General features: G+C 73.9%; 51 protein-coding genes, 1 other RNA gene and 1 riboswitch. Of the genes, 24 read left to right on the top strand and 28 right to left on the bottom strand.

Going from position 1 to position 52,824, the window contains the following annotated elements:
- Nucleotides 1-284 precede the first annotated feature (284 nt).
- The 6 genes from ACFYYJ_RS40720 to ACFYYJ_RS40695 form a co-directional block, all read right to left on the bottom strand.
- Nucleotides 285-1,124 carry an ECF transporter S component gene (locus ACFYYJ_RS40720; protein ID WP_389139926.1) on the bottom strand — a complete coding sequence of 280 codons (840 nt, stop codon included), beginning with the start codon at nucleotides 1,122-1,124 and terminating at the stop codon, nucleotides 285-287.
- A complete protein-coding gene (locus ACFYYJ_RS40715; protein ID WP_389139923.1) occupies nucleotides 1,121-3,070 on the bottom strand; it encodes an ABC transporter ATP-binding protein in 1,950 nt (649 codons plus the stop codon). Before ACFYYJ_RS40715 ends, ACFYYJ_RS40720 begins: the two co-directional genes overlap by 4 nt.
- On the bottom strand, nucleotides 3,067-4,239 hold the full coding sequence (locus tag ACFYYJ_RS40710; RefSeq protein WP_389139919.1) for an energy-coupling factor transporter transmembrane component T: 1,173 nt from the start codon (nucleotides 4,237-4,239) through the stop codon (nucleotides 3,067-3,069). The genes ACFYYJ_RS40715 and ACFYYJ_RS40710 overlap by 4 nt, the downstream gene beginning before the upstream one ends.
- 230 nt (nucleotides 4,240-4,469) lie before the next feature.
- Complete coding sequence (locus ACFYYJ_RS40705; RefSeq protein WP_385361588.1) at nucleotides 4,470-5,132, bottom strand: SCO2322 family protein; 663 nt, start codon at nucleotides 5,130-5,132, stop codon at nucleotides 4,470-4,472.
- Nucleotides 5,132-6,391, bottom strand: coding sequence for a prenyltransferase/squalene oxidase repeat-containing protein (locus tag ACFYYJ_RS40700; protein ID WP_389139916.1), 1,260 nt, complete (start codon nucleotides 6,389-6,391; stop codon nucleotides 5,132-5,134). Before ACFYYJ_RS40700 ends, ACFYYJ_RS40705 begins: the two co-directional genes overlap by 1 nt.
- Before the next feature lie 142 nt (nucleotides 6,392-6,533).
- Nucleotides 6,534-6,616: riboswitch (cobalamin riboswitch) on the bottom strand.
- A gap of 103 nt (nucleotides 6,617-6,719) precedes the next feature.
- Nucleotides 6,720-7,787 carry an MBL fold metallo-hydrolase gene (locus ACFYYJ_RS40695; RefSeq protein ID WP_389139913.1) on the bottom strand — a complete coding sequence of 356 codons (1,068 nt, stop codon included), beginning with the start codon at nucleotides 7,785-7,787 and terminating at the stop codon, nucleotides 6,720-6,722.
- Nucleotides 7,788-7,959: 172 nt separating this feature from the next.
- Here ACFYYJ_RS40695 and ACFYYJ_RS40690 point away from each other — a divergent pair, with 172 nt between their 5' ends.
- Together ACFYYJ_RS40690 and ACFYYJ_RS40685 are read left to right on the top strand one after the other, a co-directional pair.
- Complete coding sequence (locus ACFYYJ_RS40690) at nucleotides 7,960-9,423, top strand: aldehyde dehydrogenase (protein WP_385361593.1); 1,464 nt, start codon at nucleotides 7,960-7,962, stop codon at nucleotides 9,421-9,423.
- On the top strand, nucleotides 9,423-9,656 hold the full coding sequence (locus ACFYYJ_RS40685; RefSeq protein ID WP_384756725.1) for a ferredoxin: 234 nt from the start codon (nucleotides 9,423-9,425) through the stop codon (nucleotides 9,654-9,656). Before ACFYYJ_RS40690 ends, ACFYYJ_RS40685 begins: the two co-directional genes overlap by 1 nt.
- Before the next feature lie 94 nt (nucleotides 9,657-9,750).
- Here ACFYYJ_RS40685 and ACFYYJ_RS40680 read toward each other — a convergent pair whose 3' ends face one another.
- Nucleotides 9,751-10,227 (bottom strand): hypothetical protein, encoded by a 477-nt coding sequence (locus tag ACFYYJ_RS40680; protein ID WP_389139908.1) that lies wholly within the window; start codon nucleotides 10,225-10,227, stop codon nucleotides 9,751-9,753.
- 39 nt (nucleotides 10,228-10,266) lie between these two features.
- Here ACFYYJ_RS40680 and ACFYYJ_RS40675 point away from each other — a divergent pair, with 39 nt between their 5' ends.
- Nucleotides 10,267-10,905: a class I SAM-dependent methyltransferase gene (locus ACFYYJ_RS40675; protein WP_389139905.1), complete on the top strand. Its 639-nt coding sequence runs from the start codon at nucleotides 10,267-10,269 to the stop codon at nucleotides 10,903-10,905.
- Nucleotides 10,906-10,963: 58 nt separating this feature from the next.
- Here the strand turns inward: ACFYYJ_RS40675 and ACFYYJ_RS40670 are convergent, their stop codons facing one another.
- The 3 genes from ACFYYJ_RS40670 to ACFYYJ_RS40660 all read right to left on the bottom strand — a co-directional run bounded on the left by ACFYYJ_RS40670 (nucleotide 10,964) and on the right by ACFYYJ_RS40660 (nucleotide 13,179).
- Complete coding sequence (locus tag ACFYYJ_RS40670; protein ID WP_389139902.1) at nucleotides 10,964-11,356, bottom strand: hypothetical protein; 393 nt, start codon at nucleotides 11,354-11,356, stop codon at nucleotides 10,964-10,966.
- 32 nt (nucleotides 11,357-11,388) lie between these two features.
- Nucleotides 11,389-11,847: a DUF4231 domain-containing protein gene (locus tag ACFYYJ_RS40665; protein WP_385134335.1), complete on the bottom strand. Its 459-nt coding sequence runs from the start codon at nucleotides 11,845-11,847 to the stop codon at nucleotides 11,389-11,391.
- A gap of 696 nt (nucleotides 11,848-12,543) precedes the next feature.
- Nucleotides 12,544-13,179 (bottom strand): TetR family transcriptional regulator, encoded by a 636-nt coding sequence (locus tag ACFYYJ_RS40660; RefSeq protein ID WP_385129917.1) that lies wholly within the window; start codon nucleotides 13,177-13,179, stop codon nucleotides 12,544-12,546.
- A gap of 237 nt (nucleotides 13,180-13,416) precedes the next feature.
- On the opposite strand from ACFYYJ_RS40660, the gene ACFYYJ_RS40655 reads away from it, so the two are divergent.
- The 3 genes from ACFYYJ_RS40655 (at nucleotide 13,417) to ACFYYJ_RS40645 (ending at nucleotide 16,635) form a co-directional block, all read left to right on the top strand.
- A complete protein-coding gene (locus tag ACFYYJ_RS40655) occupies nucleotides 13,417-14,736 on the top strand; it encodes a glycosyltransferase family 4 protein (protein WP_385361601.1) in 1,320 nt (439 codons plus the stop codon).
- A 76-nt stretch (nucleotides 14,737-14,812) separates the two neighbouring features.
- Nucleotides 14,813-15,556 carry a class I SAM-dependent methyltransferase gene (locus ACFYYJ_RS40650; protein WP_384592981.1) on the top strand — a complete coding sequence of 248 codons (744 nt, stop codon included), beginning with the start codon at nucleotides 14,813-14,815 and terminating at the stop codon, nucleotides 15,554-15,556.
- On the top strand, nucleotides 15,553-16,635 hold the full coding sequence (locus ACFYYJ_RS40645) for a prenyltransferase (protein ID WP_389139895.1): 1,083 nt from the start codon (nucleotides 15,553-15,555) through the stop codon (nucleotides 16,633-16,635). The genes ACFYYJ_RS40650 and ACFYYJ_RS40645 overlap by 4 nt, the downstream gene beginning before the upstream one ends.
- Before the next feature lie 13 nt (nucleotides 16,636-16,648).
- On the opposite strand, the gene ACFYYJ_RS40640 is transcribed toward ACFYYJ_RS40645, so the two are convergent.
- Entirely contained in the window at nucleotides 16,649-16,951 is a 303-nt protein-coding gene (locus ACFYYJ_RS40640; RefSeq protein ID WP_389139892.1) for a hypothetical protein, read from the bottom strand.
- Nucleotides 16,952-17,064: 113 nt separating this feature from the next.
- Between ACFYYJ_RS40640 and ACFYYJ_RS40635 the strand changes: the two genes are divergently transcribed.
- Together ACFYYJ_RS40635 and ACFYYJ_RS40630 are read left to right on the top strand one after the other, a co-directional pair.
- The gene (locus ACFYYJ_RS40635) at nucleotides 17,065-17,742 is read left to right on the top strand and encodes a hypothetical protein (RefSeq protein WP_385361608.1); all 678 of its coding nucleotides are present in this window, start codon (nucleotides 17,065-17,067) and stop codon (nucleotides 17,740-17,742) included.
- A gap of 35 nt (nucleotides 17,743-17,777) precedes the next feature.
- On the top strand, nucleotides 17,778-18,179 hold the full coding sequence (locus ACFYYJ_RS40630; RefSeq protein WP_385361610.1) for a hypothetical protein: 402 nt from the start codon (nucleotides 17,778-17,780) through the stop codon (nucleotides 18,177-18,179).
- Here the strand turns inward: ACFYYJ_RS40630 and ACFYYJ_RS40625 are convergent.
- The 5 genes from ACFYYJ_RS40625 to ACFYYJ_RS40605 all read right to left on the bottom strand — a co-directional run bounded on the left by ACFYYJ_RS40625 (nucleotide 18,176) and on the right by ACFYYJ_RS40605 (nucleotide 24,100).
- Complete coding sequence (locus tag ACFYYJ_RS40625; protein WP_389139888.1) at nucleotides 18,176-20,134, bottom strand: protein kinase; 1,959 nt, start codon at nucleotides 20,132-20,134, stop codon at nucleotides 18,176-18,178. The two genes, ACFYYJ_RS40630 and ACFYYJ_RS40625, sit on opposite strands and share 4 nt — an antisense overlap.
- A gap of 97 nt (nucleotides 20,135-20,231) precedes the next feature.
- Nucleotides 20,232-21,242, bottom strand: a complete 1,011-nt coding sequence (locus tag ACFYYJ_RS40620) for an LLM class F420-dependent oxidoreductase (RefSeq protein WP_389139885.1) — start codon at nucleotides 21,240-21,242, stop codon at nucleotides 20,232-20,234.
- A gap of 123 nt (nucleotides 21,243-21,365) precedes the next feature.
- Nucleotides 21,366-22,178 carry a hypothetical protein gene (locus ACFYYJ_RS40615; protein WP_389139882.1) on the bottom strand — a complete coding sequence of 271 codons (813 nt, stop codon included), beginning with the start codon at nucleotides 22,176-22,178 and terminating at the stop codon, nucleotides 21,366-21,368.
- A 145-nt stretch (nucleotides 22,179-22,323) separates the two neighbouring features.
- Nucleotides 22,324-23,292 (bottom strand): N-acetylmuramoyl-L-alanine amidase, encoded by a 969-nt coding sequence (locus tag ACFYYJ_RS40610; protein ID WP_389139878.1) that lies wholly within the window; start codon nucleotides 23,290-23,292, stop codon nucleotides 22,324-22,326.
- 163 nt (nucleotides 23,293-23,455) lie between these two features.
- Nucleotides 23,456-24,100, bottom strand: coding sequence for a class I SAM-dependent methyltransferase (locus ACFYYJ_RS40605; protein WP_385129900.1), 645 nt, complete (start codon nucleotides 24,098-24,100; stop codon nucleotides 23,456-23,458).
- A gap of 225 nt (nucleotides 24,101-24,325) precedes the next feature.
- Here ACFYYJ_RS40605 and ACFYYJ_RS40600 point away from each other — a divergent pair, with 225 nt between their 5' ends.
- From ACFYYJ_RS40600 to ACFYYJ_RS40575, 6 genes are all read left to right on the top strand, one after another.
- Nucleotides 24,326-26,332 carry a serine/threonine-protein kinase gene (locus tag ACFYYJ_RS40600; RefSeq protein WP_389139874.1) on the top strand — a complete coding sequence of 669 codons (2,007 nt, stop codon included), beginning with the start codon at nucleotides 24,326-24,328 and terminating at the stop codon, nucleotides 26,330-26,332.
- A gap of 62 nt (nucleotides 26,333-26,394) precedes the next feature.
- Entirely contained in the window at nucleotides 26,395-27,969 is a 1,575-nt protein-coding gene (locus ACFYYJ_RS40595) for a serine/threonine-protein kinase (RefSeq protein WP_389139871.1), read from the top strand.
- Nucleotides 27,966-29,618 carry a serine/threonine-protein kinase gene (locus ACFYYJ_RS40590; protein WP_389139868.1) on the top strand — a complete coding sequence of 551 codons (1,653 nt, stop codon included), beginning with the start codon at nucleotides 27,966-27,968 and terminating at the stop codon, nucleotides 29,616-29,618. Before ACFYYJ_RS40595 ends, ACFYYJ_RS40590 begins: the two co-directional genes overlap by 4 nt.
- Nucleotides 29,619-29,693: 75 nt before the next feature.
- Entirely contained in the window at nucleotides 29,694-31,826 is a 2,133-nt protein-coding gene (locus ACFYYJ_RS40585) for an acyl-CoA dehydrogenase (protein WP_389139865.1), read from the top strand.
- A 14-nt stretch (nucleotides 31,827-31,840) separates the two neighbouring features.
- A complete protein-coding gene (locus ACFYYJ_RS40580) occupies nucleotides 31,841-33,031 on the top strand; it encodes a lipid-transfer protein (RefSeq protein WP_385129892.1) in 1,191 nt (396 codons plus the stop codon).
- A gap of 46 nt (nucleotides 33,032-33,077) precedes the next feature.
- The gene (locus ACFYYJ_RS40575; protein WP_389139860.1) at nucleotides 33,078-33,593 is read left to right on the top strand and encodes a YcxB family protein; all 516 of its coding nucleotides are present in this window, start codon (nucleotides 33,078-33,080) and stop codon (nucleotides 33,591-33,593) included.
- 52 nt (nucleotides 33,594-33,645) lie between these two features.
- On the opposite strand, the gene ACFYYJ_RS40570 is transcribed toward ACFYYJ_RS40575, so the two are convergent.
- The 4 genes from ACFYYJ_RS40570 to ACFYYJ_RS40555 all read right to left on the bottom strand — a co-directional run bounded on the left by ACFYYJ_RS40570 (nucleotide 33,646) and on the right by ACFYYJ_RS40555 (nucleotide 35,585).
- The gene (locus ACFYYJ_RS40570) at nucleotides 33,646-34,074 is read right to left on the bottom strand and encodes a hypothetical protein (RefSeq protein ID WP_385129889.1); all 429 of its coding nucleotides are present in this window, start codon (nucleotides 34,072-34,074) and stop codon (nucleotides 33,646-33,648) included.
- Between the two features lie 176 nt (nucleotides 34,075-34,250).
- Nucleotides 34,251-34,526 carry a hypothetical protein gene (locus tag ACFYYJ_RS40565; RefSeq protein WP_385129887.1) on the bottom strand — a complete coding sequence of 92 codons (276 nt, stop codon included), beginning with the start codon at nucleotides 34,524-34,526 and terminating at the stop codon, nucleotides 34,251-34,253.
- On the bottom strand, nucleotides 34,507-35,070 hold the full coding sequence (locus ACFYYJ_RS40560; protein ID WP_389139855.1) for an RNA polymerase sigma factor: 564 nt from the start codon (nucleotides 35,068-35,070) through the stop codon (nucleotides 34,507-34,509). The genes ACFYYJ_RS40565 and ACFYYJ_RS40560 overlap by 20 nt, the downstream gene beginning before the upstream one ends.
- Nucleotides 35,071-35,231: 161 nt before the next feature.
- On the bottom strand, nucleotides 35,232-35,585 hold the full coding sequence (locus tag ACFYYJ_RS40555) for a DNA-binding response regulator (RefSeq protein WP_384733474.1): 354 nt from the start codon (nucleotides 35,583-35,585) through the stop codon (nucleotides 35,232-35,234).
- A 207-nt stretch (nucleotides 35,586-35,792) separates the two neighbouring features.
- Here ACFYYJ_RS40555 and ACFYYJ_RS40550 point away from each other — a divergent pair, with 207 nt between their 5' ends.
- From ACFYYJ_RS40550 to ACFYYJ_RS40540, 3 genes are read left to right on the top strand one after another with little or no spacing between them, the layout of a single operon-like run.
- The gene (locus ACFYYJ_RS40550) at nucleotides 35,793-36,665 is read left to right on the top strand and encodes a MaoC/PaaZ C-terminal domain-containing protein (RefSeq protein WP_385129883.1); all 873 of its coding nucleotides are present in this window, start codon (nucleotides 35,793-35,795) and stop codon (nucleotides 36,663-36,665) included.
- Between the two features lie 27 nt (nucleotides 36,666-36,692).
- The gene (locus ACFYYJ_RS40545) at nucleotides 36,693-37,769 is read left to right on the top strand and encodes a Zn-dependent alcohol dehydrogenase (protein WP_385129881.1); all 1,077 of its coding nucleotides are present in this window, start codon (nucleotides 36,693-36,695) and stop codon (nucleotides 37,767-37,769) included.
- A gap of 33 nt (nucleotides 37,770-37,802) precedes the next feature.
- Nucleotides 37,803-38,744, top strand: a complete 942-nt coding sequence (locus ACFYYJ_RS40540) for a 3-oxoacyl-ACP reductase (protein ID WP_385129879.1) — start codon at nucleotides 37,803-37,805, stop codon at nucleotides 38,742-38,744.
- A 72-nt stretch (nucleotides 38,745-38,816) separates the two neighbouring features.
- Here the strand turns inward: ACFYYJ_RS40540 and ACFYYJ_RS40535 are convergent, their stop codons facing one another.
- Nucleotides 38,817-39,458, bottom strand: a complete 642-nt coding sequence (locus tag ACFYYJ_RS40535) for an HAD family hydrolase (protein WP_389139850.1) — start codon at nucleotides 39,456-39,458, stop codon at nucleotides 38,817-38,819.
- Nucleotides 39,459-39,492: 34 nt separating this feature from the next.
- The gene (locus ACFYYJ_RS40530; RefSeq protein WP_389139847.1) at nucleotides 39,493-40,563 is read right to left on the bottom strand and encodes a hypothetical protein; all 1,071 of its coding nucleotides are present in this window, start codon (nucleotides 40,561-40,563) and stop codon (nucleotides 39,493-39,495) included.
- A 220-nt stretch (nucleotides 40,564-40,783) separates the two neighbouring features.
- On the opposite strand from ACFYYJ_RS40530, the gene ACFYYJ_RS40525 reads away from it, so the two are divergent.
- Genes ACFYYJ_RS40525 through ACFYYJ_RS40515 form a run of 3 tightly spaced genes read left to right on the top strand, consistent with a single transcriptional unit; the run spans nucleotide 40,784 to nucleotide 43,826 of the window.
- Nucleotides 40,784-41,641, top strand: a complete 858-nt coding sequence (locus ACFYYJ_RS40525) for a Nif3-like dinuclear metal center hexameric protein (protein ID WP_385129874.1) — start codon at nucleotides 40,784-40,786, stop codon at nucleotides 41,639-41,641.
- Entirely contained in the window at nucleotides 41,638-42,381 is a 744-nt protein-coding gene (locus tag ACFYYJ_RS40520) for a zinc ribbon domain-containing protein (RefSeq protein ID WP_384748084.1), read from the top strand. Before ACFYYJ_RS40525 ends, ACFYYJ_RS40520 begins: the two co-directional genes overlap by 4 nt.
- Nucleotides 42,381-43,826, top strand: coding sequence for a bifunctional RNase H/acid phosphatase (locus ACFYYJ_RS40515; protein ID WP_389139843.1), 1,446 nt, complete (start codon nucleotides 42,381-42,383; stop codon nucleotides 43,824-43,826). Before ACFYYJ_RS40520 ends, ACFYYJ_RS40515 begins: the two co-directional genes overlap by 1 nt.
- Nucleotides 43,827-43,830: 4 nt before the next feature.
- Here ACFYYJ_RS40515 and ACFYYJ_RS40510 read toward each other — a convergent pair whose 3' ends face one another.
- Together ACFYYJ_RS40510 and rnpB are read right to left on the bottom strand one after the other, a co-directional pair.
- On the bottom strand, nucleotides 43,831-44,172 hold the full coding sequence (locus ACFYYJ_RS40510) for a hypothetical protein (protein ID WP_385129870.1): 342 nt from the start codon (nucleotides 44,170-44,172) through the stop codon (nucleotides 43,831-43,833).
- A 247-nt stretch (nucleotides 44,173-44,419) separates the two neighbouring features.
- Nucleotides 44,420-44,821, bottom strand: an RNA gene (gene rnpB, locus ACFYYJ_RS40505) — RNase P RNA component class A.
- Nucleotides 44,822-44,899: 78 nt separating this feature from the next.
- On the opposite strand from rnpB, the gene ACFYYJ_RS40500 reads away from it, so the two are divergent.
- Together ACFYYJ_RS40500 and ACFYYJ_RS40495 are read left to right on the top strand one after the other, a co-directional pair.
- A complete protein-coding gene (locus ACFYYJ_RS40500) occupies nucleotides 44,900-45,634 on the top strand; it encodes a MerR family transcriptional regulator (RefSeq protein ID WP_389139839.1) in 735 nt (244 codons plus the stop codon).
- Complete coding sequence (locus ACFYYJ_RS40495; protein ID WP_389139836.1) at nucleotides 45,631-46,470, top strand: hypothetical protein; 840 nt, start codon at nucleotides 45,631-45,633, stop codon at nucleotides 46,468-46,470. Before ACFYYJ_RS40500 ends, ACFYYJ_RS40495 begins: the two co-directional genes overlap by 4 nt.
- On the opposite strand, the gene ACFYYJ_RS40490 is transcribed toward ACFYYJ_RS40495, so the two are convergent.
- Nucleotides 46,460-47,902, bottom strand: coding sequence for an RNB domain-containing ribonuclease (locus ACFYYJ_RS40490; protein ID WP_389139832.1), 1,443 nt, complete (start codon nucleotides 47,900-47,902; stop codon nucleotides 46,460-46,462). The genes ACFYYJ_RS40495 and ACFYYJ_RS40490 overlap by 11 nt on opposite strands.
- A gap of 124 nt (nucleotides 47,903-48,026) precedes the next feature.
- On the opposite strand from ACFYYJ_RS40490, the gene yaaA reads away from it, so the two are divergent.
- Nucleotides 48,027-48,830 carry a peroxide stress protein YaaA gene (yaaA, locus tag ACFYYJ_RS40485; protein WP_389139829.1) on the top strand — a complete coding sequence of 268 codons (804 nt, stop codon included), beginning with the start codon at nucleotides 48,027-48,029 and terminating at the stop codon, nucleotides 48,828-48,830.
- A 103-nt stretch (nucleotides 48,831-48,933) separates the two neighbouring features.
- Here the strand turns inward: yaaA and ACFYYJ_RS40480 are convergent, their stop codons facing one another.
- Both ACFYYJ_RS40480 and ACFYYJ_RS40475 read right to left on the bottom strand, forming a co-directional pair.
- Nucleotides 48,934-49,683: a bifunctional DNA primase/polymerase gene (locus tag ACFYYJ_RS40480; RefSeq protein ID WP_385129863.1), complete on the bottom strand. Its 750-nt coding sequence runs from the start codon at nucleotides 49,681-49,683 to the stop codon at nucleotides 48,934-48,936.
- Nucleotides 49,684-49,852: 169 nt separating this feature from the next.
- Nucleotides 49,853-50,464: a TetR/AcrR family transcriptional regulator gene (locus tag ACFYYJ_RS40475; RefSeq protein WP_385129861.1), complete on the bottom strand. Its 612-nt coding sequence runs from the start codon at nucleotides 50,462-50,464 to the stop codon at nucleotides 49,853-49,855.
- Nucleotides 50,465-50,536: 72 nt separating this feature from the next.
- On the opposite strand from ACFYYJ_RS40475, the gene ddaH reads away from it, so the two are divergent.
- Nucleotides 50,537-51,418, top strand: coding sequence for a dimethylargininase (gene ddaH, locus ACFYYJ_RS40470; RefSeq protein ID WP_385364692.1), 882 nt, complete (start codon nucleotides 50,537-50,539; stop codon nucleotides 51,416-51,418).
- Here the strand turns inward: ddaH and ACFYYJ_RS40465 are convergent.
- Nucleotides 51,415-52,440, bottom strand: a complete 1,026-nt coding sequence (locus ACFYYJ_RS40465) for a small ribosomal subunit Rsm22 family protein (RefSeq protein WP_389139824.1) — start codon at nucleotides 52,438-52,440, stop codon at nucleotides 51,415-51,417. The two genes, ddaH and ACFYYJ_RS40465, sit on opposite strands and share 4 nt — an antisense overlap.
- Nucleotides 52,441-52,824 lie beyond the last annotated feature (384 nt).

Below are 52,824 nucleotides of genomic sequence, written 5' to 3'. Positions count from 1 at the left end.
CGGTCGCGGCACGCCACAGGCATGCGTGAGCCACTCACGCGAAGGAGAGGGGATCGGTGGGCGGCGGGTGAAGCACCCGTGCCGCCCGGCGACTCGTCCAGTTCTACCGACGGCCCCGGGCCCTGGCAACGACCCCGATTACTAACCGGCCTCGCAGGACGGGCACGACGACCACGCGGTGGAGCGCCGAGGAGGAGGGCTCTACGGGACGTTCCGGGTCTACTAGCCCGGTTCGGATGTGACGTGGGTCCTGTGGGGCGCCTCACCGCCAGGGGACCCGAATGTCACTCTTCGCGCCCGTCCGTACCCGGGTGGAAGGAAACGGGAGCGTCGAAGGCGGCCCTCCGCGTGGCCCGCCGCAGCGCTTTAAGGAGAGTGGCCCCGAGCGTGAGCGTCAGTACGACGGTCAGCGCGGCCCGCCCCAGGTCCCAGCCCAGCGAAGTCGCCAGGCAGTACGCGGCGAAGCGGGCGAGGTTCGCCGCGACCGGGTCCCCCGGGTGGAAGGAGACGCCCTGGCCCATGCCCTGCAGCATCACCCAGCCCTGAAGGTTCATGACCGTGCCGTACGCGAACGAGCCGAGGAAGCCGTACGCGGACAGCATCGCCAGCTCGGCCCGGCCCCGGATCCGGTCGGGCCCCGGCAGCAGCCCGGCCCCCAGCGCGAACCAGCCGAGCGCGAGCATCTGGAACGGCATCCACGGGCCGACACCGCCGGTGAGCAGGGCGGACGCGAACATCGTGACGGAGCCGAGGACGAAGCCGAAGCCCGGCCCGAGGACGCGGCCGCTGAGCACCATCAGGAAGAACATGGGCTCCAGGCCGGCCGTGCCCGCGCCCAGCGGTCTCAGCGCCGCCCCGACGGCGGCGAGCACACCGAGCATCGCCACCGCCTTGGCGTCCATGCCGTTGTCCGCGATGGTCGCGACGACGACGGCGACCAGCAGCGGGAGCAGGGCGGCGAAGAGCCAGGGGGCGTCCTCGGAGTGGGCGAGCCCGGACCGCCCGTCGGCGAGGAGCGGCCAGCCGAAGGCGGCGATCCCGATGAGGGTGACCAGGACCAGGGCGGCGGCGGCACGGGGGCCGATGCGGACGGGGCGGGCGGGGCGGGTCGCCGTGCGGCTCACGCGGGGGACTCCGCGGTCGCCAGGGCCTCGGCGACCTGGGTGACCGTGAGCCAGTGGCCCGGGGCCAGGACCTTCGCGACCTGCGGTGCGAACGCGGGGGAGGAGACGACCACCTCGGCCGTCGGGCCGTCCGCGACGATCTCCCCGCCCGCCAGGATCAGCACGCGGTGCGCCACCTCGGCGGCGAGCTCCACGTCATGGGTGGCCAGGACGATGGCGTGGCCGTCGGCGGCGAGGCCGCGGAGGATCTCGATCAGGCGGGCCTTGGCGGCGTAGTCCAGACCCCGGGTCGGCTCGTCGAGCAGGAGCAGCGCCGGCCGGCCCGTCAGCACCAGGGCCAGGGCCAGGGCGAGCCGCTGGCCCTCGGAGAGGTCGCGGGGGTGGACGTCGTCGGGCACGTCCGGCAGCAGGGACGTCACCAGCTCCCGGCAGGTGCCGGGGGCCGCACCCGCGTCGGAGTCCGCGGCGGCGCACTCGGCGGCGACGGTGTCGGCGTAGAGGAGGTCGCGGGGCTCCTGGGGTACGAGCCCCACACGCCGCACCATCTCGGGCGGCGGGGTGCGGTGAGGGGCGAGGCCGCCGACGGTCACCTCACCGGTGGCGGGCGGGACGGTGCCTACGAGGGCTGCGAGCAGGGTGGACTTGCCGGCGCCGTTGCGGCCCATGAGGGCGACGGTTTCGCCGGGGGCGACGGTGAGGGTGATTCCGCGGAGCACTTCCCGGCGGCCGCGGCGGACCGCGAGACCCTTGGTCTCGGCCGGGGCGGCGCCTGCCGGTGCGGGGTGGCTCGGCTCGGCGCGGCGGAGCAGGCGGGCGAGCAGTCCGGTGCGGGGCGAGGGGTGCCGCTGCGCGGAGCCGTCCCCTACCCGCCCCTTCCCGAAACTGGGGCTCCGCCCCAGACCCCGCGCCTCAAACGCCGGCGAGGCTGGACTTCCGCCGGCGTCGGCCTCCAACCTTGCGCCCTGCCCCGCGGGGAGACCGCTGTCCGGCTCGGCAATGCGACCATCCGGCTCCGCCGAGCGGAAACCCAGCCCCTCCGGCGATTGAGGAGCGGGTCCGGGCAGAGCCCGGGAAGCGGTGCCGCAGACGGGATCGGTCGGCAGGGGCGCGCGGTCCACCGGGGCGGACAGGGAAGCGAGGCGGGCGCGGAGAGGGGCGGCGAGCCTACGGGCGTCGCGGACCGACAGGGGGAGCGGGGACCAGCCCGCCACCCGGCCCAGGGAGACCACGGGAGGGTGGACGGGGGAGACGGCCATGACCTCCGCCGGGGTGCCCAGTACGGGCGCCGCGCCCGGGGCGGGCAGGAGCAGGACCCGGTCGGCGTACTGCACCACCCGCTCCAGCCGGTGCTCCGCCATCAGGACCGTCGTGCCGAGGTCGTGGACCAGCCGCTGGAGCACCGCCAGGACCTCCTCCGCCGCCGCCGGGTCCAGCGCCGACGTGGGCTCGTCCAGTACGAGGACCTTCGGGTGCGTGGTCAGGACCGAGCCGATCGCGACCCGCTGCTGCTGCCCGCCCGAAAGGGTCGCGATCGGGCGATCGCGCAGCTCGTTCAGGCCGAGGAGGTCCAGGGTCTCCTCGACGCGGCGGCGCATCACGGCGGGCGCCAGCCCGAGGGACTCCATCCCGTACGCCAGCTCGTCCTCCACCACGTCCGTCACGAAGTGCGCGAGCGGATCCTGGCCGACCGTGCCCACCACGTCCGCGAGTTCGCGCGGCTTGTGGGTGCGCGTGTCACGGCCCGCGACCGTCACCCGGCCGCGCAGGGTGCCGCCGGTGAAGTGCGGGACCAGCCCGGAGACGGCGCCCAGCAGGGTGGACTTGCCCACCCCGGACGGGCCGACGAGCAGCGTCAGCTCCCCTTCCGGGATCTCCAGGTCGAGGCCCCGGAGGGAAGGGCCGGCCGCGCCGTCGTAGGTGACGGACACCTGCTCGAAGCGGATCACCGGGACGACTCCTCAGGGGCTGTGGACGGTACGGGGGCCACGAACGCGGGCAGCAGGCCGATCAGGATCGCCGCCGCCGGCCACAGCGGGAGGGTCGGCGCCACCAGCGGCACCACCCCCGGATGCAGGGCGGCGGGGTCGAGCGTGCCCGCGTACACGAGGAGCGCGGCGACGGCCGCGCCCGATCCGGCGACCAGCCAGGCGCGCGGCCCCCAGCGGTCGGGCCGGTAGCGGGTGCGCACCGACCGGCGGCCGCCGAGCCGCAGGCCCGCGAGGGCCAGCAGCAGGCCGATGCCGAGTACGGGCAGCCCGTACGCGGCGCCCTCCGCGGCGAGCAGCCCGTACGTGCCGGCGCACATGCCGAGCAGGCCGCCGAGGGTGAGGGCGTTGGTGGTGTGCCGCACGGCGGGCGGGACCTCGGCGGTGCGCCCGTACCCGCGCGCGTCCATCGACGCGGCGATGGCGACGGAGCGTTCCAGGGCGCCCTCCAGCACCGGCAGGCCGATCTGCAGGATCGCCTTCACCCCGCCGGTCGGGCGGCCGCGCAGTCGGCGGGCGGTGCGCAGGCGGACGACGTCGGCGACCATGTTCGGCGCGAAGGTCATCGCGACGACCACGGCGACGCCCGCCTCGTACAGGGCGGCCGGGAGGGACTTCAACAGCCGCGCCGGGTTCGCCAGGGCGTTCGCGGCGCCGACGCAGACCAGGAGGGCGGCCAGCTTGGCGCCGTCGTAGAAGGCGAAGACGAGCTGTTCGGCGGTGACCCGGCCACCGAACCGGACGCCCTGCGCCCAGGCGGGCAGCGGGACCTCGGGGAGGGTGAAGAGGGTGTGCGAGCCGGGAATGGGGGAGCCCAGCAGCACGGAGAAGAGGAGGCGCAGGCCGACGACGAACAGGCCGAGCTTCAGGAACGCGCTGTAGGAGCGGGCCCACGGCGCGTCCGTGCGGCGGGCCGCGACCACGTACCCGGCGACGCCGATGACCATCCCGAGGAGCAGCGGATTGGTGGTCCGCGAAGCTGCGGTGGCGAGCCCGAGGGCCCACAACCACCAGGCCCCCGCGTGCAGGGCCGTCGCCCGGCCGGCGAGGGGCGCCCGCCACTTGCTCCGGCTGTACGTCGGCCCGTGCGCGCCGCCCGCCGCGGCGGGGCTTTGCCGGGGCGGGGGCACGTTGCCGGGTGCGGCGCCACTCCTGGGGGCGCTGCCCCCAGACCCCCGCACCTCGAACGCCGGCGGGGCTGGAATGTGGCCGGCGTCAGCCTGCGAGTGCGGGGAGCGAAGCCCTGCCCCAGGCGGGCTGGATCGCCCGGAGGGCGAATCCAGCCTTGCCGGCGTTTGAGGCGCGGGGTCCGGGGCGGAGCCCCGGGACACGGCGGAATGCCCGGTCGGCTGGTCGTGTGTCATCGGGTGCGGCGGCGGGACTGCCAGATGCCGGCCGCGGCCAAGGCGGCCACCGCCGCGACGCCGGTGATCAGGCCCGCGGACGGGCCGCCGCCCGAGGCAGGGGACGGTGCCGCCGTCGGATCCGGGCTGTCGGCCGCCGGCGCGGCGATCGGCTCGCCGCAGCCCTGCGCCGGGTAGCCCGAGATCGCGCACAGCATCGCCGCGCCGTTGTAGCGCAGCGGCTTCGCCACCGACGCCAGGGCCTCCGCCGTCGTGGCGTCCGGGGCGACCTGCGCGCAGGCCGTGCGGGGGGCCTCCTGCGGCGGGGTCTCGCCCGAGGGCGCGTCCGCGGGGACGCCGAAGTCGACGACGAGGGCCACCCGCTTCTTCCCCTCGGCCGCCGGGGTCGCCCCGCAGACCGCCGAGAAGTCCGCCGCCGCCCGCGGCCGGGCCGCCTCGGCGGAGGCGTCCTTGCTGACGGCGAAGCGGAACCCCTGCACGGAGCCGTCCGCCGGGCGGGCCATCGAGGGGCCCACCGTGGCGTACGACCAGGCCCCGCCGGCCGCGGAGTCCCAGAACGACCAGTACCGGTAGCTCGACGCCGCCGCCGGGGAGGCGGCCAGTACGACCAGGGCGAACCCGAGCAGCACGGCGAGCACGGACGGCGGGCGGCGACGCATCAGAGCCGGTTCTTCTTGCGGCGGCCGCTCAGCAGGATGCCGATGCCCATGCCGGCCGCGGCGCCCGCGAGGACGATCCACCAGATGTTCTGGCCGCCGGACGGCTTGTCCTTCTTGCCGTCGACCGAGGTCGCGGAGGAGTCCGCGCCCTGCGGGGCCGGGCCGGTGGCGTTCAGCGCCGCGACGAGGTCGGTGCCGCCGAAGGACTTCGGGTCGGCGCCCGTGGCGTGCGCGGCCAGGATCAGCGTGCCCAGGCCCGCCGGGTTGCCCTGCGCCCACTGTGCGGAGTTGCCCTTCAGCCACTCCAGCGCGCCCGCCGCGGACTGCTTGTGCCCGGCCGCGGCCAGGGCGATCACCGCGTCCGCGGTGTTGCCGGTGTCGGGGGTCGGCTGGTCCGCGCCCGGGGTGACCGCGGTGAGGTGGCCGTCCTTCTTGAGGGCCTCGGCCAGGTAGCCGGTCGCGCCCTGGGCCAGGGCCGCAGGGTCGGCCGCCGCGTCGGCGGAGGCCGGCGGGCAGGTCAGCGGGGTGGCGGGGGTGTCCGAGGCGGACAGGGCCACGGCCGAGCCCTGACCCAGGCCGGCCAGGGCCGCGGCGGCGGTGGCGTCCGCGTTGGCGGTCAGCTTGCCGTCGAGGGGCTGGTAGGCGAAGGCGCCCCGGTCGGCGGCGGGCTCGGCGGCGCAGCCGAGCTGGAAGGCGGCCAGGCCCTGGTAGGCGGACTTGCCGGCCTTCGACTTCACCTCGGCGGGCTTGTCGCCCGCCACCGCGAGGGCGCTGATCACCAGGGCGGTGGAGTTGGCGTCGCTGGGGGAGCCGGGGACGTAGGACCAGCCGCCGTCCTCGTTCTGGACGGACTTCAGCCAGTCCGTGCTCTTCTTGACCGCCGCGTCCTGGCCGCCGAGCGTCTTCAGCGCCTGGACTGCCGCCGCCGTGGCGTTCGTGTCGAACATCGTCGTCGCCTCGCACGCGGCGGAGGCGTCCGCGCGGAACGCGGCGAAACCGCCGTTCGCGCACTGCTGGCCCACCAGCCAGTCCACGGCCGCCTTGGCGGGCTTGACGCCCACGGTGTGCTGGGCGAGCAGCGCGAACGACTGGCGCCACACGCCGTCGTACGTCGGGTCGTTCTTTCCGTACAGCCCCGACGGGATCACGGGCGGCGCGGAGGGAGAGGGCGGCGCGGTGTCGGCGAGGGCTGCGGGGGCGGCGCCCACGCAGAGCACGGCGGAGGCGGCGAGCGCGGCGGCGCTGCGGCGGACGTTCATGGGGGCGGGGGTGCCTCTCCTGCTGGGGAGCCGGAAGCAGGCACTCGCGCGGGCACGCACGGGACCGGGCTCCGGCTCCGTTTACCTCGACGGTGCCGGCCGCCGGAGGACCCGGCGGCACGAGCCGCGCACCTCCGGAACGGGGCATTCCGGCTCCCAGCCCGACGGCGGGGGCCGGGGCGGGTCACGGTTGCGGGTCAGCGCCGGATTCGCACCGGCTTCCCCCCGTACGGAAGTGAGGACGACCCGCTCACTGTACCGGCCCGTAGGAAGCGGGCACGGGGGTGCCGGCCCGCAGCGCCCCTTACCGGCCGGCCCCGGCGGTCGCCTACAGGGCGCGGTACGCGACCGGGTCGCTGCCCGGGACCGCCTCCGCGCGGCCCTGCTTCACCAGCCGCCGAAGGTGGGCTTCCGCTTCCGAGACGGCGATGTTGCGGGAGCCGTACGGGATCTGCTCCCAGGGCCGGTTCCACTCCATCCGCTCCGCCAGCCCCCACGGGGTCAGCGGGTCCGCGAGCAGCGCCCACAGCCCGGTCAGCCGCTCCTCGTGGTGGTCCAGCAACTCCCGTACGCGGGCGGGCGCGTCGGTGAAGGCGTGCTGGTGGGCGGGGAGCACCTCGGCCGGTTCGAGGCGGCCGATGCGTTCGAGGGAGTCGAGGTAGTCGCCGAGCGGGTCGGTGATCCGGTCGCTCTGCGGGTCCTCGTACAGGCCGATGTGCGGGGAGATGCCGGGCAGCAGGTGGTCCCCGGAGAAGAGGCGGCCGTTGCCGGGGAGGTTCGCCGGGTGGGCCTCCTCCAGGTGGAGGCAGACGTGGCCGGGGGTGTGCCCGGGGGTCCAGATCGCGCGCAGCCGGCGCCCGGCCAGCGGCAGCAGCTCGCCGGGGACGATCTCCCGGTCGGGGACGGCGGCCCGCAGTCCGGGCAGGGTCCGCAGCCGGCCGCCGGTGCGGGCGGCGCGGAGCGGGGCGATGTGCTCCTCCGGGGCTCCGGCGGCGGCGAGCTTCTCGCTCATGTAGTCGAACCAGACGCCCGGCTCGGAGGCCCGGGTCCGTACGACGACCTCGGTGTCGGCGGCGTGCATGGCGATCCACGCGCCCGAGGTGTCCCGGACCTGCCCGGACAGGCCGTGGTGGTCGGGGTGGTGGTGGGTGATCACCACGCCGTGGACGTCGGCGACGGCGATGCCGAGCGCGCCGAGCCCGGCGACGAGGGTGTCCCAGGAGTCGGGGTCGTCCCAGCCGGTGTCGACGAGGACCGGGCCGCGGTCGGTGTCGAGGACGTGGACGAGGGTGTGGCCGAGCGGGTTGTCGGGGATGGGGACCTTGATCCCCCACACGCCGCCACCGTGATCGGTGACGTGCGGCGCGTCCTGCGGCGCGTCCTTGGCCGTGTCCATTCGCCGTCCCCTGCCTCTATAAGAACGTGTTCCACCAGTTGCCCAAGTCGACCACTTCTTCGGGATTCTGACTAGTCGTTGGATCTTCTCCACTCTTCCGTCCTGGCCGTGGACTCCTCGAACTAGAACTGGTATCAGTTCTGCAAATGCCAAGCCGCAGGAGGCCTCAGCCATGACCGAGCTCGTGGAACACGGACAACTGTTCATCGGCGGGGAGTGGACGGATCCGCTGGGCACCGACACGATCCGGATCGTCTCCCCCCACACCGAGCAGGTCATCGGCTCCGTCCCGCACGCCTCGAAGGCGGACGTGGACCGCGCAGTCGCCGCCGCCCGCACGGCATTCGACGAGGGCCCCTGGCCGCGCATGACCCTGGACGAGCGCATCGCCGTCGTCTCCCGCATCAAGGACGCCATAGCCGTCCGGCACGAGGAGATCGCCCGCTCGATCAGCTCCCAGAACGGCTCGCCCTACTCCTGGAGCGTCCTCGCGCAGGCGCTCGGCCCGATGATGGTCTACGACGCCGCGATCACCGTCGCGCGGAACTACCCGTACGAGGAGTACCGCGCGGGCGCGCTCGGCCCGATCCTCGTACGCCGCGAGCCCGTCGGGGTCGTCGCGGCCGTCATCCCCTGGAACGTCCCGCAGTTCGTGGCGGCGGCCAAGCTGGCGCCCGCCCTGCTGACCGGCTCCACCGTGATCCTCAAGCCCTCCCCGGAAGCCCCGCTCGACTCCTTCATCCTCGCCGACATCGCCCGCGAGGCGGGCCTGCCCGAGGGCGTGCTGTCGATCCTGCCCGCCGACCGCGAGGTCAGCGAGTACCTGGTCGGGCACCCCGGCGTCGACAAGGTCGCCTTCACCGGCTCCGTGGCCGCCGGCAAGCGCGTGATGGAGGTCGCGGCCCGCAACCTCACCCGCGTCACCCTCGAACTCGGCGGCAAGTCCGCCGCCGTGATCCTGCCGGACGCCGACCTGGACACCGCCGTCGCCGGCATCGTCCCGGCCGCCTGGATGAACAACGGCCAGGCCTGCGTGGCCCAGACCCGCATCCTCGCCCCGCGCGGCCGCTACGACGAGATCGCCGACGCCTTCGCCGCCGCCGCGGGCGCCCTGGTCGTGGGCGACCCGCTGGACCCGGCCACCCAGCTCGGCCCGCTCGTCGCCCAGCGCCAGCAGCAGCGCTCCCTCGACTACATCCGCATCGGCCAGGAGGAGGGCGCCAAGATCCTCGCGGGCGGCGGCCGCCCGGCAGGTCAGGACCGCGGCTGGTACGTCGAACCCACGCTCTTCGGCGACGTCGACAACTCCATGCGGATCGCCCAGGAGGAGATCTTCGGCCCGGTCGTGTGCCTGATCCCGTACGGGGACGAGGCGGAGGCCGCCCGCATCGCGAACGACTCCGAATTCGGCCTGAGCGGCAGCGTCTGGACCGGGGACGTCGACCACGGCATCGACTTCGCCCGCCAGGTCCGCACGGGCACCTTCAACGTCAACACCTTCAGCCTCGACATGCTCGGCCCCTTCGGCGGCTACAAGAACAGCGGCGTCGGCCGCGAGTTCGGCCCGGAGGGCCTGTCCGAGTACCTGGAGCACAAGATGATCCACCTCCCCGCGGGCTACGAGGCGGGTGCCTGATGGGCGACCGCTGGCAGGTGGAGGTGGACCGCGGGGTCTGCATCGGCTCGGGCATGTGCGTGAACCACGCCCCGGACGCCTTCACCCTCGATTCGGCCCGCCAGTCCCACCCGCGCACCCCGCAGACGGACGCGAACGAGCCCACCCTCACGGCGGCCGAGGGCTGCCCGGTCGAGGCCATCATGATCACCCTGGCCGAAACGGGCGAGCCGGTCTTCCCGCCGGAGGAGTAGCCCGGCCCGGGGGTGTCGGGTCGGGGCCGTTCCCGGCCCCGACCCGACACCCCCGCCCACCGGGCGCACGTGCGGAACCGGGCGCCCGGTGGCCCTACGGCCGGCCCCACTCGACGACCCGCACACCGGCGGGCTTGGGGAACGGCAGGACTTCCCACCCCAGGGGCCACCCACCCGGCCGGGGCAGGCCCGCCTCCGCTTCCACAACCAGCGGAATCCGGTAGCGCCACCACTGGTGCGGCTCTTCAGGACGTCCTGGCCACGGGACCGTTGCCGCACGGAACCGGCCGTCCAGCTCGTCGAGCTCGGGCCGCCTGATCGCCCGCACGCGCGGAGGCAGGAGCGGCCACGCCCTGCCCAACGCGTCCCGGCAGGCGAGGTCGTCGTCGAACTCGGGCGCGCAGAGCGAGTAGCCCTCCTCCACGTCCTCGACAACATCCTTCCAATCCGCGAACAACGAGTTGAGGCTCCGCGACCGGCTCCCCGCAGCCGCCGCGACGGCGGCATGAACGGCCTCGTACTCCTCGGCGGTCAAAGGCGTCTCGTCGACGGGATCAGTGGTGCGCTCCATCCATCTCCCCCTCACCGCACGGATGTTAGATTCCTTCCCGTGGCGGAACACCAGGACGAAACCAGGGCGGCCTACGACGGCGTCGTCGAGCTTTACGCGTCCCTGTTCGACAACCAGTTGGAAACCCACCCGTTCTCAAGGGCCATGATCGGCACCTTCGCGGAGCTGGTCCGCGAGGCGGGCAACCGGCGGGTGGCCGACGTCGGCTGCGGGCCGGGACACCTGACGGCCATGCTGAACGACCTGGGCCTGGACGCCTTCGGGCTCGACCTCTCCCCGGGCATGGTCGCCCACGCCCGGCGGGTCCGCCCGGCGCTGCGGTTCGACGAGGCGCGGATGGAGTCCCTGCCGGTCGAGGACGGCTCGCTCGGCGGCGTACTGGCCCACTACTCGACGATCCACACCCCACCGGCGGAACTGCCCGCGCTCCTGGCCGAACAGGCCCGCGTCCTGGCGCCGGGAGGCCTGCTCCTGGCCTCCTTCTTCGCCACCGACGCCCGGGCCCCGATCCGCTTCGACCACAAGGTCACCCCCGCCTACAGCTGGCCGGTGGACCGGTTCGCGGACCTCCTGACCGCCGCCGGCCTCACCCCCTTCGCCCGCCTGATCCACGACCCGGCCTCGGAACGGGGCTTCCTGGACGCCCACTTGCTGGCCCGGCTGCCAGGCGCAGATTAGGTCCGCAGGTCGGTGCGACCGGAAGGGCGGCAGCCGCGCTCGTGAGGTGCGAGGCGGCTCACAGCGAGTACGGGTAGGCCTCAAGGGCGAAGGTCACGAACGATATGCGCCCGCCCACCCTCAGCTCGTCCTTGCCGCAACCGACCTCGATCAGAACCACATCCGTGCCGACCCTGAGGTCCACCACCGGGTCCCCCGGGCCGCCGATGGCCAGTACCTCCCCCGTGACCGCAATGCCGTCAGGTTCGACAGCCAGGGCGCGGCCGGCCGTAGGCTCCACCGGACGCCAATCGGAGATTGGCTCGGCGACGGTGAGTTCCACGAACGCCTGGGTGCCCTGTTCGGGAAGCTCATCGCCCATCCAGCGGGCCACCGCAGCCCCGTGCCCCGCATTGCAGCGGAACGCGACGACGCGCCGTTCTTCGCCCACCCGATTCACGAATACGTCCATCGTCCGTCTCGCTCCGATCATCCGCTCGAACGTCAGGCGCCGGTCGACGAGGTGAGTTCCCGGCGGTGCTCCAGCCACGTGTTGCTCAGGTCGTCCCAGATCGCCTGGTAGCGGCCGAAGACCTCGCCGAGCTGGTCGTGCGTGAGCTGGTTGGCGGCGGTCGAGGCCACGAGGTACTCCAGGTCGTCGCCGAGCCGCCGGAAACGGTGCTGGGCCTGCTCCATCAGCACCCACCGGGAACGCCAGTTGAAGAACGGCTCGACGGCCCCCAGCAGCGTCACCACCGCCACGCAGGCCAAGGCCAGACCGGTCCACGCGTTGAGGTTCTGCAGACCCAGGATGACGGTGGACGCCGCGGACAACACCAGCGTCGCCACCTTGGTGAGGGAAGCGCTCCGGCTGAACCGCTTCTTGCGGCTGCGGGCGTACTCATTGCCCTCACGGATCTTGTCCAACAGGAGAACGGCCGTCTCCGTCGGGCTGAGACCCACCCCTGGTCCACCGCTCGGCTGCACTCCGCCCCCAAGATCCTGTCGCCGAAACCACCGGCTCCCCCTCCGGCAGGGCCCAACACGGGCCGCTGGCGGTGTTGTTGAGGAGCGCCTGGCGATCTTAATCGGCCGACGTGGGGAGTGGGGCTTCGTGGTCGTCCGGTTGGTGGGGGAGCGGGTGAAGACGGAGCGGGTGTACGGAGCGGCACTCGACACGAGGGGGAGGGGCCGCAGTCTGCCGGTCCAGGACCGGCTGTGGGGCGGGGCGGGGGCTGAGGTTTGGTGGTGCCTCGGTCGGTCGGTGGTGAAAAGGGTTGGGGATTTCCCGTCGGTCCCATGGTCCTTCCGCGTCGGGTCGGCCTGTCAAGGGCGCTCCCTCCGGTCGCGTCGCTGCGCGATCGCCTACGGCGACCCTTGACAGACCGACCCGCCACGGAAAGACAAGGACCAACGGGAAACCCCCAACCCTTTTCACCACCGACCGACCGGGGCACCGACAACCCCCACCCCCGACCCGCCCATCCGGCGAGGCTGGGCGCGACTGCCCCCGGGCCACCGCCCGAACAGCCAAAGCGCCCCTCCCGGAGCGACGCCCGCCACGAACCCACCCGCATCCGGAGGCGGGTGGGCAGCCGCCGAGGCGGAGCGGCGGGCTTAGGGGGAAGGCCCCGACCGCGGGAGCCCCTACCCCCTACTTCACGCCTTTTCCGGGGCCGTCAGGTCGATCAGCCTGCACACCGTTTCGATGTCTATCTTGACCTGGGCTATGGACGCCCGGCCCGAGAGCCAGGTGATCAGGGCCGAGTGCCAGGTGTGTTCGATGACGCGGACCGCCGAGAGCTGTTCCGCCGTCGGTGGGGCCTCCAGGCCCATGGCGTCCAGGATGATCGCCGTCGTCAGTCGGGACACCGTGTCCACCTCGGGGCTCACGCTGCGGTCCGCGAAGGTCAGGGCGCGGACCATGGCGTCGGCCAACTGGGGTTCCCGCTGGAGGGCGCGGAAGGCGCGCATCAGGGTCTCCGCCACCCGGGCCGCCGGGTCCTCGCCCGCCGGGGGGCGTTTGCGGAGCGTCGTGTGCATGTGCTGGAGCTGGTCCTGCATGGTGGCGACCAGGAGGTGGACCTTGGACGGGAAGTACCGGTACAGCGTGCCCAGGGCGACGCTGGAGGACTCCGCGACCTCCCGCATCTGCACCGCGTCGAAGCCGCCCCGGCTGGCCAGCTGGGCGCTGGCGTGCAGGATCCGGCGGCGGCGCGCCTCCTGGCGCTCCGTCAGGGGCGGGGACGCCGGCGTGGTGACCGTGGCGGCGAGGTGCTTCGCATCCGGTGTCATATGTCCCGTTCCGTGGCGTTCCGAGTCGTTGCGGGGAGTGTGCGTGGGCTGATTCGGGCTGCTCCGGGTCCAGCATCTCAGGCGCCGGAGCCGTGGCGCGAATCACCTGCTCCGCCTCTTACGGTGTGGTTTCCGGCCGGTAGATTCAATGCTCTTCAACGGATCAAGTCTGTAACTTGTTCTACATTATCCGAGCGGTTACGCTCCGGCGAAAGTGCAGGGAGAAGGGGGCCGAGAGTGACCGCTGAGGCCATGGTGACGAGCCCTCTCGCGGGTTCCGCCACCGACGGCGACCGCCCGCTACGCATCGCGCTCCTCACCTATAAGGGGAACCCGTTCTGCGGCGGCCAGGGCGTCTACGTCCGCCACCTCTCGCGCGAGCTCGTACGCCTCGGACACTCCGTCGAGGTCATCGGCGCGCAGCCGTACCCGGTGCTCGACACGGGTGCCACGCTCACCGAGCTCCCGAGCCTCGACCTCTACCGCCAGCCCGATCCCTTCCGTACGCCGAAGCGCGACGAGTACCGGGACTGGGTCGACGCGCTGGAGGTCGCCACCATGTGGACCGGCGGCTTCCCCGAGCCGCTGACCTTCTCGCTCCGCGCCCGGCGCCACCTGGCGGCCCGCGCGGGCGAGTTCGACGTCATCCATGACAACCAGACCTTGGGTTACGGGCTGTTGGGGGATCTCGGGGCACCTCTGGTGACCACCATCCACCACCCCATCACCGTGGACCGCGCCCTCGACCTCGCCGCCGCGAAGGACCGCACGGCCCGGCTCTCCGTGCGCCGTTGGTACGGGTTCACGCGCATGCAGAAGAGGGTCGCCCGGCGGCTCCCCTCGGTGCTCACCGTGTCCGGGTCCTCCCGGCAGGAGATCGCCGAGCACCTCGGCGTGCGCGACGACCGCATCCACGTCGTGCACATCGGCGCGGACACCGACCTGTGGTCCCCGGACCCGTCCGTCGCCGAGGTACCCGGCCGGATCGTCACCACCTCCAGCGCCGACGTCCCGCTCAAGGGCCTCGTGCACCTCGTCGAGGCCCTCGCGAAGCTGCGCACCGAGCAGCCCGACGCGCACCTCGTCGTCGTCGGCAAGCGGGCCGAGCAGGGTCCCGTGGCCCGCGCGATCGAGACGTACGGGCTCCAGGACGCGGTCCGCTTCGTCAAGGGGATCACCGACGCCGAGCTCGTCGACCTGGTCCGCAGCGCGCAGGTCGCCTGCGTGCCCTCCCTCTACGAGGGGTTCTCGCTGCCCGCCGCCGAGGCCATGGCCACCGGCACCCCGCTCGTCGCCACGACCGGCGGGGCCATCCCCGAGGTCGCCGGCCCCGACGGCGAGACCTGCCTCGCGGTGCCCCCGGGCGACGCGGGCGCGCTGGCCGCCGCGCTCGGCCGGGTCCTGGGCGACCCCGAGCTGCGGACCCGGCTCGGCGCCGCCGGGCGGGAACGCGTCCTGACCAGATTCACCTGGGCCAAGGCCGCCGAGGGCACCGCCGCGCACTACCGCGCCGCCATCGAGCAGGCCGCCGCCGCGCGTACCCGCCGTTCGCGGTGACCTCCCTCACCCCTCTCGTCCCCCTCCTCGTCCACACCACCCCCGTACACCCCCGCGACCGCGAAGGCAGGACCCCGTGCTGACCGTCGATTTCTCCCGGTTCCCGCTCGCCGCAGGCGACCGCGTGCTCGATCTGGGCTGCGGCGCAGGCCGGCACGCCTTCGAGTGCTACCGGCGCGGCGCCCAGGTGGTCGCCCTCGACCGCAACGGCGAGGAGATCCGCGAGGTCGCCAAGTGGTTCGCGGCGATGAAGGAGGCCGGCGAGGCCCCGGCCGGCGCCACCGCCACCGCCATGGAGGGCGACGCGCTCGCGCTGCCCTTCCCCGACGACTCGTTCGACGTCGTCATCATCTCCGAGGTGATGGAGCACATCCCCGACGACAAGGGCGTCCTCGCCGAGATGGTGCGCGTCCTCAAGCCCGGCGGGCGCATCGCCATCACCGTGCCCCGCTACGGCCCCGAGAAGGTCTGCTGGGCGCTCTCCGACGCCTACCACGAGGTCGAGGGCGGCCACATCCGCATCTACAAGGCGGACGAGCTGCTGGGGAAGATGGAGGCGGCCGGTCTCAAGCCGTACGGCACGCACCACGCGCACGGGCTGCACTCCCCGTACTGGTGGCTCAAGTGCGCCTTCGGGGTCGACAACGACAAGGCGCTGCCGGTCAAGGCGTACCACAAGCTCCTGGTCTGGGACATCATGAAGAAGCCGGCGCTCACCCGCTACGCGGAGAAGGCCCTCAACCCGGTCATCGGCAAGAGCTTCGTGGCGTACGCGACCAAGCCGCACCTCCCCGTCGACGCCGCGGGCGCGGCCAAGTGAGCTCGCCCGAGCGCACCGAACGCCTCGTCCTCGACGGGGTGCTGACCGCCGATCAGGCCGCCGAGACCGTCGCGGGCATCCTCGCCGCGCAGCGCGCGGACGGGGCCATCCCGTGGTTCCGCGGGCACCACCTCGACCCGTGGGACCACACCGAGGCCGCGATGGCCCTGGACGCGGCCGGCGAGCACGAGGCCGCCGAGCGCGCCTACGCGTGGCTGGCCCGCCACCAGAACGAGGACGGCTCCTGGTACGCGGCGTACGCCGACCGGCCGGACGGCGTCGACACCGCGCAGCCGCAGGACGCCGGCCGGGAGTCCAACTTCACGGCGTACATAGCCGTCGGCGTGTGGCACCACTACCTCGCCACCGGCGACGACGCGTTCCTCGACCGGATGTGGCCGACCGTCTACGCGGCCGTCGAGTGGGTCCTCGCCCTCCAGCAGCCCGGCGGGGAGATCGGCTGGAAGCGGGAGGCGGACGGCACGCCCGTCACCGACGCCCTGCTCACCGGTTCCTCCTCCATCCACCAGGCGCTGCGCTGTGCGTTGGCCGTCGCCGAGCACCGCGAGGAGCCCCAGCCGGACTGGGAGCTCGCCGTGGGCGCGCTGCGGCACGCGATCCGTCGCCACCCCGAGCGGTTCCTCGACAAGAACCACTACTCGATGGACTGGTACTACCCGGTCCTCGGCGGCGCCCTGACCGGCCCCGAGGCGAAGGCCCGCATCGAGGAACGGTGGGAGGAGTTCGTCGTCCCGGACCTCGGCGTGCGGTGCGTGCTGCCGAACCCGTGGGTGACGGGCGGGGAGTCCTGCGAGCTGGCGCTCGCGCTGTGGGCGATGGGGGAGTCGGACCGGGCGCTGGAGATCCTGCGCTCCATCGGCCACCTGCGCGCCGACAATGGCATGTACTGGACGGGCTACGTGTTCCAGGACGACGCGGTGTGGCCGGTCGAGCAGACGACCTGGACGGCGGGGTCGCTGCTGCTGGCCGTTGCGGCGCTGGGCGGGGACGAGGCCACGTCACAGGTGTTCGGCGGGAACGAGCTGCCGGGCGGGCTGGAGCCGGACTGCTGCGGCTGACCGCGCGGCCGGTTCAGCGGCGGTAGAGCCAGCCCGCCACGGCGTGGCCGACGAGGAGGTAGACCACGGCGGCCACGCCGTAGCCGAAGACGACCTGGACCCATTCCCTGCTGAAGGTGAACAGGTCGTAGGACCAGCCGGCGAGCCGGCTCGCCGTGTCGTGGACGAACTCCACCAGTTCGTTGCCCCGGTTGGCGTCCAGCAGGTACAGCAGGATCCACAGGGCGATGACGAAGGCCAGCAGGTCCGCCGCCAGTGCGACGGCGCGTCCGGCCTGACTGCTTCCGCGTACGCGTGCTCGGGTGTGTGTGGGCATGCCACTCGTGTTGCCGCTCCGGCGGCGGGCAAACCCGAACGGCTGCCCCCAGGGGGCGCGGCACGGCGTGCCGGGTGAGGCTGCGGGGGACAGCTCAGCCACCGGAGGCACCCGTGTCCGTACCCCGTACCGCCCGACTGCGCCGAGCCCTCACGGCGGTGCTCCTGTCCAGCGCGCTGCTCGCGGGCGCCACCGCGTGCGGCGGTGGCAGCGCCCGCGGCAGCAGTAGCCAGGCCGGCCAACCCGCCGCGGACCAGCCCGCCGAGGAGCAGATCTCCATGGCCTCGGCCGCGGAGCTGGCAGCCCTGGCGGCGGCGATCCCGGCCGCCGGCGAAGCCGACGAAATGGCCGCCGCGACGCCCTCGCCCAGTACCTCCGCCGAGAAGCAGAAGTTCGCCAAGACGCGCTTCGTGGCCAACGCCGGGCTCGCGGCCGGGGCGACGTACCAGTGGATCATCAAGCCGTACCGCGCGGGCAAGTTCAAGAAGGGCGCCAAGGGTCGTACCTTCGCCCTCGTCAAGGCGGGCCTCGCCGGGGCCTTCGCGTACAACCGGCTCAAGGCGGCCGCCGAGAACGCCAAGGGCGACCCGCTGCTGTCGAAGGCGGTGGCCCCGCTGACGGTCGGCATCGAATCCCTGAAGGGCCTCGGCACCAAGCTGCGCAAGGGCCAGGCGGGCGAGGCCGACATCAGCTCCTTCCAGGACGTGATCGACGGGATCAAGGGCGCGGGTGCGGGTGCGGGCGCCCCGGTCAAGGACCAGGTCCCGAGCCTCTCCCAGCTGGGCGGGTAGCCCTCCGCCTCCGGCCGGCCTGTTTCAATGGCCGGATGATCGAGTACGTGGTGATGGCGGGCGTGGCCGCCGGGACCGGCTGGCTGCTGCGGCGCAAGCACCGGCAGCGGGTCGCCGCCGGGAACGTGGCGGGCATCCCCGGGATGGCGCGGCAGCCGGCCGGCGAGGGCCGCTGGCGGATGGGCCGGCTGTACGTCGACGGGGGCGCGGCCCGCTGGGTCCCGCGGCGCGGGGAACCGGTGCCGCTGCCCGGCGCCCGCGCCACCGGGGTACGGGCCCCCTCCGTGCGGGAGGGGATGTCCATCAACCCCGGCTCGCGGATCGTGACCTGCGGCTACGAGGGCGGCGGCACCATCGACATCGCGGTGATGCCGCTGGACCTGCGCGAGGTCCTGGCGGCGGTGCCCTCGCAGGACACCGCCGACCCCTCGGCCTAGGCCTGCTTCGTCCAGCGCTGCGAGGCGTCCCCGTCGCAGCTCGCCGTCAGCAGGCCGCTGGTGCCGCTCATGCCGAGGTCGAGGCAGCCGCCGCCGAGGTTCGACACCAGGCTGCCGCCCGAGCCGTTCCGCCAGAGGCGGCCGACGTCCTGGGAGCAGTCGCCGACGAACACGGCCTGGTTGAGGCCGTTGGAGTACAGGCAGCCGCCGCTCTGCTTGTTGACGAGCTTGAAGCTGCCGTCGGAACGGGCCTGCACGGTCCACTGGGTGGTCGCGTCCGAGCATTCGGTGAAGCTCGACGACCCGAACACCTGGCTGACGCACTTGCCGTTGCTGCCGTTGCGGAAGCGGGAGGTGCCGGAGGCGGGCGGCGGGGCGGCCGGGGTCTTCGGGGTGGTCGGGGGCGCGGGGTTCTGGGCGCCCGCCGAGCTGCCGGTGCCGGCGGAGCCGCCGTTCTGGCTCCCGCTGCCCCCGGCCCCGGCTCCGGCGTCGTTCCCGGTTCCCGCACCGGGACCGGTGCCGGGCACCGCCCCCGGTGCCGTGCCCGGGCCGCCCGCGCCGCCCTGCGCGTTCTGGGCGCCCCCCTCCTGGGGCGACTGGGCGGGTGAGGCCGGGCCCGACGAGCCGGCGGCGGGCGCGGCGCCGGTCGGGTCGGCGGGGGCCGACGCGGAGGAGGGCGGGGCGGCGTTCGCACCGGCCTGGGGGGAGGACGTGTTCGGCAGGTACTGGATGGCGAGGGTCGTACCGCCCGCGACCAGGACGACGGGCACCGCGGCGAGGACGACACGGACGCGCCGACGGCGTTCCGGGCGGGCCGCGGCGGCCCCCGCCTTGGCCTCGGCGGCGGCCTCCGCCTTGGCCTCGGGCGATGCCGGGGCAGGCCCGCCCGCGGGCGCGGTGTCCGGTCCACCCGGAGAACCCTCGGCCGGTTCCTTCCCGGACCCGGCCCCGGCCCCGGGGGCCTTCCCCGCCTCCTCCGCCGCCTCTTCCGCCTCCCGATCGGCGCCCACCAGCGGGGCCGTCGGTACGTCGATGTCCTGTACGTCCGCCGCGAAGGCGGCCCGCTCCGTCAGCCGCTCGTCGACGGCCGCCGGCCACAGCGGGGCCGTGAACGGTCCCTGTCGCGAGGCCAGTTCGAGGAGCTCGGCGGCTTCGGGGCGGTCCGCCGGGTCCTTCGCGAGGCACTTCGAGACGAGGTCGGCGAGCTCCGGCTCGGCCTCCCGCAGCGGCCCGAGGTCGGGTTCCTCGTGGACGATGCGGTACAGCACGCCGTGCCCCGACTCGTCACCGAAGGGCGGCCGTCCGCTCGCCGCGTACGCGAGGACCGAGCCCAGCGCGAACACGTCGGTGGCCCCGCTCAACCCCCGCCTCCCCGAGGCCTGTTCGGGCGCCATGTAGGCGGGCGTACCCACGACCATGCCCGTCACGGTCAGCCGGCTCTGCTCGGCGGCCCGGGCGACGCCGAAGTCGATGAGGGTCAGGCCCTGGACCGTCAGCATGATGTTGGACGGCTTGAGGTCCCTGTGCACCATGTCCAGCGCGTGCACCTGCGCCAGACCCGCCGCGGCCTCCCGCAGCAGCAGCCACAGGGCGTCGGCGGGCAGGGGCCCGCCGTTCAGTTCGAGTGCCTCGCGCAGGGTGAGCCCGGGGACGTACGCGGTGGCGAACCACGGGGGCCGCGCGGAGCGGTCGCTGCCGAGCAGGGGCGCGGTGGCCCCCTCGGGCAGCCGGGCGAGGTTGTCCAGCTCGTGCCCGAAGCGGCGTACGAAGTCCTCGTCCTCGCCGACGACGGAGGCCAGCAGCTGCTTGACGGCGACGTACCGGCCGTCCTGGACCCCGAGGTACACCCGCCCCATGCCGCCGGCGCCGAGCCGGCCCGCGAGGGGGATCGCTCCGATCCGGCGCGGATCCTCCGGCTCCAGCGGCTCGGCGCCGCTCCCCGTCAGCTCTAACACGTCAGCCCCGTCAGGTTCGGAAATCGGTCCCCGGGAATCTACCCGATGGGTTCATGGGGCAACGAGGCCCGGGTGTGCGGGACTTGGCGGGCCGGGGCTAGCTGTTGAGCTCCGCGAGCACCCGCAGGGTGTGGGGGTCCGGGGCGGTCAGGAGCAGGTCGGTGACGGGGCCCTTGCGCCACAGTTCGAGGCGTTCGGCGATCCGCTCCCGGGGGCCGATCAGGGAGATCTCGTCGGCGAACGCGTCCGGGACGGCCAGCACGGCCTCCTCCTTGCGCCCGGCGAGGAACAGCTCCTGGATGCGGCGGGCCTCCTCCTCGTACCCCATGCGCGCCATGAGGTCGGCGTGGAAGTTGCGGGCCGCGTGCCCCATGCCGCCGATGTAGAAGCCGAGCATGGCCTTCACCGGCAGCAGCCCCTCGGCGACGTCGTCGCACACCTTGGCGCGGGCCATCGGCGCGATCATGAAACCTTCGGGGAGGTCGGCCAGGGAGGCCTGGTAGACGTCCGTGCGGGTCGGCGACCAGTACAGCGGCAGCCAGCCGTCCGCGATCCGCGTGGTCTGCTCGATGTTCTTCGGCCCCTCCGCGCCCAGCAGCAGCGGCAGGTCCGCGCGCAGCGGGTGGGTGATGGGCTTGAGCGGCTTGCCGATGCCGGTGCCGTCGTCGCCGCGGTACGGGTGGTGGTGGAAGCGGCCGTCCAGGGTGACCGGGCCCTCTCGGCGCAGTACCTGCCGGATCACGTCGACGTACTCGCGGGTCGCGGTGAGCGGGCTCGCGGGGAAGGGGCGCCCGTACCAGCCCTCCACGACCTGCGGCCCGGACAGGCCCAGGCCGAGCATCATCCGGCCGCCGGAGAGGTGGTCCAGGGTGAGGGCGTGCATGGCGGTGGCGGTCGGGGTGCGGGCGGCCATCTGGGCGATGGCGGTGCCGAGGCGGATCCGCGAGGTGTGCGCGGCGATCCAGGTCAGCGGGGTGAAGGCGTCCGAGCCCCAGGCCTCGGCGGTCCACACCGAGTGGTAGCCGAGGTTCTCGGCCTCGGTGGCGAGGTCGAGGTGGTCGGGGTCGGGGCCGCGGCCCCAGTAGCCGAGTGCGAGTCCGAGGCGCATGTACGGTCCCCTCCGCGCTGCCGTTCCTGTCGTTCCTGACGGGTCGTCAGGTGACTGTAGGGCAACGGCCCCCCGCCGGGAAGGGCGGGGGGCCGTCGGTACGTGCTCGCGGGATCGGGTCGACTAGCCGCGCTGGATGCCCGAGGTGTCGTTCAGCACGCCGCGGCGGCCGTCCTGGGTCTGGGCGATCAGCGTGGAGGGGCCGCGCTGCTCGACGGCCAGGTACCAGGTGCCCGGCGCGAGTTCCGCGATCGGGTTCGGGGAGCCGTCCTCGGCGAAGAGGGGGCGGGCCACCGGGACCGCGAACCAGAACGGGGAGAAGTCCGACGCCGGGGGCGGGGTGGGCGTCGGCGCCTGCTGGCCGGCGTCCTGCGGGGTGCCGCCGTAGGGCGGGGCCGGCTGCGGGGTGCCGCCGTAGGGGTGGGCCTGCTGGCCCTGGCCCTCCGGGGTGCCCGGGTAGCCGTACCCGGCGCCCGGCTGGGGCTGGCCGCCGTACGGCCCGGGGGCGGCGGGCCGTGCGTCCGGCACCAGCTGGCCGGCCAGTGCCGGGACCTTGGAGGCGAAGAGGGCCACGCCGGCCAGGGCCAGGGTGGCGAGGAAGGAGATGATCGAGCCGGCGCCCAGGTCGAGGACGGTCGGGCAGGTGAACAGCGCCCACAGCGAGGACCACGCCGCCGACACGGCGAGCACGGTGCCCCACGCGATCAGCGGCAGCCCCAGCACCTTGCGCTCCGGCTGGACGCGGGCGAAGACGAGCAGCCCGGCCGCGATGAAACCGACCAGGAAGATGGTCGGGAGCGGGAGGCCGCCGTTGTTCCACGCGCTCGGAAGGTCGCCGCCGGTGGCGGAGTAGAAATCAAGGAACGAGGCGATGAACAGCAGCGCCGCTGCTCCGATCACCACGCCGTCGCCTCGAGTGAGGGAGCGGATGTTCACGTCTTAGGTGTCCTTCTCGGTCTCGGTCGTCTCGCGGTGCCGCGGTCGCAGTACGGAGCGGGCGGGCGGCACCATGGTACGGAGGTTCCCCGCGGCGATACGGATCGGGGCGGTGGACCGAGTCCCGGCGGGACTCCCGAGAGGGCTACCCGCCGAGGAAGGCCACGATGCCGTCCGCGATGCCCTGGGCCGCCTTCTGGCGCCACTCCGGACTCGTCAGCTGCGCCGCGTCCTTGGCGTCACGCATGTTGCCGCATTCGATGAACACCTTGGGCCTGGTTGACAGGTTCAGTCCCCCGAGATCGTCGCGGACGACCAAGCCGGTGCCGCTGCCGAGGTAGTTCGCGGGGTCGGATCCGGTGGTCCGGGCGAAGTTCGAGGCGATCCGTTCGCCGAGGGTCCGGGAGGGCCCGACGATCGGCGAGGTGTCGGCGTCGCCGCCCTTGACCCTGGCGGGGAGGATCACGTGGTAGCCCCGGTTGCCGGCCGAGACCCCGTCGGCGTGCACGGAGACGACGGCGTCGGCCTTCGCCTCGTTGCCGATGCGGGCGCGTTCGTCGATGCACGGGCCCCAGGGGCGGTCGCCCTCGTGGGTGAGGACCACCTTCGCCCCCTGGGCCTCCAGTGCCTTGCGCAGGCGCAGCGAGACGTCGAAGGTGAACTCGGCCTCCATGTAACCGGAGTTCGTGGTGGTGCCGGTGGTGTCGCACTCCTTGAGGTTCGTGCCGATGTCCACCTGCTGGTCGATCTCGTCGGTGTGCTTGAAGTTGCCGGTGTTGTGTCCGGGGTCGACGACGACCGTCTTCCCGGCCAGCGGGCCCTTGGCGGGGGCGGAGGCCGGTTCCTCGGACGGGGTGGCGGGCGCGGCCGCCGCCTTCGCGTCGTGGCGGCTCGGCCGGGCGGCGTCACCGGACCCGGACCCGGCTCCCGCCCCGGCTCCGGTCAGGACCTGGGTCAGCACCCACCCGGCCAGACAGGCCGGGGCGAGTGCGGCGACCCCCACGACCAGGGTGGACCGTCGGGTGTACCAGGGCCGCACCGCGGGGCCGGCCGGGGCGGAGGCGTCGGCCGGCCCGGCGGGCTCGGAGGGCTGGGGGCTGTCGTCGTAGCGCACGCCGCGATGCTAGACCCGGTGCCCGGCCCGGTCTGTGTTCTGGGCCATTCGAGGGCGTGGTGCGCTTATATGCCCGGAACTGACCCGTTCGGTCCTGTTCGCGTGCTCGTCCGTTCCCGACCCCGGTCGCCGTGGGGTCGGGCCGCCGTGGGGGCGGAGCCGGTCAGATGCCCTCGCCGACGCGGCGCAGGACGCGGAGGGAATCCGTCACCGAGAGTTCCTCGAAGGCGCCCGAGGCGAGGGCTCGCAGGTAGATCCGGTACGGGGCCTGGCCGCCGTCGGCCGGGTCGGGGAAGACGTCGTGGATGACGAGCGTCCCGCCCACGGCCACGTGCGGGGCCCAGCCCTCGTAGTCGCCGGTGGCGTGTTCGTCGGTGTGGCCGCCGTCGATGAAGACCAGGCCGAGCGGGCCGCCCCACGCCGCCGCGACCTGCGGGGAGCGCCCCACGATCGCGATGACGTGGTCCTCCAGCCCCGCCCGGTGCAGGGTGCGGCGGAAGGTGGGCAGGGTGTCCATCAGGCCGATCTCCGGGTCCACGACCGTCGGGTCGTGGTACTCCCAGCCGGGCTGCTGCTCCTCGCTTCCCCGGTGGTGGTCCACGGTGATCGCCGCCACCCCGGCCTCGCGGGCCGCGTCGGCCAGCAGGATCGTGGAGCGCCCGCAGTACGTCCCGACCTCCAGCAGCGGCAGCCCGAGCGCGGCGGCCGCCGTCGCGGCCTCGTACAGGGCGAGGCCCTCGCCCACGGGCATGAACCCCTTGGCGGCCTCGAAGGCGGCGAGGGTCTCCGGCTTGGGGGTGGCGGCCATGGGTCCTCCGGGGTTGAACCTGCGTGGTGGTGACGGTGGCGGCCCATGCTGCCCTACCGCCGGGTAGGGGTCCATGCCGGGGCCCGGTGCACCCGCGGAGCCGCCTTCGCGCGGGTCTCCCGGGTCGGTTGCCGTCCGCCGCCCCGCCCTTCGGAGCGGGCGTGAACAGCCTTTACCCTGAGGCGAGTTCGACCGACCAAGCGAACTCACCGGGGGATGGGCAGCATGAGCAGTGGGATCAGCGACGACCAGGGCGACCGGGACGACCGCAACGCCGAAGACGACGACGTCGACGGCGGCATCACACCGCTCGCGGCCGCCGACCCGAGCCGGATAGGGCCGTACCTGCTGCTCGGGCGCCTCGGCGCCGGCGGCATGGGGCGGGTGTACCTGGCCCGGTCCGACGCCGGGCGGACCGTCGCCGTGAAGGTGGTGCACGAGGAGCACGTCTCGGACGCCCAGTTCCGGGCCCGCTTCCGGCGCGAGATCGACGCCGCGCGGCGGGTCGGCGAGCGGTACACCGCGCCCGTGATCGACGCGGACCCCGACGCCGACCGGCCCTGGGTGGCGACGGGGTACGTCCCCGGGCTCTCGCTGGAGCAGATCGTGCGCCGGCACGGCCCGCTGCCCGCGGACTCCGTGCACGCCCTCGCGGAGGGCCTGTTGTACGCCCTGGAGGACATCCACTCGGCCGGGATCGTGCACCGCGACCTCAAGCCGTCGAACGTGATGCTGACCGTCGAGGGCGCCCGCGTCATCGACTTCGGCATCTCGCGGGCGCTGGAGACCTCCGTCGAGTCGTTGCTGACCAGCACCGGCATGGTCGTGGGTTCGCCCGGGTTCATGTCGCCCGAGCAGGTCCGCGGGCAGCGCGCCGGGGTGAAGAGCGACGTGTTCACGCTCGGCTGCGTCCTGACGTACGCGGCCACGGGCCGGCTGCCGTTCGGGGCCGGTGCGAGCAACCAACACGCGGTGATGTTCCAGATCGTGGAGGCCGAACCGGAGCTGGACGGGGTGGAGGACGACGCCCTGCGCGCGCTCATCCGCCGCTGCCTGGCCAAGGCCGTGGACGACCGGCCCGGTGTGGAGGAACTGCTGCAGGACCCGGATCGGGTCCGTCCGGCAGTGCCCGGCGGGGCGTGGCTGCCGCCCGAGGTCGTCGCGCGGCTCGCCCGGCAGGCGGCGCGGCTGCTCGACGCGGAGGCGGCGCCCCGGCGGGAGGCGGAGGCCGGGGCCGGTCCGGAGGCCGCCGACCGGGCGACGCTCGGGCTGCGCCCCGACGTCGGGGCCGAGGAGCCGACCGTGGAGCCGGCCGCGGAGCCCGCCGTCGCACCGGGTGCCGACGCGCCCGCGGGGTCGGCGGCCTTGGACCGTACCTCCGCGAGCGACCGACGGGAACGCAAGCGGCGGTGGACCGTCGTCGTGCCGGCCGTGTTCGTGATCACGATCGGCGGCGGCACGGTGGCCCTGATCCAGCCGTTCGGCGGTGAGGGGTCGCAGGCCGCGCCCCCGGCGAGCGGCGCGCCCGTGACGCCCGGCGCCGCCGGCGCCCCGTCCGCCGCGAGCGGTTCGCCGACCCCGGGCGCGCAGACCCCGCAGAGCCCGGACGGTGTGGTGCAGGGCGGCCAGGTAGGCGGCGCCGCGGACCCCGGTGGTGGCGGCGCGCAGCAGGGCGGCGCGGCGGGCGCGGGGACACCGGGCGGCGCGGGCTCCCCGGGCGGGACCGGGAACGGCGCCGGTCAGGGTGGGGGCGGGGGCGTCGTCGGGGGCGGGGGCGGGGGAACCGGTACGAGTACCGGCACCGGCGCCGGTCCGGGCGGCGGCAACGCGTCCGGCACCACCCCGGGCTCCACCCCGGGCGGCGCGGGTTCGCCGAGCGGCGGCGGGTCCTCCGGCGGGGACGCCGTGCCCTCGTACTTCGCCGGCTCCTGGACGTACAAAAGCCAGTTCAACATCGACCAGCCGGTGACGGTGATCATCTCGCGGTCCGGGTCCGTCCGCCTGATAACCGAGTCCCAGATGGGCCATTGCGAGAACGTGGCCAAGGTGGTGTCGGTGGGCGGCGGCGGGAGCCGGATCAACATCGGGTCGGCGGCGGTGGACAAGAGCAAGTCGGCGAGCAACTTCTGCGGCGCGCTGGACCCGTCGTTCTTCACGAAGAGCGAGCCGGCCGGGATCCAGCACAATGTGGGGCCCGCGCACGGTGACGGCTACTACTACGAACGCTCCTGATCCGAACCGTTGTTGACGGTCTGTATGATCCGCAGCCGGATCCGGGGGAGAGGTTGCGGGACATGCAGAACCAGGAGTCGTCCGTGCCGGCCCGTGTGGGGCCGTTCCGGGTGGTGGAGGTGCTCGGGCAGGGCGGGATGGGCCGGGTGCTGCTCGGGGCGGCGCCCGACGGGCGGCTCGTCGCGGTCAAGGAGGTGCACGCCGAGCTGGCCGAGGACGACGGGTTCCGGGCGCGGTTCCGGCGGGAGGTGGACGCCTCGCGGAAGGTGTCCGGCGCCTGGACCGCGCCCGTCGTCGACGCCGATCCGGACGCGGCGACACCGTGGCTGGCCTCGCAGTTCGTACCGGGCCCCACCCTGGCCGAGGCGGTGGCCGCCGGTCCGCTGCCCGAGGACGCGGTGCGCCGGCTGGCGGCCGGGCTGGCGCACGCGCTGGCTGACGTGCACGGCGCGGGGCTGATCCACCGGGACCTCAAGCCGTCCAACGTGCTGCTCGCGGAGGACGGTCCGCGCGTGATCGACTTCGGCATCGTGCGCGCGGCCGGGGACCAGACGAAGATCACGCACACCGGGGCGCTGATCGGCTCGCCCGCCTTCATGGCGCCCGAGCAGGTGCTGGGGCAGGAGCTCACACCGGCCGCCGACGTGTTCTCGCTCGGCGCCACCCTGGTCCTGGCCTGCACCGGGAGCGCGCCCTTCGCCGCGGCGTCCGTGCCCCGGCTGCTGCACGACGTCGTGTACGCCGAGCCCGACCTGTCCGCCGTACCGCCCTCCCTGCGCGGGATCATCGCGCCCTGCCTGGCGAAGGACCCGGCCGCCCGGCCGACCCCGCGCGAGCTGCTGGTGATGGTCGGAGCGGTGACGCCCGCCGCGCGGCCCTGGCCGGAGCCGGTGAACGCGCTGATCGCCGCCCAGCGGGGTCGCCTCGCCGGGCTGCTCGACGCACCGGCGCCGGAGCGGACCGCCACCGGGCGGGCCGTGGGGTCGAGGCGTCGGTGGACGGGGCGGACCGGGCTGCTGGTCGCGGCGGGACTGGTGGCGGCCCTGGTCGTGACCGGGCTGACCTTCGGGCGTCCGGTCGTCGACGAGGTCTTCCGTACGGCCGTGCCCGAGGAGGTGCCGACGCCCGGCGGCGTCCCGCTGTCCCAGGTCGCCGACGCGTACGCGGGCCCGCTCCCCAAGACCTGCGACGAGACCCGCGGCAAGGTGGCGGTCCCGGAAGGCTTCGAGGCCGCGCCCGGCACCAGCGGGGTCTTCGACATGCAGGGGGCGGACGGGACCCGGCATCCGCAGCTCACCTGCGTCTGGAACAACCGGTACGGCGACGAGATCTACGTCATCTGGGACCTCTACACCAGCCGCTCCGGCGGCAGGACCGGCGCCGAGCAGGCGAAGCAGCACTACGAGGGCTTCTACATCCGCGGTGGCACGAGGCGTGACGCCGCCCTCGGGTTCGTCGAGGAGGGCATGTGGCTGAAGAAGACGAAGAAGGAGGACGGCTGCGTGCTGTACGCGCGTGATGTGAACCTGGAGTTCTTCCTCTCGCTCAAGGGCCCCGACCACCCGCCGGGCGCCGCCTGTGAGGACACCCTGCGCGGCGTGGCCCGGTCCGCCCCGGCACCGGTGGCCAAACGATGAGGCCGCTGAGGGACTCCGACCCGGCCGCCACCGGACCGTACCGGCTCCTCGCGGAGCTCGGCCGGGGCGGCATGGGCCGGGTGCTGCTCGGCGCCGCCCCCGACGGGCGGCTGGTCGCGGTCAAGCAGGTGCACGCCCGCTTCGCCGCCGACGACGCGTTCCGCGCCCGGTTCCGCCGTGAGGTCGCCGCCTCCCGCAAGGTCTCCGGCGCCTACACCGCGGCCGTCATGGACGCCGACGCGGACGCGGCCACGCCCTGGCTGGCCTCGGTGTTCGTGTCCGGGCCCTCGCTGGGCGCGGCCGTGGAGGCCTCCGGCCCGCTTCCCGAGGAGACCGTTCGGTGCCTCGCGGCCGGGCTGGCGACGGCCCTGATCGAGATCCACCGGGTCGGCCTGGTGCACCGGGACCTCAAGCCGGACAACGTGCTGCTCGCCGAGGACGGCGTCCGGGTCATCGACTTCGGGATCGCGCGGGCGGTCGAGGCCGGGGACGCCACCGAGCTGACGCAGACGGGTCTGGTGGTCGGCTCGCCCGCGTTCATGTCGCCCGAGCAGGCCGAGGGCGCAGAACTCACTCCGGCCTCCGACGTGTTCTCCCTCGGCTCGGTGCTCGCCCTGGCCGTCACCGGCCGCAGCCCCTTCGCGGGGACGTCCACCCTCCAGACGCTGTTCAACCTGGTGCACGCCGAGCCGGACCTGGGCGCCGTACCGCCGGGGCCGCTGCGCCGGGCCGTCGAGTGGTGCCTGGCCAAGGACCCGGCGGCCCGCCCGACCCCGGTGCAGTTGCTCGGGCTCCTGGGCCCGGTCGTCGCCGGGGCGGCCGGCGGCCGGCTGCCCGCCGTGCGGGGGATGATCGAGGCGCAGCGGGCGGAGATCGACCGGCTGCTGGCCGGCCCGGACCGGACGGCCGTCCCGCAGAGCGCGGAGGGTCCGCGGAGCCCGCAGCGCCCGCAGCCGCCGGTCTGGCTCCGGAAGCAGGCGGCGGTGGACGCGGCCCCGCCCACCGCCCCGCCCACCGCCCCGTACACGCAGGTCGTGGCCACGGGGTCGGGCCGCCGCCCCCGCAGGCCCGCCGTCCTCGCCCTCGCCGGGGTGCTCGCGGTCGCGCCCGTCGGGGGCGGTGCGTACTGGCTGACGAACGGGGACGCGTCGGCGGGCGGCTCCGCCGTGCCCGACAAGTACGCGAAGTCCCCGGTCTGCGAGGAGGCGGCCGGGAAGCTGCCGCTGCCGGCCGCCGACCGGAGGAAGGACAAGGACGTCCACCACGAGGAGGCCGAAGAGGCGAAGACGATGTGCGAGTGGCGCGGCGCGCCGTACGTGGTGGACGGCCGGCAGTACGAGCCGCAGGACCCGCACGCGCTCGTCAGCTGGGACCTGAAGCGCAGCACCGAGAGCAAGGGCAACGCCACGAAGATCCAGCGCGAGGACTTCAGCGGCACCGACAAGGGTGATACCCCGGAGACCGGCGTCGGTGTCGGTGACGGCGCCTTCTGGGGAGCGCACTGGTACCGGGAGAACTGCTCGCTCGTCGTCCGCGACGGCAACCTCGTCGTGCAGGTGGTCCTCTACGGGGACGAGCACCCGCCCGAGCGCTGCCAGGCCGATGCCAAGGAGATCGCCCGCGCGGCGGTGGCGGCCATGCCGGGGTGAGGCCGGGGCCGGCCCGTCGGAGAACACGTTCATCTGACCTTCCGTCAGAATGGAACGTGTTCTACTCTGCCGCGCATGGGCATCGGAATCACAGCGGAACAGCGGGACTTGGCCGAAGCCGTACGCGGCTGGGTGGCGCGGGCCATGCCTCCCGAAGAGGTGCGCAAGCTGCTCGACACCCCGCCGCAGACCGGGACGCGGCCCGCCTACTGGGACGCGATGGCCGCGCAGGGCCTGCTGGAGCCGCACCTGGAGGGCGGCACCCTGCTCGACCTCGCCGTCGTCGTCGAGGAGGCCGCCCGGGGCGCGCTGCCCGGGGCGTACCTGCCGAGCGCGCTGGCGTCCGTACTGCTGGACCGGGCCGGGGCAGACCCCCTGGCCGGGCGGGTCGGCGCGGTCGCGCTCGGCCCCGGGACCCTGACGGCCGTCGCCGTCGAGGGCGGCGGGTACCTGCTCGACGGGCTCGCGCCGCCCGTGCTCGGCGCCGGCGAGGCCGACCTCGTCCTGCTCGCCGCCGAGGCCGCGCACGGCACCCGCTGGTTCGCCGTGGACGCCGCCGCGCTGGACGTCCGTACGCACGAGAGCGCCGACCCCACCCGCCCCACCGCCGAGGTGCACGCGCGCGGGGTCACCGTCGGCGCCGACCGGGTACTGGAGCTGGACGCGGCCCTCGTACGGGACCTGGCCTGCACCCTCTTCGCCGCCGACGCCTGCGGCACCGCCGCTTGGGCCCTGCACACGGCCGCCTCGTACGCGAAGATCCGCGAACAGTTCGGCCGGCCCATCGGGCAGTTCCAGGGCGTCAAGCACCTGTGCGCCGACATGCTCGTCCGCCTGGAGCAGGCCCGCGCCCTGGCCTGGGACGCCGCCAACGCGATGGACGACCCGGCGGACGTGCGCTCCCTGGTCGCCGCGCTCGCCGCGGGCACCGCGCTGGACGCCGCCTGGTCCTGCGCCAAGGACTGCATCCAGATCCTCGGCGGCATCGGCTTCACCTGGGAACACGACGCCCACGTGTACCTGCGGCGGGCGGTCGTCGCCCGCCAGTTGCTCGGCTCCGGCGACGGCCACCGCATCCGCGCCGTACGCCTCGCGGCGGGCGGCGCCAGGCGCGAACTGCGCCTCGAACTCCCCGCGGAGGCCGAGGAGTACCGGGAGCGGGCCCGCGCCGCCATCGAGGACGCGCGCGGCCTCGACCCGGCCGCCGCGAGACGGATCCTGGCCCCGACCGGCTACGCCGCCCCCTACCTCCCGCCGCCCTACGGCCTCGGCGCCGGCCCCGTCGAACAGCTCGTCGTCCAGCAGGAGATGCGGGCCGCCGGCGTCAGGGTCGCCGACCTCGGCATCGCCACCTGGGTCGTGCCGTCGCTGCTCGCCTACGGCACCGACGCGCAGCGGGAGACGTACGCACTGCCCACCCTGCGCGGCGAACTGACCTGGTGCCAGCTCTTCTCCGAGCCCGGGGCGGGCTCCGACCTCGCCTCGCTGCGCACGAAGGCGGAACGCACCGGTGACGGCGGCTGGAGGATCAACGGGCAGAAGGTGTGGACGAGTTCCGCGCACACCGCCGACTACGGCATCCTGCTGGCCCGCACCGACCCGGACGCCCCCAAGCACAAGGGGCTCGGCTACTTCGTCGTCGACATGAGGAACACCCCCGGCATCGACGTCCGCCCGCTCAAGGAGATCACCGGCGAGGCCCTCTTCAACGAGGTCTACTTCGACGACGCGGTCCTCCCGGCGGAAGCGCTGGTCGGCGCGGCCGACGGCGGCTGGAAGGTCGCCCGCAACACCCTCGGCAACGAACGCGTCCACATGGCCGGCCTGATGAGCTTCGACACCGGCCTCGAAGCCCTCATCGCCCGCTCCGCCGACCTCGACGGCGCCCACCGCGCCCGCATCGGGGCACTGGCCGCCGAGGCGCACGCGCTGGCCTGCATCGGGCTGCGCACCACCCTCCAGCAGGTGTCGGGGCTGGAGCCGGGCGCGGGCGCGTCCGTACGCAAGCTCGTCCAGACCCCGCACCAGCAGCGGACCGCCGAGCTCACCCTCGAACTGCTGGGCCCGGCGGGCGCCGTACGGGAGGGGGCGGGGGAGCGGGCGGTGCACGGGATGCTCATGTCCCGTTGCCTGACCATCGCCGGGGGCACCACGCAGGTCCAGCTCAACGTCGTCGCCGAGCGGATCCTCGGCCTTCCCAGGGACTGAAGGGCAGTACAGACATGAAGTCGTACATCGTGGGCGTCGGCATGACGAAGTTCGAGAAGCCGGAGTCGCGGGACTGGCAGTACTGGGACATGGCGAAGGAGGCCGGGAGCGCGGCGCTCGCGGACGCGGGGGTGGACTACGGCCTGGTCGAGCAGGTGCCGGTCGGTTACTGCTTCCAGGCCTCCACGGCCGGGCAGCGGGCGGCGTACGAACTGGGGCTGAGCGGCGTCCCGGTCTACAACGTGAACAACAACTGCGCGACCGGCTCGACGGCGCTGATGATGGCGCGGCAGTTCGTCGAGGGCGGGATCAACGACTGCGTCCTCGCGCTCGGCTTCGAGAAGATGAAGCGGGGCGCGCTGGGCGGCGGCGCGGACGGCGGCGACTTCAAGACCTCGCCGGTGGCCCGGCACTACGGGATCATGGCGGCCGGGCACGGCTTCGAGATGTCCCCGCCCACCGCGCAGATCTTCGGGAACGCGGCCCGCGAGCACATGGAGCGGTACGGGACCACGGCCGCGCAGCTGGCGGCGGTCGGCGCGAAGAACCACAGGCACTCGGCGAACAACCCGAACGCGCAGTTCCAGGACGTGTACTCGGTCGAGGAGATCCTGGCGGCGAAGGAGATCCACTCCCCGCTGACCAAGCTCCAGTGCTCGCCGACCTCGGACGGCGCGGCGGCGGCGCTCGTGGTCTCGGAGCGGTTCGTCGTGCGGCACGGGCTGCACGACAAGGCGGTCGAGATCGTCGCCCAGTCGATGACCACGGACACCGACGCGTCCTTCTCCTCGGGCTCGTGCATCGACGTGGTCGGCAAGCCGATGTCGGCGGCGGCGGGGCGGCAGGTCTTCGAGGCGTCGGGCCTCGGCATCGAGGACGTGGACGTGATCGAGCTGCACGACTGCTTCTCCATCAACGAACTGCTCACGTACGAGGCGCTCGGCATGTGCGAGGAGGGCGCGGCGGGGAAGCTGGTGGAGAGCGGGGCGACGACGTATGGCGGCCGGTGGGTGGTGAACCCCTCCGGGGGCCTGATCTCCAAGGGCCACCCGCTGGGCGCGACGGGGCTGGCGCAGGCGGCGGAACTGGTGTGGCAGCTCCGCGGCCAGGCCGGCGCCCGCCAGGTCCCCGGAGCCGGGGTGGGCCTCGCCCACAACATCGGCCTGGGCGGCGCGGCCGTGGTCACCCTCCTGCGGCGGGGATAGGAACGCATTTTCGGCTCATGGGGGCGGAGCGCTAGGCTCCGCCCCCATGAGTGCGACGCGAGAGGTGTCCTTCAGCGCCACCGGCAGTCTGACCAGGGACGAGTACGACGAGGCCGCCAGGGCGGCGGGGCTGCTCCGGCGGGGCCGCGCCGTGGCCGCCCTCGGTACGGTCTTCCTCGCCGCGGCGGGCGTGACGCCGTCCCCCACCGGGCTCACCGTGGACCCCGTCTCCCTCGGGATCGCGGTGGCGTACGGCCTCGTCGTGCTGCTGGTCCTGCCGCGGTGGGCGGTGGCCCGGGGCTTCCGCGCCGGCAGGGGCTCCGAGGAGAAGCGGGTCGTGGTGGACGCCGCGGGCATCGAGGTGTTCCGCGGCGCGGAGTCGCAGCGGATCGTGTGGGACGAGGTGCGCTGGTACCACGAGACGCCCCGGCTGCACGTGTTCGTGGGCCGCTCGCGCCGCCGGACGTGTCTCGTGGCGCTGCCCAAGCGGCTGTTCACCGCTCCGGGCGAGAGCGACCTCCTCGCCGCGTTCGCGCAAGCGCGCGCCGGCGACCGCTCGTAGGGCCCGTCCCCGCCGGTACCAGCCCGTCCCGTCCCCTCCCGCCCCGCCCCGGTCAGAGCTTTTCGATGTCCTTGTGCACCACGTCGGAGCCGGGGTGGTCGGCGAGCAGGCGCACCTTGAGCGGGTGCCCGGCCGGTGCCTTGATGATCAGGTCGGGGTTCTCGACCAGGGTGGTGCCGTTGCAGGAGGGCTCGCTGGTCAGGTTGGTCCAGCCGTTCGGGCTGTCCGGGTCGTTCCACGACACCCAGGCGCAGTCGAGCTCGCCGCCGGTGATCGTCACCGAGATGATCCTGACCGAGTTCACCGCGCCGTCGACGCGCTCGTAGTCCACCGTCCCGGTGTTGTGGTGGCGGACCTTGCCGGCCTCCAGGGGGACCGAGAGGACCGGGCCGGCCGGGGTGTCGGCGGTGGCCGGAGCCGCGCCCGCGGCGAGGGTCGCGGCCACGAGCACGGCGGCGGTGGTCAGGGCGGACATGCGCATGATTCCGTCTCCATGAAACTAGGTTGAGGGAGACTCATCCTGGTCCACCATGTGGACGCGCGCTGCGGTGGAATCCGTCAACTTCCGGCCGGGAAAGCATGGTTGAGCGCCCGGCCCGGGAGCTTCCGTACCCGCCCCCGGCCCGGCCGACGGCCCTGTCGGCAGCCGGGCGGCGGTCAGCGGGCTGCCGGCTTCAGCTGGCAGCGGCCGTCCACGCATTCGCGCTCCAGCCGCCCACGCGAGAGGGTCTGGGCCAGCCCGATCGCCCAGCACATCGGGCACCCGCGCAGGGCGAGCAGGCCCACGGGTGCCAGGAGCAGGGCCACCGGCCCCACGAGCGGGAGGAGGGCGAGGGCGCCGATCAGGGAGCCGAAGCCGATCGCGCCCCGCACCACGTGTCGTGTCAGGGTGGCGCTCGCGTATTCGTCGCCGTCAGTGATCCGTGTGGTCATGGCTGCCTCCGGGAGCCGTGTGCAGGGCCAGCTGCACCGCCGCGCGGGCGCGGTGCAGCCGGGACTTCATCGCCGGGGTGCCGATCCCCAGCGCATCGGCGGTCGCCCGGCCGCTCAGGCCTTGGACGTCCCGCATGATCAGCACTCTGCGCTGGTCCAGGGGCAGCGCGGCCACCGCCTCCGCCACCCGGGCCGCCTCCAGCCGCAGCACCACCTCGTCCTCGGCGGACATCGCCCGCTCCTCCGGTGCCGTCCCTGGCCCCCGCGGGATCGCGGAACGGGCCCGCCGCAGGCACTCGTTGCGGACGATGCGGAACATCCACGAGGCCAGCGCCCCCGACGCCCTCAGCATCCCGATCTTGCGGTACAGGATGATCAGCGCTTCCTGGGCCGCGTCCTCGGCGTCCTCGGGCGAGGCGCACAACGAGTGGGCGAAACGGCGTACGTGCGGGTGCGAGCCGGAGACCAGCGCCGTGATCGACTCGACGTCGCCGCGCTGCGCGGCGGCGACCAGTGTCGCGCCGGGCCAGGACGGGTCAGCCACGGGCCCGGCTCCGCTTGCGCAGGACGACGGTGCAGGTGCAGAGCAGCACGAGTGCGACGGCTCCGGCGATGACGTAGACCACTACGACCTCCAGGTCATGGACGTGTGTCCCGGCGTTGTCACCGGGACACACACAAGAGGCGGGGGGCCCGGAAAAGGATTCACCCCAGGACCGGGTCGATCACCGTCTCGCCCATCGAGGCCCGCCGGATGGAATCGGCCAACTCCTCCAGCGGCCCGTCCCGCAGCACCAGGCCCGCCGCGCCGGCGGCGAGCACCGCCTCGGCCAGGCCCGGATGGGCCGAGCCCGTCATGACCAGGACCCGGCACTCCGGGTCGTCCGCGAGGATCGCCGACGCGGTGGCGACCTCCTCCACCAGCGCCACCGCCGGACGCGCCGTCAGGTCCCGTACGACCTCGATGTCCGGCTGGAGGCCGAGCCGCAGGGCCAGGGCCGGATCGGGCGGATCCAGCAGGACCCGCAGGGACCGGACGGGGCGGTGGTTCACGGGCATTTCGCTCACGCCGGAAGAGTAACTGACGTGGAGTCAGCACATGGGGCCGGCGCTCTTCCCAACTGCTGGGGCGTGCGTTATACATTCCCTCACCGGTCCTAGAACGCGTTCTAAAACCGGTCCGCATGCGACCTCGGTGCGGCCGACGGTGCGGACGGCCGCACCGAGGTCTTCCAAGAAGAACCAAGAACAGGGAGCAGCATCCTCATGCCGATCGATGCCGCCAGGGCCCTAGCCGCCGACCCCCGCAAGGGGGACATCGCCTGGGACCACAAGGACATCCAGCTCTACCACCTCGGCCTCGGCGCGGGCGCCGCGCGCGGCGGGCAGAGCCTGGCGACCGACCCCGACGAGCTGCGCTACACCCTCGAATCCAAACTGCACGTGCTGCCCAGCTTCGCGACCGTCGCCGGCGCCGGAATGGCCATGCTGGGCGGCCTGTCCGCCCCCGGCATCGACGTCAACCTCGCCATGGTCCTGCACGGAGGCCACTCCATCCGGCTGCACCGGCCCATCCCCGTCAAGGGGCGGGCCACCTCCAGCTCCAACGTCGCCGCCGTCTACGACAAGGGCAAGGCCGCCGTCATCGTGCTGCGCTCCGAGGTCGAGGACGCCGACGGGCCGCTGTGGACGAGCGACGCGCAGATCTTCGTACGGGGCGAAGGCGGCTTCGGCGGCGAGCGCGGGCCCTCCGCCAAGGAGGAACTGCCCGAGCGTGCCCCCGACCGCGTCGAGGAGCGGCACATCCGGGACGACCAGGCGCTGCTCTACCGGCTCTCCGGCGACTGGAACCCCCTCCACGCCGACCCCGAGTTCGCCAAGCTGGGCGGCTTCGACACGCCCATCCTGCACGGCCTGTGCTCGTACGGGATGACCCTCAAGGCCGTCGTCGACACGGCGCTCGGCGGGGACGTCTCCCGCGTCCGCGCCTACCGCACGCGCTTCGCCGGGATCGTCTTCCCGGGCGAGACGCTGCGCATGCGGATGTGGCAGGAGCCCGGCCGGGTCCTGGTGTCGGTGACCGCCGTCGAACGGGACGACGCGCCGGTCCTCGCCGACACCGTCGTCGAACACGCGTAATCCAGACCCCGTGGAAGGAGCCGCACCGTGCGCGCAGCACTGCAGAGCGAGATAGGCCAGGACAAGCTCGAGGTCGTCGACGACATGGAGGCCGTGGGATTCGGCCCCGGCAAGGTCAGGATCCGCATCAAGGCCACCGGCCTGTGCCACTCGGACCTGTCCGCGATGAGCGGCGTACTGCCCCAGCCCGCCCCCTTCATCCCCGGCCACGAGGGCTCCGGTGTGATCGTGGACGTCGGCGACGGGGTCACGAGCCACAACATCGGCGACCGCGTCCTCGTCTGCTGGCTGCCGCCGTGCGGCCACTGCCCCGCCTGCAAGCGCAACCAGGGGCACCTGTGCCTGGAGGCCTTCGGGAACGTGGCCACCCCCAACTTCAAGCGGGCGGCCACCGAGATCTTCGGCTTCGCCGGCACCGGCACCTTCTCCGAGGAGATGGTCGTACCGGCCGCCTGCGCCATCCCGATCCCCGACGACGTGCCGTTCGACATCGCCGCCCTCATCGGCTGCGGGGTCACCACCGGCCTCGGCGCGGCCATCAACACCGCCAAGGTGGAGGCGGGCGCCTCGGTCGCCGTCATCGGCTGCGGCGGCGTCGGCATCTCCGTCATCCAGGGCGCCAAGGTCCAGGGCGCGGCGCAGATCGTCGCCGTCGACCCGGTGGAGTCCCGGCGCGAGGCGGCCCTGAGGTTCGGGGCCACGGAGGCCGTCGCGCCCGACGCCTTCGACGACGCCAAGAACCGCATCACCGGCGGCGAGGGCTTCGACTACGTCTTCGAGGTCGTCGGCAAGTCCGCCACCGCGCAGACCGCCTACAAGATGACCCGGCGCGGCGGCAGCGTCGTCATCGTCGGCGCGGGCGCGCTCGACGACAACTACCAGGTCGACATGTTCTCGCTCTTCTTCGACGAGAAGAAGATCCTCCCGTCGATGTACGGCGGCGGGGACGTGCTCCGCTCCTACGACCGCACGATCGCCCTGTGGCGGGCCGGCCGGGTGGACCTGGAGAGCCTGATCACCCACCGGGTGCAGCTCGCCGAGATCAACGACGCCCTGGACCAGATGCGCACCGGCGTCGCCCTGCGCACCTGCATCGAAATCTGACCCGTTCTGCCAACTCCGAGGGGAACCGTACGGATGTCACTGCCACTTGAGGGACTCTCCGCCATCGTCACGGGCGCGGGCCGCGGGCTCGGCCGGGCCGAGGCGGTCGAGCTCGCGCGGCTCGGCGCGAGCGTGGTCGTCAACGACTTCGGGCAGCCGGGGCGCGACGGCTCCGGGGAGGCCTCGGCCGCCCCGGCGGAGGAGGTGGCCGAGGAGATCCGTGCGGCGGGCGGCCGGGCGGTGGCGCACCTGGGCGACGTGGCCGACTTCGAGCAGGCCCGCGAGCTGGTCGACCTGGCGGTGAGCAGCTTCGGGAAGCTCGACATCCTGGTCAACAACGCGGGCATCCTGCGCGACAGGATGGTCTTCTCGATGTCGGAGGACGAGTGGGACTCGGTGATCCGGGTCCACCTCAAGGGCCACTTCAACACCACGCACTTCGCGTCCGTGCACTGGCGCGAGCGGTCGAAGGCGGCGGGCGGCCCGGTCTACGGCCGGATCGTCAACACCTCCTCCGAGGCCTTCCTCGGCGGCTCGGCCGGCCAGCCGAACTACGCGGCGGCCAAGGGCGGCATCGTGGGCCTGACCACGTCCACCGCCCTGGCCCTCGCGAAGTACGGGGTGACCGCCAACGCCATCTGCCCGCGCGCCCGGACCCGGATGACGGAGGACGTCTTCGCCGGCTTCCAGGTCCCGGAGGAGGGCAAGCTCGACGCCCTCGCGCCCGAGCACGTCTCCCCGCTCGTCGGCTACCTGGCCTCGCCGGCCTCGGCGAAGGCCAACGGCCAGCTGTTCGTCGTGCACGGCGGGATCGTGGTCGTGATGGAACGCCCCAAGGTCGCGGCCAAGTTCGACACCTCGAAGGAGGCCTTCTCTTTCGAGGAACTGGACGAGCTGCTCACCCCGCACTACGACTCCCGCCCCGCGAACGAAACCTTCGCGGCGGCCGAGGTCCTCGGCCTCAAGCACGGCTGATCAGCTCCGTCGCGCTCCGGGCGGCGGGATCCTCCCGCCGCCCGGGCGTCCTCCCGGGGTCCGCGGCCGAGGTCAGGCCGGGAAGCCGAGCGCGGCCCGCAGATCGGCCGGCTCGCGGTAGTGCACGCCGGTCATCCCGAGGGCCACGGCGGCCTCGACGTTCTCCCGGCGGTCATCGACGAACAGGCACCGCTCGGGTGCGACGCCCGCCCTCCCGGCCGCGATCTCGTAGATCCCCCGGTCCGGCTTGGCCACGCCCACCCGGGCGCTGCTGACGACGTGATCCGCGAGGTCCGACAGTCCCATCGAGACCAGGTCGTCCTCCAACTGCTGGGTCGCGTTCGTCACCAGGACCAGTACGAGCCCCGCCGCCCGTGCCGCGCGCAGTACACCGACCACCGCCTCGTCGGCCGCGAACGGTGCCTCGGCGAAGGCCGTGGCCAGCGCCCGTGCCGTCGCGCCGGACATGCCGCCGCCGGCCGCCAGCGCGGTGGCGACGGACTCCACCCACTGCGCCACGGTGACGCGTCCGAGCAGCGCCGGGCCGTCCAGCTCGGGGCTGAAGGCCACTTCCTCGGTGGTGCCCACGGGCAGGGCGGCGGCTCGTTCCAGTTCCGCCAGGCCGCTCGTGTCGTAGAACCGGATCACGTTGTCGAGGTCGCAGAGCACCGCGTCGAAGGGCCTTGGCGCGGCGGATTCCCGAGTGGTCGTCATCCGGCCTGCCTATCACGGCCGCCGCTCCGAACCGCTACAGCGGGGCCTGTTGCAGTGGCACCGGACGGGGGGCCGTGGCGGGGGCCGGGGGCGGGTCCACGTGGACCGGTGGGGGAGGGGGCGGCGGGAGGGACACGCCGAGGATCCCGCAGGGGGCCTGCGGCGTCGTGTACGGGAGGTGCAGGCGGCCCTCCGGCGTCCACAGGCCCGTCCCGCCGAGCCAGCCGGCCGGACCGCCGAGCCGGAAGACGTGCCGGTCGGCGGGACGCCACAGGGCGATCCCGGCCTCGCCCACCCGCAGCGCGACCCCGCAGCTCTCCGGCATCAGCGCCTGGCCCGGCTGCGCCGCGAACGGGGTCGCCTCCTCGTCCAGCCGCAGGCACTCCGGGAAGCGCACCGGACGGGTGCTGCCCAGCACCCCCCACCCCAGGCGCGGTTCGCCCGGAGCGTCGGAGCGGATCAGCAGCAGCCCGCTGTCCGGGTCGGCCAACAGCAGCCGGTCCTCGCTGTCCTCGGCGATCTGGAGCAGCGGGGAGACCTCGCCGCCCCGCCCCACGTCCACCGCGACGGCCTTGACCGTGCCCTCCAGCTCCCGGTCCAGGGCCAGCATCCGGCCCGCCCGGTCCAGCCAGACCCCGCCGGAGCAGCGGCCGGGAACGCGCGCCACCCGGGCGAAGGGGCCGCCCGCCACCTGCCACACCGTCGTCTCGGTGTCCGACACGGCCAGGGCGAACGCGGCGAGCCCGTCCGGGCACGGCGCGAGCAGCCGGACCTCCAGCCCTTCCTCCGCCTCCACCGTTCCCAGTTGGAGCTCCCCGGTCCGGGGTCCGGCCTCGGCCCCCGTCGGGTACAGCAGCGCGAAGGCGTGCCGCTCCGCGACCCGGCGGTGGATCAGCACCCGCCCGTCCGTCAGCGCGAGCACCTCGCTGTCGCCCTCCTCGGGCTGCGCGAGCGGCAGCGGCACCGCGTACGCCTCGGACCCGGACAGGGTCCAGCGCTCGGCGTAGTACGCCTCGCCCTCTCCGGCGAGCCGGGCGGCGTACGTACCGTCCACGGTGATCGTGAACGGAGCCGTGGTCGTCACATCGATGGCACAGACAGTCATCTGGGCCCTCACCTCCGACGAGGAAGCTAGTTTTCGCGGTTCCCGCCGGACGGCACCGCCAACTCCGCTTCACACATACGGGTGTCCGGTCGCCGATTCGCCTGTGGTGGAGGTGGCGGTTGTGCTGTGCGACGTGCCGGCGGCGGCGAGGACGGGGCGGCCGGGCCGGGCAGGTGGTTCTCCTGACAGGGACGGTCGCCCCGGACGGTAGCCTTGGCCCGTGCCCCGTCTCTCTGAAGTCATCGCCGCGCTGGACGCTCTCTGGCCCCCCTCGCGGGCCGAGCAGTGGGATGCCGTCGGCACCGTCTGCGGCGACCCCGATGCCGAGGTCTCCCGAGTGCTGTTCGCCGTGGACCCCGTACAGGAGATCGTCGACGAGGCGGTGAAGCTCGGTGCCGACCTGGTCGTCACCCACCACCCCCTCTACCTGCGCGGCACCACCACCGTCGAAGCCGGCACCTTCAAGGGCCGCGTCGTGCACACGCTGATCAAGAACGACATCGCGCTGCACGTCGCCCACACCAACGCCGACACCGCCGACCCCGGAGTCTCCGACGCCCTCGCCGGCGCCCTGGACCTGCGGATCACCGGCCCGCTCGTGCCCGACCCGACCGACCCCAACGGCCGCCGGGGCCTGGGCCGGCTCTGCGAACTGGACCACCCCGAGACCCTGCGAGAGTTCGCCGCCCGCGCCGCCGCCTGGCTGCCGCACACCGCGCAGGGCATCCGCGTCGCGGGCGACCCCGACGCGATCATCCGTACGGTCGCCGTCAGCGGCGGCTCCGGCGACAGCCTCTTCGCGCAGGTCCGCGCCGCGGGCGTGGACGCGTACCTCACCGCCGACCTGCGCCACCACCCGGTGTCCGAGGCCCGCGAGCAGAGCCCCCTCGCCCTGATCGACGCCGCCCACTGGGCCACCGAATGGCCCTGGTGCGAGCAGGCCGCCTCGCAACTCGACGCGATCTCCGAGCGCAACGGCTGGGGCCTGCGGACCCACGTCTCGCGCACGGTCACCGACCCCTGGACGGCGCACGCGCCGTCCGTCACCTCCCCTTCTACCTCTGGAGCCCCCAACTGAACGCCGAGCCCGCCGACCAGATCCGACTTCTCGACGTCCAGGCCCTGGACGTCCGGCTGTCTCAGCTCGCCCACAAGCGCAAGTCGCTGCCGGAGCACACCGAGGTCGACTCGCTGACCAAGGACCTCACCCAGCAGCGCGACCTGCTCGTCGCCGCGCAGACGCAGGCGAGCGACGCGGCCCGCGAGCAGACCAAGGCGGAGCAGGACGTGGACCAGGTGCGCCAGCGCGCCGCCCGCGACCAGGCGCGACTGGACTCCGGCGTCGGCGTCTCGGCCCGTGACCTGGCCAACCTGCAGAGCGAGGTCGTGTCCCTCGCCAAGCGCCAGGCCGACCTGGAGGACGTGGTCCTGGAGGTCATGGAGCGCCTGGAGGGCGCGCAGGAGCGGGTCACCGAGCTGACGGAGCGGGTCTCCGCGCTGGAGGCCAAGCTGGCCGACGCCACCGCCCGCCGTGACGCCGCGACCGGCGAGCTCGACGCCGAGGCCGCCAAGGTCACCAAGGACCGCGAGGTCATCGTCGGCTCGATGCCGACCGACCTGATGGCCCTGTACGAGAAGATCCGCGTCAAGCAGGGCGGGGTCGGCGCCGCGCGCCTGTACCAGCGCCGCTGCGAGGGCTGCCGACTGGAGCTCGACATGGCCGAGATCAACGAGATCAAGGCGGCCACCCGCGAGCAGGTCGTGCGTCACGAGAACTGCGGCCGCATCCTGGTCCGTACGGCGGACTCGGGCATCTGATGCAGAGCCCTGTCCGGTTCGTCGTGGAGGCGGACGGCGGCTCCCGGGGCAACCCGGGGCCCGCCGGCTACGGCGCGGTCGTCCTCGACCCGGTGACGGGGGAGACGCTGGCCGAGCGCGCCGAGTTCATCGGCGTCGCGACGAACAACGTGGCGGAGTACAAGGGCCTGATCGCAGGGCTCAAGGCCGCCCGTGAGCTGTCCGCGGACGCGCAGGTGCAGGTCCGGATGGACTCCAAGCTCGTCGTCGAGCAGATGTCGGGCCGCTGGAAGATCAAGCACCCCGACATGAGGCCGCTGGCGGCGGAGGCGGCGAAGATCCTGCCCGCCTCCCAGGTGTCGTACGAGTGGATCCCGCGCGAGCGGAACAAGCACGCGGACCGGCTCGCCAACGAGGCGATGGACGCGGGCAAGCGCGGCCGGCAGTGGGAGCCGTCGGCCTCCACCGCCGTCTTCGCGACTCCGTCGGGGCCGCCGGGAGACGCTGCCGCGGGCGCGGCGGCGGCCCGCGCGGCCCTCGCCTCGGGCCGCACCCGGACCACCGACCCGGAAGCCGAGGCCGCACGCGGCATCGCGGGTGGACCGGCGGGCACGCCGGGCGCCTCCGGCGGCGGCACGCGCGGCCGTGCGGCGGCGCCCGCCTCCTCCGGCGCCGCGCGCGCCTCGGCCGACCGGGTCCAGGAAGCGGCCGACGTGCTGTTCACGGACGGCGGGGCGCTTCCCGAGGCCCAGGCCATGCTGGAGCCCTGCCTCGACTCCGAGGCCTCCGAGACCACGGCCGTGGCCGCCGCCCCGGCGACTCCCGGCTGGGGCCCGGACATGGGCGCGCCCGCGACCTTCGTACTCCTGAGGCACGGCGAGACCGCGCTCACCCCGCAGAAGCGGTTCTCGGGGAGCGGGGGCAGCGACCCCGAACTGTCCGAGGCCGGCCGCCGGCAGGCCGGCGCGGTGGCCGAGGCACTCGCCGCCCGCGGCACGATCCAGACGGTCATCAGCTCCCCGCTGCGCCGCTGCCGCGAGACCGCGCAGGCGGTCGCCACCCGCCTCGGCCTCACCGTGACCGTCGAAGACGGCCTGCGCGAGGTGGACTTCGGCGCCTGGGAGGGCCTGACCTTCGCCGAGGTCCAGGAGCGCTTCCCGGACGACCTCCAGGCCTGGCTGGACTCCCCGAAGGCGGCCCCCACGGGCGGCGGCGAAAGCTTCATGGCGGCCACCCGGCGGATCTCCGCCACCCGCGACCGCCTGCTCGCCGCCCACGCCGGCCGCACGGTGCTGCTGGTCACGCACGTGACCCCGGTCAAGATCCTGGTCCGCCTCGCCCTGGGCGCCCCGCCGGAGGCCCTGTTCCGCATGGAACTCTCCGCGGCCTCCCTCTCGGCGGTGGCCTACTACGCCGACGGGAACGCCTCGGTCCGCCTCCTGAACGACACCGCGCACCTGCGGTAGCCGCTCAGGGCGCGGGCCTGAGCCGGCCGAGGGCCTCGACCGCCAGGTCCAGGGCCTCGGCCGCGTTCCGCGCCTGGGCGCCGGCGAAGCGGACCTTCCCGCCCGCCTTCTGCGCGTGCCGCCGGCGCTGCGCCGGGTCCGCGTCGGCCCAGTCGTCACGGCGTTCGATGTGCTGGGCCAGTTGGTCCAGCGCGGTCTTCAGATGGCGGGCGAGTTCGCCCAGGCTCTCGGTCACGGCGGTGATGTCGGCGGGAGTCGCGTAGGCCTTGAGGGGGTCGCCTGTCGCTCCGGCGAGGTCGCGTATGAGCGCGGCGGCGTCGGCCGCGGTGGCACGGTGATCGGTCATGGATCCGAGGGTGCCCCACGGCGCACTCCGCCGATAGACGCCCTCACCCGCCGCCCGGCGCAGGGGGGCGGGGACGCGGCAGATCTCGGCGGGCCTGGGTCACGGGGCGAGGACGCCCGCGGGCAGGGTGACGATGAGGCGAGCCGCCCGCCGACGTGGGGCAGCGGCCCGCGCAGCGGCGGAAAACGGCCGGACCGGCGGGCCGGGGGCGGTGTGGTCGCTCCAGCCCCGAACGGAGTGGGAACGGCAGACGAGCCGGCCTGTACGCCGGGTTCTGTCACCCGGTGACCTCGCGGTCGCCGGGGAGACGGCCATCCATCTAGGACCGGTGTTGCCACCGGCCTCGTGCGGTCTACCCGCGAACTCGGGCGAGCAGCCCTCGATCGTCCGCGCAGACCCGTCCGGGGACGGATCCTCTTGACCTTGCTCCGGGTGGGGTTTACCTAGCCGCCTGAGTCACCTCAGGCGCTGGTGGTCTCTTACACCACCGTTTCACCCTTACCGAGGGCCGAAGCCCCCGGCGGTCTGTTTTCTGTGGCACTGTCCCGCGGGTCACCCCGGGTGGGCGTTACCCACCACCCTGCTCTGTGGAGCCCGGACGTTCCTCGGCGGGATCCTGGGATCCCGACGCGGCCGCCCGGCCGACTCGTCTGCCGTGCGAGCCATGTTACCTGGGGCGGACGTCGCGCTTGACCTTGACGCAGCGGCAGGGTTTCTACTGGACGCCATGCGGATCGGAGAGATCGCCGCGCTCGTCGGGGTCACCACCCGGGCGATCCGGCACTACCACCATGTCGGGCTGCTCCCGGAGCCGGAGCGGAGGCTCAACGGCTACCGGGCCTACGGGGTCCGCGACGCCGTCCTGCTGGCCCGTGTGCGCCGGCTCACCGAGCTCGGGCTGAGCCTCGACGAGGTGCGGGACGTCCTCGCCGACGACGCCGGCCGCGAACTGGCCGACGTACTGCAGGAACTGGACGCCGACCTGGCCCGCCAGCAGGCCGAGATCGCAGAGCGCCGCCGACGGCTCGCCGTGCTGCTGGCCGCCGGGCCCGGGGAGGCCGAGCCGCTGTCGCCCGCGCTCGCCGCGCTGCTGGCGAAGGCACCGCGGACCGCTTCGCGTTCCGCGGCCATGGACCGCGAGCACCTGGAACTCCTCGATGCCTCGGGCGCGGGCGGCGAGGAGCTCTACGCCGCGCTCGGACCGCTGGCCGCCGATCCGGCCGTACTCGCCCTGTACGAGCGGCTGGACGAGCTGGCCGACGCACCCGCCGACGACCCGCGGATCCCGGGGCTGGCCGCGGAGTTCGTGGCCGCCGTGCCCGCGGAGGTGTTCGCGGCCGTCCCCTCGGACGGGGTGGTCGTGGCCGGCTTCCGGGACGCGTTGCTCGCCGAGTACGCCCCCGCGCAGGCGGAGGTCGTACGCCGGGTCATGGAGGCCTTCATGGAGAGGGGGAGGGGATGAGCGCGATACGCGCGGCGCGGATCGTCGTCGCCTGCGTCGTGCCCGCGGAGCTGGGGCTGATGGTGTGCCTGGCCGCCGGCGTCCGGTTCCCCGGGTGGGCCTTGGCCGCGGCCGAGGTGCTGGTGCTCGGGGTGCTGCTACTGGAAGTCCGGGTGCTGCGCGGACCGTACGCGGCCGAGCGGCGCCGGGGCGCGGAGCGCGGGGAGGCCCGGAGGGCGGCCGTGCGGGCCGTGGTGCCCGTGCAGGTGCGGCGGCTGGTGCGGCACGAGCTGCGGGCCGCGGCCTCGCTCGGGTGGTGGGCGGTGCGCCGCAGGCACGGGGTGCGGGAGGGGGACCTCGCCGCCGCGTACACGGGGCCGCAGACCGCCATGATGTACGGGATGGTCTTCGTGGCGGTCGTGGAGACCGTCGCGCTGTCCTTCCTCATCCCCTGGCCGACCGTGCACCGGGTGGTGCTCGTCCTCGACGTCTACGGGGTCCTGCTCGTGCTCGCCCTGCACGCCGCCTGCGTCACCCGGCCGCACGTGGTCCGCTCCGACGGGTTCCTGCGGATCCGCTACGGGGCGCTGTTCGACCTCGTCGTGCCGCCGGACGCGGTGGGTTCCGTACGGGTGGACCGCCGCTACCCCGAGGGCCGGCTCGTGACGGTCTCCGAGGACGGGGTGCTCGACCTGATCGTGGGCGGTCAGACCACGGTGACCCTGGAGCTGACCCGCCCCCTCCCCTTCACCCGCCCGCTCGGGGCCCGGGGAGAGGCGCGCGTCGTCCGCTTCCACGCCGACGAGCCGCGGGCCCTGGTCGCGGCCCTCCGGGAGGGCCGGCCCGTCAGACCGTAGCGAAGAGGATCTTCGCCGTCCCCGGGTCCGCCTGCGTCAGGCGGACCCGGACGCGTTCGCCCAGTGGCAGCGCCGACTGTGGCGATTCGACCCGGCCGACCACCGCGGGCTCCTCCAGGTGGACCGTTCCCACCAGCGGCTCCCGCTCCTTGACGTCGATCACCGTGGCGTCGAAGGTCTCCCCGACGCGGTCCTTCAGCACGGCGGCCTCGACGAGGTCCACGGACTCCCGCTCGACGGTGTTCGCCAGCCGGGCCCCCTCGGCCATCCGCTCGGGGAGACCGGCGAGGCCCTCCACGGCCCACCGCGGGGGCTCGGCCCCGGCCACCGCCGCCAGGCACAGCTCGCCGGCGTACCGGTCGGCGAGCCTGCGCAGCGGCGCGGTGCAGTGCGCGTACGGGGCCGCCACCGCGGAGTGGATCGCCGGGTCGGGGGTCTCGCCGCCGCTGAAGACCGTGTAGCCCGCGCCGCGCAGCAGGGCGGTGCACTCCTGGAGGAACGCCGCGTGGGCGGGGCGGTGCGGGTCGAGGGAGCGGACGAGCTCCGCGTACGGGACGTGGTGCGGCCAGTCGATCCGCAGGGCCTTCGCCGCCCGCCGCAGCCTGCCGACGGCGCCGTCGGGCGCGTTCGGCAGGGTGCGCAGGATTCCGGTGCCGGAGGCCAGCATCAGGTCGGCGGCGGCCATGCCGGTCATGAGGGAGACCTGCGCGTTCCAGCCGTCCGCGGGCAGCGGGGCGCGGTAGGCCAGGGCGTACGAGCCGTCCCGCGCGACGACCTCCTGCTCGGGCACGTTCAGGGAGATGCCGCCGCGCTCCCGCTCCAGGGCCTCGCGGAGCCGGCCGACGTCCTTGAGGAGGGCGACGGGTTCCTCCGCGGTGCCGGAGTCGATGGCCTTCTGGACGCCGTCGTAGTCGAGCTTGGCCCGGCTGCGGACCAGCGCGCGGCGCACGTCGGTGGTCTCGACCCGGCCGTCGGCGTCGAGGTCGAGCCGCCACAGCAGGGCCGGGCGGGTCCGGTCGGGCAGCAGGCTGGCCGCGCCCTCCGAGAGGACGGCCGGGTGCAGGGGGACCTTCCCGTCGGGGAAGTAGAGCGTGGTGACCCTGCGGTGCGCCTCGGCGTCGAGGGCGCCACCCGGGGTGACGAACGCGGCGACGTCGGCGATGGCGTAGTGCACGCGGTAGCCGCCGGAGGACCGCTTCGCCAGGTGCACGGCCTGGTCGAGGTCGACCGAGTCCGGGGGGTCGATGGTGAAGAACGGGATGTCGGTGCTGTCCTGCTCGGGGAGGCGGGGGTGCGCGGCCGCCCGCTCCGCCTCGGCGAGGACCGGCGCCGGGAACTCCCCGGGCACCTCCAGCTTCGTCCGCAGTTCACGCAGCGCGGCCCGCAGGGCAGCCCCGTCTGCGCCGGTCATGTGCATCTGACGGCGTGGCATGGATCGAGCCTAGGGGCGGGCCGCCCGTCCGGCACGGCGAGCGGTGGGGCGGCGGGGGCGGGGCCGTCTACCCTGGCTCGGGGGCCGCATCCCCTGCTCCGCGTCGTACCGAAGGAGAACCACCGTGCTCGTGCTGTTGCCGCCGTCCGAAGGAAAGGCCGCCGGCGGCTCCGGCGCACCCCTGAAGCCGCAGGAGCTGTCGCTGCCCGGACTGGCCGCGGCCCGTGCGGAGGTGCTGGAGGAGCTGGTCGGGCTGTGCGGGGCCGACGAGCAGAAGGCGCGCGAGGTGCTGGGCCTGAGCGAGGGCCTGCGGGGCGAGGTGGCGAAGAACCTGGAACTGCGCACCGCGGCCGCCCGCCCGGCGGGGGAGATCTACACGGGCGTGCTGTACGACGCGCTGGGCCTGGCCGATCTCCCGGAGCCGGCGCGGAAGCTCGCCGAGGACTCGCTGCTGGTCTTCTCGGGCCTGTGGGGCGCGGTCCGGACCACCGACCGGATCCCCTCGTACCGCTGCTCGATGGGCGTGAAGCTGCCGGGGCTGGGGGCGCTGGGCGCGTACTGGAGGGGGCCGATGGCGGAGGTCATGCCGGAGGCGGCCGGGGACGGGCTGGTACTGGACCTGCGGTCGGCGGCGTACGCGACGGCCTGGAAGCCGAAGGGCGAGCCGGCCGGGCGGACGGCGACCGTGCGGGTGCTGCACTCGCAGATGGTGGACGGCGTGGAGAAGCGGTCGGTGGTGAGCCACTTCAACAAGGCCACGAAGGGCCGACTGGTCCGCGACCTGCTGCTCGCCGGAGCCGTGCCGGCAGGCCCGGGCGAGCTGGTCGAGGCCCTGCGGGACCTGGGCTACGTGGTCGAGGCGGAAGCCCCCGCGAAGGCGGGCAAGGCGTGGTCCCTGGACGTGGTGGTCACCCAGATCCACCACTGACGCGCCGCGGGGTCGGGGTGCGGCTCGAAGATGCGGGGCTCCGCCCCGCACCCCGCTCCTCAAACGCCGGAGGGGCTGGATCTGCCCGCGCCCGCCGATGGCCCTAGCGGCCCAAGGGCCAGGCGACGGCCGACGGGGTCTGGGGCGCGGTGCCCGCGTACAGGGCGCACGCGTCGGTCAGGGTTTCCAGCAGGGTGAGCGGGTCCGGGAGGGCGTGTTCCATGCCGCGGATCCAGGTCACCGCGTGGTCACCGGGCAGGGCCGCCGGGGGGACCAGGACGTAGCTGCCGCGGCAGTGCCAGCGCAGGCCCGGGTGCTCGTCCATCGTCTCGGGGTGGCAGTCCAGTTCGCAGGGCCACCACTCGTCCTCGTCCTCGGGGGTGCCGCGGGTGGCGGTGAAGAAGAGCATGCGGGCCTGGTCGCCGGTGCCGCCCGACTCGGCCACGGGGCCGACCTCGATGCCGGCCTCCAGCAGGCGGGCGAGGGCGTCGGCGCCGGCCTCCAGCGGGACGTCGAGCACGTCGTGGACCATGCCGGTCGCGGTGACGAAGTTGGCCTGGGGCTGGTTGCGGGCCCAGCGTTCGACCTGGGCACGGTCGGTGGTCGACTGGGTCTGCCACGCGAAGGAGAGCGGGTGCCGGGCCGGCGTGGGACAGCCGATGCGGTCGCACGAACATCGGTAGCCGGCCGGATGGGCGGCGGGGGCCAGCGGCAGACCGGCGGCGGCGACCGAGAGGAGCAGCGCCTCGCGCTCGCGCCCGGGGTCTTCCGCCGCGGGTTTCCGGCGCCGCAGCAGCCACTGGGAAATCCTGCTCTGCGCGCCGCGCGTGACGCGGCCGGACTCAGACCCCATCTATCCCCTCACCAAACCTTGCCCCTGCGGACCCTGGCAGACCCTCACATGGTCCCACCATCCTGAGCCCCGGGTGACCGGTCTTGACGAGCGGGGGGCCGGTATGGGGTGGCTGAAAACCGATGTATAGGCGGATGAATGGGACGTATCGCCGCCTGATGTTCGCGATTCAACCGGCGGTGACGTTGGCCACCCCGCCCAGCACCCGGTCCACCAGCGCGTCCGTGAAGGCGTGCGTCAGCGGCCCCGTCCGCTGCAGCCAGCGGTAGGTGAGCGGGCCCACGAGCATCTCCACCGTCAACCGCAGATCAGTGTCCGGGGCGAGCTGCCCGGCCTCGCGGGCCGTCCGCAACCGGGCCTCGTAGAGGGCGAGCTGCGGCTCCAGCAGCCGTTCGGTGAACTGCGCGCCGAGCTCCGGATCGGCGGCTCCGGCCGCCGTCAGGGCGCGTGCGGGGGCCGCGTACTTCTCGTCGTTGAACTGGTCCACCGTCGCCCGCAGGACTGACTTCAGGTCGGCGGCGAGGTCCCCGGTGTCCGGGAAACCGCTCCACTCGGCCTCGCCCTCCGCCTCCCCGGCCAGCGCCAGCGAGGCGTCGAGGAGGACCGCCGCCTTCGACGGCCACCAGCGGTAGATGGTCTGCTTGCCGACTCCCGCGCGGGCGGCGATGGCCTCGATGGTCAGCTTGTTGTAGCCGACCTCCCCGACGAGGGCGAGCGAGGCGTCGAGGATCGCGCGCCGGGAGCGGTCGCTGCGGCGGGAGGCGTCAGGGGTCCTGGTCATGGCTCGAAACTACCAACCGAGACGTCTCGTCTCCTGCTTGCCCGGTAAACCACCCAATCAGTTCACTGCGGTGTGCGGCCTGAGGAGAGACGATTCTCTCCACACTCGTCGCATGCCGACGTCGTAAGTCGTGAGGAGCCTTCTTTGCGCAGAGACGCCACACCCCGGCGCTACCTGATGTGCCCACCGGCACACTTCAAGGTCACCTACTCCATCAACCCGTGGATGGATCCCACGAAACCGGTGGACCTGCCCCTCGCCCTGGCCCAGTGGGAGGACCTGAGGGACCGCTACCGCGCCCTCGGGCACACCGTCGAGACCCTCGTCCCGGACCCCGGGCTGCCGGACATGGTCTTCGCGGCCAACGGCGCCCTCGTCGTCGACGGCCGGGTGCTCGGCGCCCGGTTCGCCTACCCGGAACGGGCCGCCGAGGCCGAGATCCACCTCGCGTGGTTCCGCGACCACGGCTACCGGGACGTCCACGAGCCGTCCCACGTCAACGAGGGCGAGGGCGACTTCGCCGTCACCGCCACCTACATCCTGGCCGGCCGGGGCTTCCGCTCCAGCCCGCTCTCCCACGACGAGGCGCAGGAGTTCTTCGGGCGCCCGGTCATCGGCCTCGACCTGGTGGACCCGCGCTTCTACCACCTGGACACGGCGCTCTGCGTCCTCGACGGCGACGAGATCATGTACTACCCGGCGGCCTTCTCACCGGGCAGCCAGGGCGTACTGCGCAGGCTCTTCCCGGACGCGCTGATCGCCGAGACGGCGGACGCGGCGGCGCTCGGCCTGAACGCCGTCTCGGACGGCCGGCACGTACTGCTCCCCCAGGAGGCGACGGGACTCCTGGCGCCGCTGAGGGACCGGGGCTTCGAGCCGGTCCCGATGGATCTGGGGGAGCTGCTCAAGGGCGGCGGCAGCGTGAAGTGCTGCACGCAGGAGCTGCGGCCCTAGGCGTCGCGGGCACCGTCGTCGTCGGAGGGCGGGGGCCAGGCGTGGCCCCACTCGATGTCCCGAGCGGCCTTGTACAGGTCGCCGTGGCGCTTGGTCACGTTGACCTTGGTCAGGCCCTCGTCCTCCCGGCCGCACAGCTCCAGCAGTACGAGCCCCTTCCGGATCTGCGGCTTCCGCGTGATCCGGGAGGTGGCCGGCCGGGTGGGGAAGCGGGTCGCGGCGACGTAGCTGAACTTCTCGTCCTCGTACGGGAGCGAGCCGCCCTTGACCTGGCGGTGCAGGGAGGACCGGCTGACCCGTGCCGAGAAGTGGCACCAGTCCCGGCCGACCTCGATCGGGCAGGTGCCGTCGTGCGGGCAGGGGGCGGCGACGTGGAATCCGGCCGCGATCAGCTGGTCGCGGGCCTCGCGGATGCGGAGGTAGCCCTCCGGCGTGCCCGGCTCGACCAGGACCACGGCCTGGCCGGCGCGGGCCGCCTCGGCGACGACCGCCGTGCGGGCCTGCGGGGTGAGTTCGCCCAGTACGTACGAGACCGTGACGAGCTCGGCGTCGGGGACGGTCATCCCGGCGCCGATGACGGCCCGCCGCCAGTCCGCTGCGCGGAGCACGGGGGAGGGGGCGGCCTGCGCGAGCTCCCTGCCGAGCTTGAGGGCGGGGTCCGCCCAGTCCAGGACCGTGGTGTCGCGGGGGCCGTCCCAGGTGGCGTCCACCGCCCAGGTCGCCGAGCCCGTGCCGCCGCCGACGTCCACGTGCGAGGCCGGGGCCCAGTCCGGGGCGGCCTCCGCGAGCGCGTCGAGGGCGGAGCGGACGGCCTCGAAGGTGGCCGGCATCCGGTACGCCGCGTACGCCGCGACGTCGGAACGGTCTCGCAGCACGGGCGAGTCGGTCGGGGTCTGCCCCCGGTAGCTGGCGATGAGCCGCTCGACGGCGGCGGAGGCCTGCTTGGGCGGGAGGCCGTCGAGGAGACCGCCGAGTGCGGTGCGGAGGGTCTCGGCGGTGGTGGGGGCGGGGGCTTGATTCACCTCCGAATCCTACGCCGAACGGCCTCCCGGCCAGGGCCGTCTCCTCGGTCGGGGGCCGCCGGTGGGCCCCGCCGGACGGCCGGGTGCGGCGCCGCTGCGGGGGCTCTGCCCCCGGGCCCCCGCGCCTCAAACGCCGGCGGGGCTGGAATTGCCCTACGGGCGAGCGGGCCGCATCCAGCCTCGCCGGCGTTTGAGGCGCGGGCGTTTCAGCCCGTCCGGCGTTTGAGGACCGGGATCCGGGGCGGAGCCCCGGGGAACGGTGGAAGGGCGGGTAGGGGACCGGCTCCGTGCAGCGGCACCCTGGCCCGGGCCGGGGAGTGGGCCGTCGGGGTCGGGCGCGCGCCGGGGCACCTCCTCGGGCGTCGAACGGGGAGCGGCAGCGGA

The sequence above is a fragment of the Streptomyces sp. NPDC002467 genome (assembly GCF_042889825.1).
GTDB lineage: Bacteria > Actinomycetota > Actinomycetes > Streptomycetales > Streptomycetaceae > Streptomyces.
Note: the sequence above shows the minus strand (reverse complement) of the source record. Positions and strands in the feature narration are given on the sequence as shown.

Excerpts from the sequence above, each read along its gene's own strand:
- ACFYYJ_RS40685 (WP_384756725.1), top strand. The coding sequence starts at position 9,423 with ATGGGCGACCGCTGGCAGGTGGAGGTGGACCGCGGGGTCTGCATCGGC.
- ACFYYJ_RS40590 (WP_389139868.1), top strand. The coding sequence starts at position 27,966 with ATGAGGCCGCTGAGGGACTCCGACCCGGCCGCCACCGGACCGTACCGG.
- ACFYYJ_RS40495 (WP_389139836.1), top strand. The coding sequence starts at position 45,631 with ATGAGCGCGATACGCGCGGCGCGGATCGTCGTCGCCTGCGTCGTGCCC.
- ACFYYJ_RS40600 (WP_389139874.1), top strand. The coding sequence starts at position 24,326 with ATGAGCAGTGGGATCAGCGACGACCAGGGCGACCGGGACGACCGCAAC.
- ACFYYJ_RS40510 (WP_385129870.1), bottom strand. The coding sequence starts at position 44,172 with ATGACCGATCACCGTGCCACCGCGGCCGACGCCGCCGCGCTCATACGC.
- ACFYYJ_RS40565 (WP_385129887.1), bottom strand. The coding sequence starts at position 34,526 with ATGACCACACGGATCACTGACGGCGACGAATACGCGAGCGCCACCCTG.
- ACFYYJ_RS40580 (WP_385129892.1), top strand. The coding sequence starts at position 31,841 with ATGAAGTCGTACATCGTGGGCGTCGGCATGACGAAGTTCGAGAAGCCG.
- ACFYYJ_RS40690 (WP_385361593.1), top strand. The coding sequence starts at position 7,960 with ATGACCGAGCTCGTGGAACACGGACAACTGTTCATCGGCGGGGAGTGG.
- ACFYYJ_RS40595 (WP_389139871.1), top strand. The coding sequence starts at position 26,395 with ATGCAGAACCAGGAGTCGTCCGTGCCGGCCCGTGTGGGGCCGTTCCGG.
- ACFYYJ_RS40500 (WP_389139839.1), top strand. The coding sequence starts at position 44,900 with ATGCGGATCGGAGAGATCGCCGCGCTCGTCGGGGTCACCACCCGGGCG.
- ACFYYJ_RS40605 (WP_385129900.1), bottom strand. The coding sequence starts at position 24,100 with ATGGCCGCCACCCCCAAGCCGGAGACCCTCGCCGCCTTCGAGGCCGCC.
- ACFYYJ_RS40680 (WP_389139908.1), bottom strand. The coding sequence starts at position 10,227 with ATGGAGCGCACCACTGATCCCGTCGACGAGACGCCTTTGACCGCCGAG.
- ACFYYJ_RS40585 (WP_389139865.1), top strand. The coding sequence starts at position 29,694 with ATGGGCATCGGAATCACAGCGGAACAGCGGGACTTGGCCGAAGCCGTA.
- ACFYYJ_RS40570 (WP_385129889.1), bottom strand. The coding sequence starts at position 34,074 with ATGCGCATGTCCGCCCTGACCACCGCCGCCGTGCTCGTGGCCGCGACC.
- ACFYYJ_RS40550 (WP_385129883.1), top strand. The coding sequence starts at position 35,793 with ATGCCGATCGATGCCGCCAGGGCCCTAGCCGCCGACCCCCGCAAGGGG.
- ACFYYJ_RS40695 (WP_389139913.1), bottom strand. The coding sequence starts at position 7,787 with ATGGACACGGCCAAGGACGCGCCGCAGGACGCGCCGCACGTCACCGAT.
- ACFYYJ_RS40660 (WP_385129917.1), bottom strand. The coding sequence starts at position 13,179 with ATGACACCGGATGCGAAGCACCTCGCCGCCACGGTCACCACGCCGGCG.
- ACFYYJ_RS40480 (WP_385129863.1), bottom strand. The coding sequence starts at position 49,683 with ATGGGGTCTGAGTCCGGCCGCGTCACGCGCGGCGCGCAGAGCAGGATT.
- ACFYYJ_RS40475 (WP_385129861.1), bottom strand. The coding sequence starts at position 50,464 with ATGACCAGGACCCCTGACGCCTCCCGCCGCAGCGACCGCTCCCGGCGC.
- ACFYYJ_RS40630 (WP_385361610.1), top strand. The coding sequence starts at position 17,778 with ATGATCGAGTACGTGGTGATGGCGGGCGTGGCCGCCGGGACCGGCTGG.
- ACFYYJ_RS40640 (WP_389139892.1), bottom strand. The coding sequence starts at position 16,951 with ATGCCCACACACACCCGAGCACGCGTACGCGGAAGCAGTCAGGCCGGA.
- ACFYYJ_RS40515 (WP_389139843.1), top strand. The coding sequence starts at position 42,381 with ATGCAGAGCCCTGTCCGGTTCGTCGTGGAGGCGGACGGCGGCTCCCGG.
- ACFYYJ_RS40490 (WP_389139832.1), bottom strand. The coding sequence starts at position 47,902 with ATGCCACGCCGTCAGATGCACATGACCGGCGCAGACGGGGCTGCCCTG.
- ACFYYJ_RS40670 (WP_389139902.1), bottom strand. The coding sequence starts at position 11,356 with ATGGACGTATTCGTGAATCGGGTGGGCGAAGAACGGCGCGTCGTCGCG.
- ACFYYJ_RS40540 (WP_385129879.1), top strand. The coding sequence starts at position 37,803 with ATGTCACTGCCACTTGAGGGACTCTCCGCCATCGTCACGGGCGCGGGC.
- ACFYYJ_RS40535 (WP_389139850.1), bottom strand. The coding sequence starts at position 39,458 with ATGACGACCACTCGGGAATCCGCCGCGCCAAGGCCCTTCGACGCGGTG.
- ACFYYJ_RS40620 (WP_389139885.1), bottom strand. The coding sequence starts at position 21,242 with ATGCGCCTCGGACTCGCACTCGGCTACTGGGGCCGCGGCCCCGACCCC.
- ACFYYJ_RS40705 (WP_385361588.1), bottom strand. The coding sequence starts at position 5,132 with ATGCGTCGCCGCCCGCCGTCCGTGCTCGCCGTGCTGCTCGGGTTCGCC.
- ACFYYJ_RS40530 (WP_389139847.1), bottom strand. The coding sequence starts at position 40,563 with ATGACTGTCTGTGCCATCGATGTGACGACCACGGCTCCGTTCACGATC.
- ACFYYJ_RS40575 (WP_389139860.1), top strand. The coding sequence starts at position 33,078 with ATGAGTGCGACGCGAGAGGTGTCCTTCAGCGCCACCGGCAGTCTGACC.
- ACFYYJ_RS40555 (WP_384733474.1), bottom strand. The coding sequence starts at position 35,585 with ATGCCCGTGAACCACCGCCCCGTCCGGTCCCTGCGGGTCCTGCTGGAT.
- ACFYYJ_RS40700 (WP_389139916.1), bottom strand. The coding sequence starts at position 6,391 with ATGAACGTCCGCCGCAGCGCCGCCGCGCTCGCCGCCTCCGCCGTGCTC.